This window comes from Streptomyces sp. NPDC093225, from assembly GCF_044753805.1.
GTDB lineage: Bacteria > Actinomycetota > Actinomycetes > Streptomycetales > Streptomycetaceae > Streptomyces.
Map to the genome: position 1 here is coordinate 1 of NZ_JBIVNX010000030.1, position 55,008 is coordinate 55,008.

A 55,008-nucleotide genomic window follows, 5' to 3' on the forward strand; every position below is an offset into this window, starting at 1 on the left:
GGAAGCTAAGCCTTTCAGCGCCGATGGTACTGCAGGGGGGACCCTGTGGGAGAGTAGGACGCCGCCGAACAATCATTGTGGGAAAGCCCCGCACCTTCTGGTGCGGGGCTTTTCTGCGTTTACGGGCCGATGATCCCCGTACCTTTAGGGTCGGGGTCATGGGCTATGAACTCGTCATCTTCGACAACGACGGCGTGCTGGTCGACAGCGAGCCGATCTCGAACCGCATCCTGGCCGGCTACCTGACCGAGCTGGGCCACCCCACCAGCTACGAGGACTCCCTCCGCGACTACATGGGATCCGCGATGCACCGCATCCACGACCTCGTGCTCGAGCGGACCGGGCAGCGGCTGCCGGAAGACTTCGACGAGGTCTTCCACGGCCGGGTGTTCGCGGCCTTCGAACGCGAGCTCAAGGCCGTACAGGGTGCGCGGGACGTCCTGGCGGAGCTCAAGGAGCGCGGGATCCCGTACTGCCTCGCCTCCTCCGGGAGCCACCAGCGCATCCGGGTCGGGCACCGCAGCGCGGGGCTCACCGAGTTCTTCGACGACGCCCGCCTCTTCAGCGCCGAGGACGTCGGCAAGGGCAAGCCCGCCCCCGACCTGTTCCTGCACGCCGCCGCGCGCATGGGGGTCGCACCGCAGCGCTGCGTCGTCGTCGAGGACAGCGGGCTCGGCGTCCAGGCCGCCGTGGCCGCCGGCATGGACGTGTACGCGTTCACGGCGATGACCCCCGTCGAGCGGCTCGCCGGGGCGACCGGGTACTTCGGCGCGATGGACGAGCTGCTGCCCAAACTCGCCGTGTGATCCATCTACCCACCGGTAGGCACGGGGCCTACGCTGTGCGGCCATGACTGACGTGCGCCTGCGCCGCGGCAGGGCCTCCCTGGGCCTCAGCTTCTTCGCCCAGGGGGTCACCTTCGCGCTCCTCGTGACGAGGATCCCCGCCATCCAGGACCGGTACGGCATATCCGACGGCCTGCTGCCGCTCTTCCTGGCCGCCGTGCCCGTGCTGGCGGGAGTCGCCAGCGTCGCCACCGAGAAGCTGGTGCGGAGCGTCCCGCCGAGCCGGGTGCTGCGCTGGACGCAGCCCCTGGTGCTGCTGGCCCTCCTGGGTGTCGGCGCCGGGTCCGGGATGTGGCAGGTGGCGCTGGCACTGGGCGCGTTCGGGCTGGCGGTCGGCGGGCTCGACGCGTCCATGAACATGCTCGGCGTGAGCCTCCAGCGCGACTACGGCCGCAGCATCATGCTGGGCTTCCACGCCGCGTACAGCCTCGGCGGGATCGTCGGGGCCTCCGCCGCCTGGGCGGGGGCGCACTGGCACCTGTCGCTGTTCACCTCCTACCTCCCGGCCGTGCTGCTCCTGCTGCCGGCGGCCTTCCTCGGGTCCCGCTGGTACGTCGACCAGCAGGGAGCGCAGCCGGTCGCCGGGGAGGCCCCCGGCGCGGCCGGCTCCGGCCTCGTGTTCCGGCTGCTGTTGCCGCTGTGCCTCGTCATGGCCTGCGCGTACATCGGTGACTCGACCGTCGCGAACTGGAGCGCCAAGTACCTCCAGGACGTCCTCGGCAGCTCCGAGCAGCTGGCGACCGTGCCCTACAACGTGTACATGGTGACGACGCTGCTCGGCCGGGCCGTCGGGGACCTCGGCGTGCGCCGCTTCGGTGCGGTGGCCGTCGTACGGGCCGGCACGCTGGTCGCGGCCGCCGGGTTCGCCGTGGTGGCCGCGGCGCCCGGGGCGTGGTCCGGCATGGCCGGCTTCACCCTCCTCGGGCTCGGGCTGTGCGTGATCGTGCCGCAGACCTTCGCCGCCGCGGGCCGGCTCTTCCCCGGCGCGTCCGACGCCGCGATCGCACGGCTGAACATCTTCAACTACGTGGGCTTCCTGGTCGGCTCCCCGCTCGTCGGCGCCCTGGGCGACGCCTGGAGCTACCGCGGCGCCATGCTCGTACCGATGGCCCTGGTCCTCGTCACTCTGGTCCATGCCCGCTCGTTCGGCGCGGAGGGGGCCCGATACGGTGGCGGGCATGAGCGGCCGCGGGTTGTTGATGTGGGACGAGGCGGTAACGGGGTATGACTTCGGACCGAGCCATCCGATGGACCCGGTGCGCCTGGCGCTGACCATGGGTCTGGTCCGCGCCTTCGGGCTGGACCGGGAGATGGCGGTACGGGCCGCCAGGCCGGCCGGGGACTCGACCCTGCGGCTGGTCCACCGGGAGGACTACGTGGCCGCCGTGCGGGAGGTCTCCGCCGATCCCGGCGTCGCCGACGGCTCGTACGGGCTGGGCACCGTGGACGACCCTGCGTTCCGCGGCATGCACGAGGCCTCCGCCCTGATCGCCGGGCAGTCGGTGGGCGCGGCCGAGGCCGTGTGGCGCGGTGAGGCCGAGCACGCGGTGAACTTCGCGGGCGGGCTGCACCACGCGATGCCGGGCGGGGCGGCCGGCTTCTGCATCTACAACGACGCGGCGCTCGCGATCGCCCGGCTGCTGGAGCTGGGCGCGGAGCGGGTGGCGTACGTGGACGTGGACGTCCACCACGGGGACGGGGTCCAGGCGGCCTTCTGGGACGACCCGCGGGTCATGACCATCTCCCTGCACGAGCACCCGCGGACGCTGTTCCCGCAGACCGGCTGGCCCGAGGAGACGGGCGGGCCGGGCGCGGCCGAGGGCACGGCCGTGAACGTGGCACTGCCGGCCGGGACCGGTGACGAGGGCTGGGTACGGGCCTTCCACGCGGTGGTGCCGGAGCTGCTGGCGGAGTTCCGGCCGCAGGTGCTGGTGACGCAGCACGGGGCCGACACGCACTTCGAGGACCCGTTGGCGCACCTGGCGGTGTCCCTGGACGCGCAGCGGGAGGTGCAGGAGGCCTGCCACCGGCTGGCGCACGAGCACGCCGACGGGCGGTGGGTGGCGCTGGGCGGCGGCGGGTACGCGGTCGTGGAGGTCGTACCGCGGTCGTGGACGCACCTGGTGGGGATCGCGGCGCACCGGCCGGTCGATCCGGCGTCCGCCGTGCCGGCGTCGTGGCGCGACGAGGTGTACGCGCGGACGCGGCAGCTCGCGCCGGCGCGGATGACGGACGGGCGGTCCGTCAGTTGGCGTGACTGGGACGGCGGTTACGATCCGGCGGACCGGATCGACCAGGCGGTGCTCGCCACGCGGCGGGCCGTGTTCCCGCTGCGGGGGCTGCTGGCCTGAGGCCCGCCGTTTTTTAGCCCAAGTGTGGGGAGTATCCGGGGTTTTGGCCCTGACACAGGTGAGGGCGCGGCAGCATCGGAGGGGTGTTGAGCACCGGCGCGCTGCGTGCGCATCTGCTGGCCGCCCGGTTGGCCGGGCCCGTGGCGACCTCCCGTGAGGACAGCCTGCGCAGTTACCGACTGTTCGCGGCGCGGGATCCGCGGGCGCTGCTGGGGCTCGACCCGGAGTGGGGCTGGGGCGAGGGCGACCTGCTGCGGCTGATGGCCGACAAGTGCGGGGTCTCGGCGGACCCCGGCCTGGTCAGCGGGCCGGACGTGATCGATCCGGAGCTGACGTTGGCCGGACTCGACGCGTTCGCGAGGCGGTTACGGCAGGCTGCGGCGGCGCGGGCGCCCGTGCTGTTCGGAACCGGTCACCCGCACCGTCTCCTGGCGTTCTACGGCAGTTTGGCGGAGGCCCTGTCGGCGGCGGGATGTGTTGTCCTCACCCCCGCGCAGGGCGCACCCGTCGACGTCGCCACCCGTTTCGGCGTACGCGGGTACACCCTCGATTACGTACGCGGCGTAGGTCTCGTGCGCGAGCCGGGATCGCGCACGGCCGGAAGTGCGACCGGCGCACACACCCACTCGCCGCTCCCGGTTCGGTTCGCGCTCGGGGCGTTGGCGGAGGCCGGCGGGCCGCTGCCGGCGCTCGTGGTGGGAGATCACGGCTGGGTCTGCGGTGCAGGTCAGCTGGGATTCGAGACGCTCGGGCTGGCCGATACGGATGATCCGGCGCTGTTCGTGGGGGAGGCCGAGGGAAGGGTGTCGGTCACGGTTCCGCTTGATGACGCCGTGCGCTCGGACTACTACCGTCCGCTCGCTCGCTATGTACTCAATCGGGCGAGTCTGTCGGCCTGATCCCGTGGCCGCTACTCCTCTTCCCCACTCGTATCATCCGCCCCTACCCTGGGAGTGAGCGCGCGGCGACGAGGAGTAACCGGAGGGGAAGCCGGTGCCCGTCATGCGCGGAAGGTTCAGGTGTGTCATGGCTGCTGGCGAGAGGCCTCTCAGTGAGGTTCAGTTCCTGACCGTGGCGGAGGTCGCCTCGGTGATGCGAGTGTCGAAGATGACCGTGTACCGCCTGGTGCACAACGGCCATCTGCCCGCGATCAGGGTCGGCCGGTCCTTCCGGGTGCCCGAAAACGCGGTCCACGAGTACCTCAGGGAGTCCTACGTGGGGGTGGAGACGGCCTGACGGAGACCCCCGGGTGACCCTCGGATTACAAGCTCGACGCTCAGGCGGGTAGGCTAGGCCGACGTAGGTCGTGTGGGCCCAGACGCCCCGCACCGAGTGAGAAGAAGTGAGCGAGGGTAGTCGTGGGCTCTGTTATCAAGAAGCGGCGCAAGCGGATGGCCAAGAAGAAGCACCGCAAGCTGCTCAAGCGCACCCGCGTTCAGCGTCGTAACAAGAAGTAAACGGCGTCTGTACGTGTTCTCCGGGGCCCCTCCGCCATCCTGTGGTGGAGGGGCCCCGGTGTGTTTCCGGGTGTATAAGGGCCCGTGTACGCCGCGTACGCAGCCGGGTACGGCAACGATGGGGAGGCGCTGACTTTGGGGAAGGTCGTGCTGGTGACCGGGGCTGCCCGGCAGCTCGGGAGCCGCTTCGTCAGACGGGTCCAGCGGGACCCCGAGGTGTCCCGGGTGATCGCGGTGGACGCCGTGCCACCGCGCCAGCGGCTCGGCTCGGCGGAGTTCGTCCAGGCCGACATCCGGCAGCCGGCGATCGCCCGGATCCTCGCCGAGCACGCGGTCGACACGGTCGTCCACCTGGCGGTCACGGCCACCCCGTTGGGCGGCGGCGGCCGCACCGCGGTGAAGGAGGCCAACGTCATCGGGACGATGCAGCTGCTGGGCGCCTGCCAGAAGTCCCCGACGGTACGCCGACTGGTCGTGAAGTCGAGCACGAACGTGTACGGGGCCGCCCCGCGCGACCCGGCGGTCTTCACGGAGACCACGCAGCCCAAGGCGCTGCCCGGCGGCGGCTTCGCCAAGGACACCGTCGAGGTCGAGGGGTACGTACGGGGCTTCGCCCGGCGGCGCCCGGACGTGGCGGTGTGCATGCTGCGGTTCGCGAACATCCTCGGGCCGCGCGCGGACTCGCCGCTGGCCGAGTACTTCTCGATGCCGGTGCTGCCGACGGTGCTGGGCTACGACCCGCGGCTGCAGTTCGTCCACGAGGACGACGTGGTGGACGTGCTGGAACTGGCCGCCGGTGAGCCGCGGCGCGGCAGCCTCAACAGCGGCACGTTCAACATCGCGGGGGACGGGGTGCTGCTGCTGTCGCAGTGCTCGCGGCGGCTCGGGCGGCCCACGGTGCCGTTGCTGCTGCCTGCGGTGACCTGGGTGGGCCAGGCGCTGCGCACGGTGGGGATGACGGACTTCTCCGCGGAGCAGATCCGGCTGCTCACGCACGGGCGGGTCGTGCAGACCACGCAGATGCGGGACGTGTTGGGGTTCCAGCCCGGCTACACGACGGCCGAGACCTTCGCGGACTTCGCGCGGAGCCGCGGGCCGGGGCTGCTGCCGCCGGAGGCGCTGGGACGTACGGTCGACCGCCTGAGAGGGGCGCTGTAGTCATGGCCGATGCCAAGGTGATCCCGTTCGACGAGGACCGGGAGCGGCCGCGCGGGCGCGGGCAGCGACGGCGCGGCGGGACCGCGTCGCGCCGCGGGGCCGCGGAGCGGGAGGCGCAGCCCGTCGCGGTGGCGCCGGAGGTGCCCGCCCAGGGCGAGGCGCCCGAGGCCCCGGAGACGGCCTCGAGGGCCGCCGGCGGGGCGGGGGCGGGGCCGGATTGGGAGCGGCGGCTGGCGAGCGGGCTGGCGTTCCTGCGGCGCCGGGTCACGGGTGAGTACGAGGTCGACGAGTTCGGGTACGACAAGGAGCTCACCGACTCGGTGCTGATGTCGCTGCTGCGTCCGCTGTACGACACGTACTTCCGGGTCGAGGTGAAGGGCATCGAGAACGTCCCCGCGAAGGGCGGGGCGCTGATCGTCGCGAACCACTCGGGGACGCTGCCGCTGGACGGGCTGATGCTCCAGGTCGCGGTGCACGACCGGCACCCGGAGCAGCGGCACCTGCGGCTGCTGGCGGCGGACCTGGTGTTCATGCTTCCGGTGGTCAACGAGCTGGCCCGGAAGGCGGGGCACACGCTGGCGTGCGCGGAGGACGCGCAGCGGCTGCTGGAGGCCGGGGAGCTGGTGGGCGTGATGCCCGAGGGCTTCAAGGGGATAGGGAAGCCGTTCGGGGACCGGTACAAGCTGCAGCGGTTCGGGCGGGGCGGGTTCGTCTCGACGGCGCTGCGGGCGGGCACGCCGATCGTGCCGTGCTCGATCGTGGGGGCGGAGGAGATCTACCCCATGGTCGGGAACGCGAAGACGCTGGCGCGGCTGCTGGGGCTGCCGTACTTCCCGGTGACGCCGACGTTCCCGTGGCTGGGGCCGCTGGGGGCGGTGCCGCTGCCGACGAAGTGGACGATCCAGTTCGGGGAGCCGATCGCCACGGACGGGTATCCGCGGGACGCGGCGGAGGACCCGATGCTGATGTTCAACCTGACGGACCAGGTGCGGGAGCAGATCCAGCACACGCTGTACAAGCTGCTGGTGCAGCGGCGGTCCGTCTTCTTCTGACACGTCGGAAGAACGCGTCTCCGGCGCGCCGGAGGCCGGGGCCGCCGCGGGGCGGTCCCGGCCTCCGGGGGTGGTGCTACCTCGCGTCCTCGCCGCTGATGCCCAGGCCCGGGAGGATGCCGGGGAGGATCGGCGGGAGGGTGATCTCCGGCTTGGTGGTCGCCGGGTTCGTCGGGCTGGGCGTGGCCCCGTCGTCGGGCGGGTCGAGCAGGTCGCCGACGCCCCCGGTGATCGGGTCCTCGGGGCTGCCGTCGTCGCCGTCTGTGCCGCCGTCCCCGCCGCCGGGGTGCGGCGAGGCCGGCCGGCCGTTCTCGCCGGGCGGGGCGCTGGCGGCCGGGCCCGGGCGGGTGTCCGTACCGGTCCGGGACGTGCCCTTGTCCGTCGTCCCACTGCCTCCGGACGTGGCGGAGCGGGGTTGCTCCGGGGGCCGCGGCAGCATGGACTGCAGCGGCTCGACCTCGTCGTCTATGGCGTCGAAGACCGAGTTCACCTCGTCGCCCACGTCGGTGAGCTGGGGCGGGAGCTTCTCGCGGAGCTGCCCCCAGGCCTCGCGGTGCTGCCGGGAGAACGAGGACAGCGCCTGGATCGGGCCGAGCTTGCCGTCCCGCTCGTACTCGGCGTGCAGCAGCCGGTGGCCTTCCTCGGCGTCGTGCTTCACGTCCGCCAGCGCCCGTCGGACCTCGCCGAGGTGCTCGTGGTCGAGCGTCCCGGACCGGCCGCGCTCCATGAGTCGGCGGGCCTCGGAGAGCCGGGTCGAGGCCTGGTCGAGGTAGAGCTCGCCGCGGTCGGCGTCGCCGTCGGCCATCCCGAGTCTGAGGTCCTCCATGCCGCGCTTGACCGGGTAGAGCGAGTCACCCGGCAGGGCGTCGGTACTGGCAGCGGCCACTCCGCTGAAGGCCCCGGCGGCGACACCGACGGTGAGTCCGCCCGCAGCGATGCCCTTCGACCAGCGGGAGCGGGGCCGCAACTTCCGGAGCGGGGTGGCCCGGTGGGCCCCACGGCCGGTCCGCTGTTCGGGCACGTGAGGGTCCGCCGAAGCACCGGCTCCGACCGTCCCCTCCATGACCATGGTCTCCATGGCGGCAACGAGCTGCGCTCGCTGCACCACCTTGACCTCTGCGTCCAACTGCGGGCGCGGCAGTGTGTCGAGTGCGTCCGCCAAGGCCAACATCCGGGCGTAATCAGCCGGTTCAGCCGTGTCGGCAGGCGCTTCGGGCTGCTCGGCCGCCGCCTCCGCGGGATCGGCCGGAGCCTGATCCTCCAGGGCCTGGGCGAAGGCGTTCGCCCGCCGGTGCGCCGAAACGTTCGCGATCACTGGCGGCACCTCCTCTCGTCATGACGATCGACTCCCGTGAGGGTCGGGAAGGTTGCGTGTCCAGTGGAAACCCACTCTTTCGAGTGAGGATCCCCGGATACGGCCTGTCCACAGGGAGCCTGCATTCCGCACAACGAGCGGCGCGGCACTTGGGTTACGGACGAAGGATGATCGGACCACAACGTCATACAGAGGTCACCGGTAGGGAGTTGGGATCAGCGGGCGTCGTCCGGGAGCAGTCGGGCCAGGGTGCGCACCGCTCGGTACTGGAGGGTCTTGATGGCCCCCTCGTTCTTGCCCATCACCCGGGCCGTCTCGGCGACCGACAGGCCCTGCAGGAAGCGCAGGGTCACGCACTCCTGCTGCTGCGGATTCAGTTTGCGTACGGCCTCCAGCAAGGCCGCGTTGGAGAGCGACTCCAGGACGGAGTCCTCGGGGGAGCGCTCGACCTCGTTGGCGTCGAGCATCTCGCCGGTGGTGACCTCCAGCCGGAACCGGCTGGACTTGAAGTGGTCGGCCACCAGGTTGCGCGCGATCGTCACGAGCCATGCGCCGAAGTCACGGCCCTGCCAGGTGAAGGTGGAGATGCGGCGCAGGGCGCGCAGGAAGGTCTCGCTGGTGAGATCCTCCGCCGTCGCCTTCCCGCCGACCCGGTAGTAGATGTAGCGGTACACCGTGTCGCTGTACTGGTCGTAGAGGCGGCCGAAGGCCTCGGCCTCGCCGTTCTGGGCGCGCTCGACCAGGTCCATCATGCGGGCGCTGTCGCTGTCCGCGGTGGGGCGGCGGGCGGCCGACGCGGTCGTGCCGGCGCCGGACCGACCTCGTCTGCCCACGGTCGCCCCGCCGTCGGCCAGGGCGTAGCAGGGGCCGGCGAGGCCGGCTCCCGCAGGAACCGCGGCGGTGAAGGCGGGGACGGCGTACGCGGTGGGGACGAAGCCGCGCAGGTGGCCGAGGACCGTTGCGCGCAGCGTAGCCAGGCCCGAGGCGTCAACCCCGACAGGTGGGTACACGGGACTCCCAGAGGCAGAGCTTCCATCACGTGCAGTGCGGGCCCGTTCCGTTGACCGGCCACCGCGCCGACCGGCGGGTGGTGACGCAGGGGTGCCCGTATGCGTTTGAGGAGAATAACGCTTCGTACAGGCAGCGCTACACCCAGTTGCTCAAATCATCGATTCCGACACTTCTGTTGCGTGTCCAGGGCATATTCAGTCGCCCTTCGTGATCGATTGATGATCGGTTCTGCGCGCGGAATGGCTGCTTCCAGCGCGTGTTGTGGCCGTGCCGAAAGCACCCGTGTGCCCTGCGTGTCCTGCGGGGGCCGTGGGGGTAGAGGTGGGGGAATGCGCAGCGCGCCCCGGCCCCGCAGGGTGCGGGGCCGGGGCGCGCGGGGTCGCGGGCCCGGGACAGGCCGGTTTGCCGTTCCGGGCGGGCCCGTTCGCCGTCCGGGGCGGCTCCGGGCGCTACTTGCGGCGGCGGTGCAGGGCGACCGCGGCCGCCGTGCCGCCCGCCAGCGCGCCGACGCCGGCGGCCGCGGGGATGCCGACCTTGGCCGCCTTGCGGCCGGTCCGATAGTCGCGCAGGCGCCAGTCGTGGGCCCGGGCATGCTTGCGCAGTTTTGTGTCGGGATTGATCGCGTACGGATGTCCGACCAGCGACAGCATCGGGATGTCGTTGTGCGAATCGCTGTACGCGGCGCAGCGCGCGAGGTCGAGGCCCTCGGCGGCGGCGAGCGCACGTACCGCCTCGGCCTTCGCGGGGCCGTGCAGCGGCTCGCCCACCAGGCGGCCCGTGTAGACCCCGTCGACGGACTCGGCGACCGTGCCCAGCGCGCCGGTCAGGCCCAGGCGGCGGGCGATGATCGTGGCCGTCTCGACGGGGGCCGCGGTCACGAGCCAGACCCGCTGGCCGGCGTCGAGGTGGGCCTGCGCCAGCGCGCGGGTGCCCGGCCAGATCCGCTCGGCCATGTACTCGTCGTAGATCTCCTCGCCGATGTCCGTCAGTTCGCTGACCCGGTGACCCTTGACGATGGACAGGGCGCTGTCGCGCGCGTCCTGCATGTGGTCGGGGTCCTCGACGCCGGCGACCCGGAACCAGGCCTGCTGCCAGGCGAAGCGGGCCAGTTCGCGGCGGCGGAAGAACTCGCGCTTGTAGAGGCCGCGGCCCAGGTGGAAGATCGCCGCGCCCTGCATGACGGTGTTGTCGAGGTCGAAGAAGGCGGCGGCGTGTTCGTCGCCGACGACGGGGAACTCGGGTTCCTCGACGCCCTCTCCCGTTTCCTGCGCTTCTCTCTCCTCTTCCCGCGCCAGTTCGCGCGAGGTCTTGCGCGCGGCCTCGGCAGAGGCCTCGCCTGCGAGCACGCTCCGCGCGGTCGCGGGGCGCTTACGAGGGGTGAGCCAGTCCAGAGCGGCCATGAGGTGAGGATAGCCACTGTGTTCGGGTCTCCCCGAACGGTCCGGATGCGGGGGCGTGAACAGTGCGGGGCGACGGTGTTACGGGGGGCGGGGCGGGGGGGCGGGGTGCCCGGAAGCGGGCAGGGGGGTGGTGTTCCGGTTCGGGTCGGGGTGGGGTGAGGTTCGGGTCGAGCTCGGCTTCGGGGCTGGGCGGGAGGCTGGGGGCCGCTTCGTGGGCGGGGCGGGGTGGGGCTTGCTCTCGCTTCGTGGGGCCGTCCCGTGGTGCGTGGGTCCCCTCGCCTCTTGACCCGCCATGGCCTGCAGGCCCTGCGGCAGGCCCACCCCGGAGGCTTTGGGGCTTCGCCCTGGCCTTCGGCCACCTCCGGCCCGGGCCTGCCTCCGGACCAGCCTGCCATGGCGCCTCAAGAGGCTGCCCCACACACCACGGGGCGGCCTGGCGGGGGCTTCGAATCGGGGGCCGGAGGCAGGGGGCGAGAATGGCCGTATGAGCCCTTTGCTGCGCCGTAAGGAAAAGAAGGCCCCCGGGGAGCGGATGGTCACGCTCGTCGGGAAGCCGGGCTGCCACCTGTGCGACGAGGCCCAGGCGGTGGTGGAGGAGGTGTGCGCGGAGACCGGCGCCTCCTGGGAGAAGAAGGACATCACCCAGGACGAGGAGCTGTACCGCAAGCACTGGGAGCAGATCCCGGTGGTGCTCGTCGACGGCGAGCAGCACACCTTCTGGCGGGTGAACCCGGAGCGGCTGCGCAAGGCCCTGGTGGGCTGAGCGGGTCGACCCGGGCGGGGGTCGGCCGTCGGGGCGGGGACGGGCCCGGGCGGGCCGTCCGCCGGGGGTGGCCCCACCGGGACCGGGACGCCTGGGGGTGGCGCGCAGTTCCCGGGGCGTGCGCCCGGAGCGCGTGACCCCCATCACTTTGGTCGGACAAATTGGACACAATCTTTGTGCACGCGTTCACAAAGACATAGCCTGCTGTCGACGGGGCGGTCATGGGACAAGCGACCGCCCACAGCCCCGCTCATCCCGCAGGAGCATCGTGGCAACTGGCCGAAATCACCGACCGGCGACCCGCAGCCGAGGCATTCCCGAGGCCACCGTCGCCCGGCTCCCGCTGTACCTGCGGGCTCTCACCGCGCTCTCCGAGCGCTCGGTGCCCACGGTCTCCTCGGAGGAGCTCGCGGCCGCCGCGGGCGTCAATTCCGCGAAGCTGCGCAAGGACTTCTCGTACCTCGGCTCCTACGGCACCCGCGGTGTCGGCTACGACGTCGAGTACCTCGTCTACCAGATCTCCCGAGAGCTCGGCCTGACCCAGGACTGGCCGGTCGTGATCGTCGGTATCGGTAACCTCGGCGCGGCCCTGGCCAATTACGGCGGGTTCGCCTCCCGTGGCTTCCGCGTGGCCGCGCTCATCGATGCGGACCCGGCGATGGCCGGAAAGCCGGTGGCCGGCATCGCGGTGCAGCACACCGACGAGCTGGAGAAGATCATCGAGGAGAACGGCGTCTCCATCGGTGTCATCGCCACCCCCGCCGGCGCCGCGCAGCAGGTCTGCGACCGGCTCGTCGCCGCGGGCGTGACCTCCATCCTGAACTTCGCGCCGACCGTGCTGTCCGTGCCCGAGGGCGTGGACGTGCGCAAGGTCGACCTCTCCATCGAGCTGCAGATCCTCGCGTTCCACGAGCAGCGCAAGGCCGGCGAGGAGCCGCCGGCGGCTTCCGGGCCGGGTGCCGGTTCCGGCGCCGCGGCCGGTGGTGGCGCGGGTGCCGGTACGGGCGACGCGCCCGTCGCCGGTGCCGTTCCGGCCGGTGCCGCGACTCCCGCCGAGGGCTCCGCCTCGGCCTCCGCCTCCGCGGCCGTGGAGGCCGCGGCGGGTGCGGCGCGCGCCGGTGCCCGCAAGGCCGCCGCCTCCGCCGCCTCCGGCGGCCCCGAGGGCGACGTCCCGGCGGTGATGCCGGCATGAGTCTGCTCGTCGTAGGGCTGAGCCACCGCAGCGCGCCCGTGAGCGTGCTGGAGCGGGCCTCGCTGTCCGTGGACGCGAAGGCGAAGCTGCTGCACGACACGCTGGCCGCCGAGCCGGCGACGGAGGCGGCGGTCCTCGCCACCTGCAACCGCATCGAGCTGTACGCGGACGTGGACAAGTTCCACGCCGGCGTCGCCGAGCTGTCCACGCTGCTCGCCCAGCACAGCGGCGTGGCGCTGGAGGAGCTCACCCCCTACCTGTACGTGCACTACGAGGACCGGGCGGTGCACCACCTGTTCTCGGTGGCGTGCGGCCTGGACTCGATGGTCGTGGGCGAGGGTCAGATCCTCGGCCAGATCAAGGACGCGCTCGCGCTGGGGCAGGAGCTCCACACCGCCGGGCGCCTGATCAACGACCTCTTCCAGCAGGCGCTGCGGGTCGGCAAGCGCGCGCACTCCGAGACCGGCATCGACCGGGCGGGCCAGTCGCTGGTCACGTTCGGCCTCGAGCAGCTCTCCATGGGCGTGCCGGTCGAGGCCTGGGCCGCGGGCAAGCGGGCGCTGGTCATCGGCGCCGGCTCGATGTCCTCGCTGGCCGCGGCGACGCTCGCGCGGGCGGGCGTGGCCGAGGTCGTGGTCGCCAACCGCACGCTGGAGCGCGCGGAGCGGCTGGTGGAGATCCTGGGCGAGAAGGTGGCCGCGCGGGCGGTCGCCATGGACGCCGTCGCACGCGAACTGACACGAGTCGACGTGGCCGTCTCCTGCACGGGGGCGACCGGTCTGGTGCTGACCGCCGACGACATCGCCGCCGCCCTCGCGGAGCGCGTGTCCGTCGGCGCGGTGGCGCCCGGCACGGTCGGTGCGGGACGCACCGCGGGAACCGTGTCCGGACAGCCCGTTCCGGCCGTCCCGGTCGCCGACCGTGCGGCCCGGACCCCGTCCGCGGCCGTCACCGTCGACGCCGACCCGCAGGTCGTCGCGCGGCTCGCCGAGGCCGCGGCACGGCTCGGACGGCTCGCCGACGCGGGTGCGGCGCGGACGCTGGCGGCCGGTACGGGCGTGAGCGCCGACGCCGACGCCTGCCCGGTGGACCTGGCGCCCGGCGCCAGCGGCCGGGCCGCGATCGCCGGGGTGGACGCCACCTCGCTCGAGCTGCACGGCGCCTGGGCCGACCGGGCCGAGGCCACCGGGCGCCAGGCCGTCCGGCGGGCCACCGTCCCGCAGCAGGGCGGCCAGAGCGGTGGGGCGGTGCGGATCGCGCTGCTCGACCTCGCCATGCCCCGTGACGTCGACGCCGCCGTGCACCGCCTGGCCGGCGTACGACTGGTGGACATCGAGTCGCTCGCCGAGGCCTCCGCCGACGCGCCCATGGCGGCCGACGTCGACCAGGTCAAGGCGATCGTGGCCGCCGAGGTGGCCGCCTTCGGCGCGGCCCAGCGGGCCGCGCACATCACCCCCACCGTCGTCGCGCTGCGCGCGATGGCGGCCGAGGTGGTCGCCAGTGAAGTGGCCCGGCTCGACGGGCGGCTTCCCGAACTCGACGAGCGGCAGCGGGCCGAGGTCACCCAGACCGTCCGCCGCGTCGTCGACAAGCTCCTGCACGCGCCCACCGTGCGGGTCAAGCAGCTCGCCAGCGAGCCCGGCGGCGCCGGGTACGCCGACGCCCTGCGGGAACTCTTCGACCTCGACCCGGAGACGGTCGCCGCCGTCAGCCGCGTCAAGAACACAGGACCGGCAGCATCATGAACTCAGCGAAGTCAGCGAATCCCGCCCAGGACGCCGGGGCCGCGGCCGGGGAGCAGCGGCCGCTGCGTCTCGGGACGCGGCGCAGCAAGCTGGCCATGGCCCAGTCCGGGCACGTCGCCGACGCCGTGCGCGCCCTCACCGGCCGGCCGGTCGAGCTCGTCGAGATCACCACGTACGGGGACGTCTCCCGCGAGAACCTCGCGCAGATCGGCGGCACCGGCGTCTTCGTGACCGCCCTGCGCGACGCCCTGCTGCGCGACGAGGTCGACTTCGCGGTGCACTCCCTCAAGGACCTGCCCACCGCGCAGCCCGCCGAGCTCGTCATCGCCGCCATGCCGCGCCGCGAGGACCCGCGCGACGTGCTGGTCGCCCGTGACGGTCTGACCTTCGAGCAGCTTCCCGACGGCGCCCGTGTGGGCACCGGGTCGCCGCGCCGCATGGCGCAGCTCAACCACTACGCCCGCCAGCTCGGCAAGTCGATCGAGACCGTCGCGATCCGCGGCAACGTCGACACCCGCATCGGATACGTGCGGGACGGCGAGCTGGACGCGGTCGTGCTGGCAGCCGCCGGCCTGAACCGCATCGGCCGCAGTGCCGAGGCGACCGACCACCTGTCGGTCGACAACGTCCTGCCCGCGCCCGGTCAGGGCGCCCTGGCTATCGAGTGCACCGCGGCCAACGCGGACCTCGCCGCCACGCTCGCGCAGCTCGACGACCCGCACACCCGGGCCGCCGTCACCGCCGAGCGTTCCCTGCTCGCCGCCCTGGAGGCAGGCTGCAGCGCACCGGTGGGTGCGCTCGCGGACCTGCTGCCGCACGGCGACGGCGGGGATGTCACCGAAATGCGCCTGCGCGGCGTCGTCGGCACCACCGACGGCTCGACGCTGGTGCAGCTGTCCACCACCGGTCCCGTGCCCCAGTCGTACGACGAGGCGATGGCGCTCGGCCGCGAACTCGCGGACGAGATGCTGGCGAAGGGTGCGGCCGGTCTTATGGGGGAGCGAGCACTTTGAGCCCCACACCTTCCACCACCTCCGCTTTCCCGGCGGTCGCGGCCCACGGGCACGTCACCTTCCTGGGTGCCGGCCCCGGCGACCCGGGACTGCTCACGCTGCGGGCGGTCGAGGCCCTCGCCGCCGCGGACGTACTGATCGCGGAGCCCGAGGTGCTCGACGTCGTACGCACGCACGCGCGGGCAGCGGTCGACACGCCGCAGCTGACGGTCGCTGACGAGACGTCAGCAGCCGCCGGAGTCCCGGTGATCCGCGATGCGGCCAATCTTGTCATGGAGGCCGCGCGGACCGGCAGGCGGGTCGTCCGTGCCGTCACCGGCGACCCCGGTCTCGACGGCAACGCCGCCGAGGAGATGCTCGCTTGCGCGACCGCGGGCATCCCCTTCGAGGTGGTGCCCGGTGTCGCGACCGCCGTCGGCGTGCCGGCGTACGCGGGCGTGCCGCTGCGCGACGGGCACGGTGCGGACGTCCGCTTCGTGGACGCCCGTACCGCCTCGGCCCGCTGCTGGACCGAGGTGGGTGCCAGCGACGGCACCCTCGTCGTGTCCGCGACGCTGGAGACCGTGGCGGCGGCCGCTACCGAGCTGGTCACGGCCGGCCGCAAGCCCGACACCCCGCTGACCGTCACGGTCGCCGGTACGACGACCCGGCAGCGCACCTGGACCGCCACGCTGGGGTCGATCGCGCAGGTCTTCAAGCAGGGCAAGGTGCTGCCCTCGCCCGAGGGCCACCAGCCCGTCATAGCCGTGGTCGGGGAGCACTCCACGACCGCCCGCCGCGACGAGCTCGCGTGGTTCGAGTCGAAGCCGCTGTTCGGCTGGCGGGTGCTGGTGCCGCGCACCAAGGAGCAGGCCGCCTCGCTCTCCGACCAGCTGCGCAGCTACGGCGCGGTGCCGCACGAGGTGCCGACCATCGCCGTCGAGCCGCCGCGCACCCCGCAGCAGATGGAGCGGGCGGTCAAGGGCCTGGTCACCGGCCGCTACGAGTGGATCGCCTTCACGTCGGTCAACGCGGTGAAGGCGGTGCGCGAGAAGTTCGAGGAGTACGGGCTCGACGCGCGTGCCTTCGCGGGCATCAAGGTCGCCGCGGTGGGCGAGCAGACCGCCGCCGCGCTGGTCGAGTTCGGCGTCAAGCCGGACCTGGTGCCGAGCGGCGAGCAGTCCGCCGCCGGGCTGCTGGAGGACTGGCCGCCGTACGACCCGGTCTTCGACCCGATCGACCGCGTCTTCCTGCCGCGCGCCGACATCGCCACGGAGACGCTGGTGGCGGGCCTGATCGAGCTGGGCTGGGAGGTCGACGACGTCACGGCGTACCGCACCGTGCGCGCCTCGCCGCCGCCGGCGGAGACGCGCGAGGCGATCAAGGGCGGCGGCTTCGACGCCGTTCTCTTCACGTCGTCCTCGACCGTGCGGAACCTGGTCGGCATCGCCGGCAAGCCGCACAACGTCACCGTCATCGCCTGCATCGGCCCGGCCACGGCGAAGACCGCCGAGGAGCACGGCCTGCGGGTGGACGTCCTGTCGCCCGAGCCCTCGGTCTCGAAGCTGGCGGAGGCGCTGGCGGAGTACGGTGCGGCCCGCCGCGACGCGGCCAAGGAGGCGGGCGAGGTCGTGGCCCGTCCCAGCGAGCGCAGGCCGGGCGCCCGGCGGCGGCGGACCACGTGACGGCTGCCGGCCGGTTAGGGCCGCGCACGGCGCGTGACGGCGCCGCACGGCGAGTTCGAGAAGGGCCCGGGAGGCTGACAGCCGCCCGGGCCCTACGCTTGATGCGCCAGCTTCGAATCCACCCAGAGGCGAACTGAACATGAGCGTGTACGGATCCTTCCCCGGCTCGCGGCCCCGCCGCCTGCGCACCACCCCCGCGATGCGGCGGATGGTCGCCGAGACCCGCCTGCACCCGGCCGACCTGATCCTCCCGGCCTTCGTGCGCGAGGGCATCAGCGAGCCGCTGGCGATCAAGGCCATGCCGGGCGTGGTCCAGCACACCCGCGACACCCTCCGCAAGGCCGCCGCCGAGGCGGTCGAGGCGGGCGTCGCCGGCATCATGCTCTTCGGCGTCCCGGCGGACGAGAACAAGGACGCCCTGGGCACGGCCGGCACCGAGCCGGACGGCATCCTCCAGCTCGCCATCCGCGACGTGAGGGCCGAGGTCGGGGACGACCTGGTGATCATGTCGGACCTGTGCCTGGACGAGTACACCGACCACGGCCACTGCGGCGTCCTGGACGAGAACGGCCGCGTCGACAACGACGCCACCCTGGAGCGGTACGCCGAGATGGCCCAGGTCCAGGCCGACGCGGGCGTCCACGTGGTGGGCCCGAGCGGCATGATGGACGGCCAGGTCGGCGTCATCCGCGACGCCCTGGACGAGACCGGCCACGAGGACGTGTCGATCCTCGCCTACACGGCCAAGTACTCCTCCGCCTTCTACGGCCCCTTCCGCGAGGCCGTCGCCTCCTCGCTGCAGGGCGACCGCAAGACCTACCAGCAGGACCCGGCCAACGCGAAGGAGTCCCTGCGCGAGCTCGCCCTCGACCTGGAGGAGGGCGCGGACATGGTCATGGTCAAGCCGGCGGGCCCGTACCTCGACATCCTCCACCGGGTGGCGCAGGCCGTGGACGTGCCGGTCTCGGCGTACCAGATCAGCGGCGAGTACGCGATGATCGAGGCCGCCGCGGAGAAGGGCTGGATCGAGCGCGACCGGGCCGTCCTGGAGACGCTGACCGGCATCAAGCGCGCCGGCGCGGACACGATCCTCACCTACTGGGCGACCGAGGTCGCCGGCTGGCTGCGCCGCGAGCGCTGACCCGTCCGCCGGCTTCGTCCGGCCTTCCGACCGCGCCCCCGTCCCGTGCACGCCCGTGCCGTGCGGGGGCGCGGTCGCGGGTGCACGCTGGAATCAGCGGCCGGGCCCGGGGCCCGGCCCGGATCCGTGGTGGCCCGGAGGTGATCGCCATGAAGGACGCCGTGGGATGGCACGTCGACATGGAGTTCCAGGAGGACAGCAAACACACCCGCGCGGCGGCCCTGGTCCGGCTGCCCGACGGCAGCGAGTTGCGCTCGCGCGGCTACGCCAGCCGCCACCCGTCCGACGGGAACCAGCCGCGGGTGGGTGAGGAGATCGCGGCGGCGCGCGCGTTGAACGACCTGAAGGAGCAGCTGCTCACGAAGGCGCACGGCGAGATCGACGGCGCGTCGGGGCGGACCTCGTACCCGATCAGCCGGTAGCGGCGGAAGCGGGTGTCCGAAGGCGACGGCCCGGGTCCGACGGCCCGGGCCGTCGTCGTGTCCGCGGACGGGCGGCGCCCGGGGTGCGCTACCGGCCGACCCAGCCGGTCAGTGCCGCCCAGGCGGCGGGGGCGAGGTCGATGACGGGGCCGTCGCTGGCCTTCGAGTCCCGGACGTGGACGGTGGCGGGGGTTCGGGCCACTTCGACGCACATGTCGGCGTCCTGGTTGCTGTAGCTGGACTTCCGCCACTCGTATGCGCGCATGGTGCTCATGGCTCTAGCTCCTCCAGCCTGCGGTCTAACAGGCTTTTGGTTTCGCGGTCGTTGAGGGCCTGCGTTCGCAGCATGGCATACCTCTGCGCGCGCATGCTGACTTCCTGAGGGTCCGCGATGAGGCTGCTTCCACCCATCGACTCCGCGTACGCGAGGTGCCGGTATTCCGGGGTTTCGAGGATGACGAAGGCACCGGAGCACGGGTTGCTGGTGCTACTGAGCGGCATCACTTGCAGGGTGAGGAACGGAAGGTCGGCGCAGGCACGCAGGTGGCGGATCTGTTCGACGTGTACCTCGTGCCCGCCGAGCGGGCTGCGGACCAGGGGCTCCCAGAGCACGAAGGTGAGCTGTGGGGGCTCGGCGCGGCGCAGGATCTCCTGGCGTCCCATCCGGGTCGCCATGTGCTTCTTGAGCACCTCCTCGGTGAAGGCGGGGATCCGACTCCGGAAGAGGGCCAGTGCGTATGCCTCTGTCTGGAGGAGTCCCGGCAGTACGTGGCACTCGTACCAGGACAGCGACACGGCTTCGCGCTCGCGGTCGAAATAGGCCTCTGCGCCGTCAGGGATCTGGTCGAAGTCGGGCAGGTGCCTGACGGCCACCTCCAAGGTCCCGCGCGTATCCAGAACGACGTCCAGGCGGATCGCAACGTCGAGGAGCAGGGGGCGGCGGCCCTGCTCGATCGACGCGATCGTCTCCGCGTGCGAGCCGGCCACATCAGCGAGCTCCTTCTGCGTCCACCCCTTGGCAGCACGGAAGTTCGTGAGCATCGCGCCGATCATCTCGTGCGCTGACGTGTTCTTCCTGTTCTTGCTCCGAGCCATGCGGTTGAACTCCCCACCCGTGGCCGTACATCACGTCCCCGACCCGTACAACGAACTTGTACGGGCCGGGCCACTGTTCACGGTAGTCACGCACCGCGACGATCCTCCCGTGAATCTGGATACTCAACCCGCCCTGATGAGGGACCGGTTCTACCCCCGCTCCCGCCAAACCGTGCGGGCGGCACGGGACTTCGCCGTGGAGACGCTCGACGCGTGGGGCGTCGGACGGCACCGGCACGACGTGTCGCTCTGCGTGAGCGAGCTGGCGACCAACGCGCTGCGGCACGGGGTGCCGCCCGGGCGGGGGTACCGACTGCGGATGCTGCGCTTCGAGGGCGTCGTGCGCGTCGAGGTGCACGACAGCGGGCCGGGGCTGTCGCGGCTGCGGGTGGGGGTCGGGAGGGGGCTGGTGGTCGTGGCGGGGGTCGCCGACCGGTGGGGGGCGGTGCCGAGGTCGCCGGGGAAGGCGGTGTGGTGCGAGTTCGACGTGTGACGGCCGGGGATGGCGGAACGGCGGGGGCGGCCGCACCCTGGGAGGAGGGGAGCGGTGGAGGTGATGTGGCATGTCTGAGCACCAGCACATCGGATGGCACGTCGAGACCGAGTTCGTGGACGAGGGGCACCGCACCAGCGCGGTCTGCCTCCTCAGGCTCGGCGACGGCACGGAACTCAAGGCGCGCGGCTACGCCCTGCGCCACCCCTCCGACCCGGAGCAGCTGAGGGTCGGGGAGGAGATCGCGGGCGCGCGGGCGCTGATGGACCTCGCGTCGCAGCTCCTGGAGAAGGCGCACACGGAGATCGACGAGGCGACGGGCAAGCACTCGTACCCGATCAACGGCTGACCGCTTCCGTGCTCCGCGGGTGAGCCGGCCCGGCCCATGGTGGGCGGGCCGGCTCACTCCATCGATCGGGCGAGGCGGAGCAGGCCGGCGCGCATCCGCTGCTCGCCGAGCTCCGGCAGGAGCGCGGCGACGTGGTCGGCCGCCAGCGGGGCGAGCAGGGCGTGGGCGGCCTGGTCGGGGTCGGGGGCGCCGGCGAGCAGGATCGCCACGTGGCGGTGCCAGAACCGGTAGGCCCCGATCCTGTACCGGGCTCCGGGGGTGGCGGTCTCGGACATCCTGACCAGCGCCAGATGCTCCGTCAGGTAGTCGAAGTACGCGTTCAGGAAGGCGGCCAGGCGCTCGGCCGCCGGCGCTCCCGGGCCGAGCGGGGGCGGCCCCTGGAGGACGGCCTCCTGCAGCACGCGCTCGCGCGCGTCCAGCAGCGCTGCCGCCAATCCCGACTTGTCGCCGAACCGGCGGAACAGGGTGCCCTTGCCGACGCCCGCCGCCGCGGCGACCTGGTCCATGGACACCGCTTCGACGCCCTGCTCGGCGAACAGCCGGGCGGCCGCCTCCAGTACCGCGGCCCGGTTCCGGGCCGCGTCCGCGCGTTCCTTGGGCGGCGGCGTCCGCAGCAGTTCCAGGGGCGTTGCAGAACCGGACCGCAGTCCGTTATTGTCGTGAGCCATAAGAGGACTGTAGTCCGATTCCCTTGGAGGCAGTGGCATGACCGCACTCGTATCCCGCGACGAGCTCGAGGTGGAGATCAAGGCCGGCGCCGTGACCGTGGTCGACGCGCTCGGGGGTGAGTACTACGCCCGGCAGCACCTGCCCGGCGCCCTGGCGCTGGCCCCGGCCGACGTGGACGCCCAGGCGCCGGCCCTGCTCCCGGACCTCGACGCCGCGATCGTCACCTACTGCTCCAACCCGGCGTGCCCCAACAGCGGGCAGGTCGCCGACCGGCTCACCCGCCTCGGCTACACCAACGTCCGCAAGTACCGCGAGGGGATCCAGGACTGGGTCGAGGCCGGGCTCCCCGTCGAAGCGGCCTGAGTCCGCGGCCGGGGCGTACGGGGGCTTCGCCCTAAGGCTTCGCCGCGCGGCGAAGCCCCCGGCCCCGGCCCCGGCCGTCGTGGGCGGTGGCGGCCAGGGCCGCCGCCGTCACGGCGGCGAGGGCCGCCCACGCCGCGGTGAAGCCGCCGGTGGCGTCGAGCAGGAGGCCGAGGGCCGGCGGGACCAGGATGACGGCCACCTGGTTCACCGCCATGACCAGGCCGAGCGCGAAGCCGGTCCGGCCCGGCGGGGCGGCCTCGGCGAGGTACGCGACCCAGGGGCCGTACCAGCCGATCCCGAAGAACCCGAGCCAGGTGAGGGCGACGGCGGCCGCCCAGGGGGAGTGGCCGAGCGGTGTGGCCAGGGCCGCGAGCCCGGCCAGTGCCGCGATCATCGAGGTCCGCACGGGACGGAAGCGGCCGCCGCGGCTGCGGTCGCTCCAGGCCGCCAGGGCGATCCGACCGAGCGCGCCCGCCCCTTGGGTCGCCACCAGGACCGCCGCCGCCGGGCCGGCGGCGAGGGACGTCACCTCGTGCAGGTACAGCGCACCGAGCACGCCGATGCCGCTGTGCACCGAGACCATGCTGGTGCCGGAGAGCACGGCCCGCCGCAGGGCCGGCTCGCGCAGCATCCCCAGCCTGTGGACGGGCGGGGGCGGCGCCTGGACGTCCACGTCGGCCGGGGGCGGGGCCGGGGCCGGGGCGGCCGCCGGGGGCGGGCCGGTGGGCGGGCGGCGGTAGAGGGCGGTGAAGGCGGTGGCGCCCGCGAGGGCGGTCAGGCCGCCGACCACCAGCGCCGCCCGCCAGCCGTACGCCGTGGCGACGGCGGGCAGGACCGCGGCGGCCAGTGCGCCGCCCAGCGGCAGGCCCGCCTGGCGGACGCCCATGGCCAGTCCGCGCTGCTCCGGGGCGAACCACACCGCCACCGACTTGCTGCCACCGGGCTGGGCCGTGCTGTACCCGGCGCCGACCACCAGCAGGACGGCGAGCAGGGACGCGTACCCCTGCGCCAGGCCGCCGGCGAGCAGGGCCGCGGCGACCACGCCGGCGCCGATGCCGACGACCCATCGTTCGCCGTACCGGTCCAGCAGCTCGCCCGCCGCCAACAGGCCCACCAGTGGGACCAGTTGGGTGACGGAGAGGAGCAGGCCGAGCTGGGTGGCGGTGAGGTCGAGGGCCTGTCGCAGGGGGACGGCCATGGGTCCGATGCCCTGGACGAAGAAGCAGGAGGCGGCCTGGGTGAAGGTGGCGGCCCCGAGGACCACCCAGCGGTACGGGGGCGGGGCGGTGGAGCCGGGGCCGGGGGAGTCGGGTGCGGGGGTCAACGGGGGCGCGGAGGCCCGTAAACGGGTCGTGGTGCCGTCGCTCGCGGACGGTGCCTCGGTGGGGTGACTCATGACCACGAGACTGCTGTAATGGTCTTATGCACCTCAACCCTTACGGCGAGGATGCCGTGAACCTGGCCGCCGAGCTCGCCAACCGGCGGCCGACGACCCCCGCGGAACTGCTCGACCGCTGCCGCGCGGCCGGACTGGCGGTGGACGGCCCGGCCGGGCCGGAGGACCTGGCCCGCTCGCTCGTGCTGCTGGACGCCTGGGAGGGCGTCGTCGACGCCGCCGACGAGGCGGAACGGGCCGGGCGGCTGAACCTGCTCCTGGCCGCCGGCGCCGCCCACCCCCGGCTCACCGACCACGCGGGCGACGGCTGGCACCTGCACTACCGCGACGACGACCAGCCGCTCGCCGCCCTGCTGGCCACGCTGATCTCCGTCGGTACCGCGCTGCACCTGGTCGGACGCGGGATGCACCGGCTCGGCCGGTGCGCCGTCGCCGAGTGCGCCGTGGTCTTCGCGGACACGACGCGGACCGGGCGCCGCCGCTACTGCTCGCACCGGTGCGCCAACCGCGACGCGGTCCGCCGGCACCGGGCGGGCCGTCCGGCGGGCGCGGTGGCCTGAGGAAGGGGGCGGGGCGGGCGTCGTGGTCAGGCCCCGGTGCCGGCCTCCGCCCCGGTCCCGGCCCCGGTCTCGCTCTCGGCCTCGGCCTCGGCTCGCGTGCGGAGGCGGCCGCCGGCCGCGCGGCGGGTCAGGCGGCGCTGCTCGCGGTCGGCCCAGCGGCGGACCCGGTCGGGGTCCAGGGCGGTGCCGTGGCCGACGTGCAGGGCGGTCGGGCCGAGGGCGAGCATCGCGCGCAGGCTGGCGAGGTTGGCCAGCGGGTCGTCGTGGAAGGGCGGGTTGGCCGGGCGGCCGCGGACGAGGCCGAAGAAGGAGTTGGCGATCAGGTCGCCCGCCACGAGGTCGCCCCCGTCGGTGAGGACGGACACGGAACCCGCCGTGTGACCCGGGGTGGGCACGATGCGGGCCGCGACGCCGAAGTCCGCCAGGTCGGTCTCCCCGCGGACGAGCACCTGGGGTTCGAGCGGCTCGGCGCGCACGTGCAGCTCGGGGTTGCGGGCCATCAGGCGGCCCATCGGGCCGGTCGGCAGGTACGGCTCCCGGACCCGGCCGGTGCGGTACGGGCCGAGGTCGGCGACGTGCCCCGCGACCGGCGCGCCGGTCAGCCGGTGCAGTTCGGCGGCGGAGCCGAAGTGGTCGATGTGGCCGTGGGTGAGGACGATCAGGGCGAGGTCGGCCGGGTCGACGCCGTGCGCCGCGATCCGGTCGCGGATCAGGCGCCCGCTGCCGGGGGTGCCCGCGTCGACGAGGACGGGGCGGCGGCCCAGGAGCAGGTACGCGTTGATGTTGTGGCGGCCCATGACGGGGATGGGGACGACCTTGGTCGGGGGCATGTGCTGCTCCTCGGAGGGGAGTCGGGGCCGGCCGCGCGGCCGGCAGGGGGTACGGGGGCGGGCGGTACGGGGGCACGGCGGAGGTCCGCCCGGCGGTGGTGCGTGCGCGGGCGGCGGTCCGGGGCGGCCGGGGGAGGGGGCGGGTGGCGGCGGGGCCGCCAGGCGCGTCCGGCTAGCGGAAGCGGCGGCGGTACTCGGCGGGGGTCGTGCCCAGGCGGCGCCGGAAGGAGCGGTGCAGGCTCTCCACCGAACCGAGGCCGCTGAGGGCCGCGACCTCCGGCAGGCCGTGGTCGCCGTCCTGGAGGAGCCGGCGGGCCGCCTCCAGGCGGGCCGACTCGACGTAGGCGGCCGGCGTGGTGGACGTACGGCGCCGGAAGAGCCGGGAGAAGTGCCGGACGCTCAGGTGCAGCCGGGCGGCCAGGGCGTCGGCGGAGAGGTCGTCGGTCAGGTGCTCGCCGATCCAGCCGCGCAGCTCGTCGATCCGGTCGCCGGCGGGAGTGGCGGTGGCGTCGGCGGTGGTCGCGGGTGCGGCTGCGAGGGGGACGCTGAACTGGCTCTGCCCGCCCGACCGTTTGACGTACATGACCATCATCCGGGCGGTGGCGAGAGCGGGTTCGGGCCCGTGGTCGGCGGCGACCATGGCGAGCGCCATGTCCATCCCCGCCGTGATGCCCGCGCAGGTCCACACCCGCCCGGCCCGGACGAAGATCGGGTCCGGGTCGACGTCGACGCGCGGGTGGTCGGCGGCGAGGCGGGGCGCCGTGAGCCAGTGGGTGGTGGCCCGGAGCCCGTCCAGCAGGCCGGCCGCGGCCAGCAGGTGGGCCCCCGCGCAGATCGAGCCGACGCGCCCGGGGCCGGCCGCCGACCGGCGGAGCCAGTCGACGACGGCTCCGTCGAGGACCGGTTCGACGCCGGCGCCGTCCACCCGGACGGCGCCGGACACCAGCAGGGTGTCCACGTCGCCGGGCACCACGTCGTCCAGGGCCAGGTCGGCCACCAGCCGTACGCCGCTGGAGGTGGCCACCGGCCCGCCGTCCGGCGTGGCGATCCGCACGCGGTAGCCCGGGCGGCTCTCGGTCGCCACCCGGGTGGCGACCGAGAACACCTCGGCAGGCCCGGTGACGTCGAGGAGCTCGACACCGGGGAAGGCGACGATCACGACGCTGTGGGGTGGGCGCATGCGTCGATCATTCCGGCGGGTCGCCGGTGGCCGCAATGACCGGGTTCTGTCACATCCGGCCCTCGACGCCTCGACGCCCCGACGCCCCGCGGCAGAACGCGGAGGAGCCCGCGGCACGGGTGCCGCGGGCTCCTCCGATGCGACCGGTTTCCGGCCCCCGGGCCGTCAGAGGCGCTCGGGGGTGCGGATGCCGAGGAGCGCCATGCCCTGGTGCAGGGTGCGGGCGGTGAGCTCGCACAGGAACAGGCGGTTCTCGGCGACGACGAGCGCCGGCTCCGGCTTGATGACCGGGCACTGGTCGTAGAAGGTCGTGAACAGCGAGGACAGCTGGTACAGGTACGCGGCGACCTTGTGCGGGGCGTACTCCTCGGCCGCCTCGGCGATCAGCGCGCCGAAGCCGTCCAGGTGCAGACCCAGGGCCCGCTCGGCCGGAGCCAGCTCCAGCTCCGGGTGGGCCGCCGGCGTGCGGTCGCCCGCCTTGCGCAGGATGGAGCGGATCCGGGCGTACGCGTACTGGAGGTACACGGACGTGTCGCCGTTCAGCGAGACCATCTGGTCCAGGTCGAACTTGTAGTCGCGGGCGGCGGACGTCGACAGGTCGGCGTACTTCACCGCGCCGATGCCGACGTACTGGCCGTTCTCGACGATCTCCTGCTCGGTCAGGCCGACCTTCTCGGCCTTCTCGCGGACCACGGCCGTCGCCCGGTCCACGGCCTCGTCCAGCAGGTCCACCAGCCGCACCGTCTCGCCCTCACGGGTCTTGAACGGCTTGCCGTCGGCGCCGAGGACGGTGCCGAAGGCGAGCTGCACGGCCTTGGTGTCCTCGTTCAGCCAGCCGGCCCGGCGGGCGGTCTCGAAGACCATCTTGAAGTGCAGGGACTGCCGGGCGTCCACGACGTAGATCAGGCTGTGCGCCTTCAGGTTGCCCACCCGGTCGCGGATCGCCGACAGGTCGGTGGCCGCGTAGCCGAAGCCGCCGTCCGACTTCTGCACGATCAGCGGGGTCGGCTGGCCGTCCACGCCCTTGTACTCGTCGAAGAACACGCACAGCGCGCCGTTGGAGCGGACCGCGACGCCCGACTCCTCCAGCAGGCGGCAGGTCTCCACCAGCATGTCGTTGTAGCCGGACTCGCCGACGATGTCCTCGTCCTGGATGTCCATGTCCAGCTTGTTGAAGACCGAGTAGAAGTAGATCTTCGACTCGTCCACGAACCGCTGCCACAGGGCGAGGGTCTCCGAGTCGCCCGCCTGGAGGTCCACCACCCGGGCCCGGGCCCGGGTCTTGAACTCCTCGTCGGCGTCGAACAGCGCGCGCGAGGCCTTGTAGAGGCGGTTCAGGTTGGACATGGCCTCTTCGCCGGCCTCGTCCGAGGCGTCGGAGACCGTCGCGTCCGCGGCGCCGCCGTCCTTGTGGTCCAGCTCGTGCGGGTGCTCCATCAGGTACTGGATGAGCATGCCGAACTGCGTGCCCCAGTCGCCGATGTGGTGGCGCCGGATCACGTTCTCGCCGGTGAACTGCAGGATCTCCACCATCGCGGCGCCGATGACGGCCGACCGCAGGTGGCCGACGTGCATCTCCTTGGCGACGTTCGGCTGCGCGTAGTCGATCACCGTCGTGCCGGCGTTCTCGTTGACGGGCACGCCGAGCCGGGCGTCCGCGGCACGCGCCGCGAGCGTCTCGACGATCGCCTTGTCGGAGACGGTGATGTTGAGGAAGCCGGGGCCGGAGACCTCGACCTCGGCCAGCACGTCGCCCTTGTCCAGGCCGTCGACGACGGTGGTCGCCAGCTCGCGCGGGTTGGCCTTCGCCTTCTTCGCGAGCGCCAGGATGCCGTTGGCCTGGAAGTCGGCCCGGTCGCTTCGTCGCAGCAGCGGGTCGGCCGCACCGGCCTCCGGCAGGGCGGAGACGAGGGCGTCCGCGACGCGCTGGTTGACGATCGAAGCGAGGGAAGGGACCGAGGCCATGGGCTGCCGTTCCTGTGAGAGTGCGGGTGAGCGTCCGTACGCCCGGGCGCCCGTACGGCACGCAGGGTGCGCGTACGTGTACGCCGGGCCTCACGAGTATCCCACGGGGGCATCGACCCCATCGCGGCATATAAAGCAACCCCGGGGGCGGGGACTCCGTCTGGGAGAATGGTTCCCAGCCAAGCAGTACGAGCAGTACGAGATAGAAGGACGTGTCGTGGCTCAGAGCGCCCAGAGCAGCACCGAGACCGACTGGGTCTCCCGTTTCGCGGACGAGGTCATCGCCGAGGCGGAGCGCCGTGCGCCGGGCAAACCGATCGTCGTCGCGTCCGGTCTGTCCCCCTCCGGCCCCATCCACCTGGGCAACCTGCGCGAGGTCATGACCCCGCACCTGGTCGCGGACGAGGTCCGCCGCCGCGGGTACGAGGTCCGCCACCTCATCTCGTGGGACGACTACGACCGCTACCGCAAGGTCCCCGCGGGCATCCCCGGCGTCACAGAGGAGTCGCACGCCCAGCACATCGGGCGCCCGCTGACCTCGGTCCCGGCCCCGGCCGGCTCCGCGTACCCGAACTGGGCCGAGCACTTCAAGGCCGCCATGGTCGAGTCGCTGGCCGAGCTGGGCGTCGAGTACGACCCGATCAGCCAGACCGAGCAGTACACGACCGGCGTCTACCGCGAGCAGGTCCTGCACGCGATGAAGCACCGCGGCGACATCGACGCCGTGCTCGCCCAGTACCGCACCAAGCCCAAGGCCGCGAAGAAGCAGGGCCAGAAGCCGGTCGACGAGGCCGAGCTGGAGGCCGCCGAGGGCTCGGGCGCCGCGAACGAGGACGACGGCAGCGCCGAGGGCGCGGAGTACTTCCCGTACAAGCCCTACTGCGGCGCCTGCAACAAGGACTTCACCAAGGTCGTCTCCTACAACGACGAGACCACCGAGCTGACGTACGTCTGCACGGAGGACGAGTTCACCGAGACGGTCAAGCTGACCGAGTTCAACCGCGGCAAGCTGGTCTGGAAGGTCGACTGGCCGATGCGCTGGGCCTTCGAGGGCGTCGTGTTCGAGCCCTCGGGCGTGGACCACTCCTCGCCGGGCTCCTCGTTCCAGGTCGGCGGCCAGATCGTGCACATCTTCGACGGGCAGCAGCCCATCGGCCCGATGTACGCGTTCGTGGGCATCAGCGGCATGGCCAAGATGTCGTCCTCGAAGGGCGGCGTCCCGACCGCGGCCGACGCCCTGAAGATCATGGAGCCGCAGCTCCTGCGCTGGCTCTACGCCCGCCGCCGCCCGAACCAGTCCTTCAAGATCGCCTTCGACCAGGAGATCCAGCGGCTCTACGACGAGTGGGACAAGCTGGAGGCCAAGGTCGCCGACGGCTCCGTGCTGCCCGCCGACGCCGCCGCCCACTCCCGTGCCGTGCGCGTCGCCTCCCACGAGCTGCCGCGCACCCCGCGCCCGATGCCGTACCGGACCCTCGCGTCCGTCGTCGACATCACCGCCGGCCACGACGAGCAGACGCTGCGGATCCTGTCCGACCTGGACCCGGCGAACCCGCTGGCCTCCCTCGACGAGGTCCGCCCGCGCCTGGACCGCGCCGAGAACTGGATCACCACCCAGGTCCCGGCCGACCAGCGCACCCTGGTCCGCGACGAGCCCGACGCCGAACTGCTCGGCTCGCTCGACGAGGAGGGGCGCCGCTCGCTGGCGCTCCTGCTGGAGGGCCTCGACACCCACTGGTCGCTGGACGGCCTGACGACGCTCGTCTACGGCGTGCCGAAGGTCATGGCCGGGCTCGACCCGGAGGCCAAGCCGACGCCCGAGCTGAAGGTCGCGCAGCGCCAGTTCTTCGCACTGCTCTACCGCCTGCTCGTCACCCGCGAGACCGGCCCGCGCCTGCCCACGCTGCTGCTGGCGGTGGGCGCCGACCGGGTGCGCAAGCTGCTGGCCGCCTGATCCGGTCGCGCGTACGGAGTACGGGCGAGGGCCCGCACCCCTTGGGGTGCGGGCCCTCGCCCGTTCCGTCTCTGTTCCGTCGCCGTTCCGTCGTTCCGCCCGTGCGCCGCGTCTGCGGGTGCGGGTACGGCTCGGGGTCAGGCGATGTGCTCGTTCTCCAGCTCCGTCTGGTGGCGCTGCTTCATGTAGGGCAGCATCCGGCGCAGCATGCTCGCCGCACGCGGGTGGGTCACCCCGTGGATGTCCGCGAGGTGTATCTCCAGGACCTCGGTGGACGGGTAGTTGTTGTACTCGTCCACGAACGCCTTGAACGCCTTGTACGCCAGCTCCTGGAACTCGGCGTCACCGGCCTGGACGGAGTCCTCGGCGGCGTCCCCGGGCTCGGCGGGCAGGTCCATGTCCAGGACGCCCTGGACGTTCTGGGCGTCCTGGGGGCTCTGGGGGCTCTGGGGGCTCTGGGGGTTCTGAGCGTTCTGGGTGCTCTGTGCGGGCGCCTGCTCCGGTGCGGGTGCGGCCCGGTCCGGCTCGGCGCCGCTCGGGGCGGGCAGCGGAACCGGGGCCGACTCCGGTGCGGCCTCCGGGCCCATCGGGGGCGCGACCGGGTGCGGCTCCAGACCGTCGACGAACTGCGGGTTGTAGCCGCCCTGGTACGCGCCCTGCGGCGCCATCGGGCCGGCGAACCACGAGCTGTCGTGCGCGGCCGGCATCTGCGTCGGGTCCAGCTGATCGACCGGGATCGAGTACGGCGGTCCGGCCCAGACGCCCTGCTCGGCACCGGGCTGCGGCGCTTGCGGTGCCTGCGGCCCCTGCGGGGCGACGGGGCGGCCCTGCGGCGCGGGCTGGCGGAGGGGACCGGCGGCGGCCTGCTGGGGGCCCGTCGGGGGCTGCGGCGCGGCCTGCTGCTGGGGCGTGCCCTGCGGGGGCACGCCCTGCTGGGGGGTGCCCTGCGCGGGTATGCCCGGGCGGCCGCCGGCCGGCTGCGACTGCTGCGGCTGGATCGGTGCCTGCGGCCGGCCCGGCTGGCCCGGCGGTGCGTCCTGCGGCTGCGGGGCCGGCTGGGCTGCCCGAGCCTGCTGCGGCCGGCCCTGCTGTGCGGCCTGGGGCTGCTGGGCCGACTGTGCGTCCTGCGGCTGCTCGGCCTGCTGCGCCGCCAGTGCCTGGAGCCCCGCCAGCTGGGCCAGCTGGGCCAGCTGCGCGAGGTCCAGCGCGGGCAGCTGTGCCGCCGCGCCCGCCTCGAGCGCCGGCCGTGCCTCATCCGCGGCGCCGACCGGGGTCGCGGCCACGGCAGGACCCGCCACGGCGGCGGCCGGCTCGCCCGCGGCGACCGCGGGCTTCGCCGGGGGCAGCAGCACCGGGTCGATGCCCGCCGCGGCCAGGCCCTCCGGCGCGGTCTGCGCGAGCGGGACGCCGATCCGGGCCAGCCGGAGCGGCATGAGCGCCTCCACCGGCGCCTTCCGGCGCCAGGCCCGCCCGTACCGCGCCTGCAGCCGCGCCTGGTAGATCAGCCGGTCCTGCTCCATGCCGACCGCCTGCTCGTACGAGCGCAGCTCCCACAGCTTCATCCGCCGCCACAGCTTGAACGTCGGGAACGGCGAGAGCATCCAGCGCGTGAGGCGCACGCCCTCCATGTGCCGGTCCGCGGTGATGTCCGCGATCCGCCCGACCGCGTGCCGGGCCGCCTCCACCGTGACCACGAACAGCACCGGGATGACCGCGTGCATGCCCACGCCGAGCGGGTCCGGCCACGCCGCCGCGCCGTTGAACGCGATCGTGGCCGCCGTCAGCAGCCACGCCGTCTGCCGCAGCAGCGGGAACGGGATCCGGATCCACGTCAACAGCAGGTCCAGCGCGAGCAGCACGCAGATGCCCGCGTCGATGCCGATGGGGAAGACGAGGGAGAAGTCCCCGAAGCCCTTCTTGATCGCGAGGGCGCGCACCGCGGCGTACGAGCCCGCGAAACCGATGCCCGCGATCACCACGGCACCGGCGATGACGACACCGATGAGTATCCGGTGCGTCCGTGTCAGCTGCATCGCGGCCACCCGCGATCCCCTCCCCACCTTCGAGCCTGGCGGGCACAGCCTGGCACATGCCCGCCGTACGTCACACCGCCAGGCCCCACAAGGAACACAGCTGCTTACGGACGACTACCGACAGGTCACTGCTTGTTGGCCCCGGCCACCGAGGCCACGGCCTCCTTGGCCGCCGCGACGGCGTCCTGGAGGAGCTTCGCCGTGTCGGGCGCCTTCTGGCCCTCGTAGGACGCGCCGTTGTAGTCCAGCGTGATCACGACGTTCTGGGTGCGCACCACGACGGTCTGGTTGAAGAAGTCGACCTGCTTCTTCGCCTTCGACACCACGGTCGTCGCCTCGTCGCCGATGCCCGAGGCCGGCTGCGTCTGCACGCCCGTCGCGCCCTCGGCGGTCTTCGCCGCCTCGACCTGCTTCGCGTACTGCTCGGCGGCGCGCTTGTTGCCGCCGCCCAGGGACTCGTGCGAGTCGTAGCGGGCCATCGACACCGCCAGCCAGCGGTACGAGGAACCCTTCAGGCCGTCCTCGTCGAGGCCGTTCCAGGAGCAGGTGGCACGGCTGGAGAGGTCGTTGGACTTGGCGGCCGTACCGTCCGCGTCCTTCGCCTCGGGCACGAGCGCGCCGATCGTCTTCGTGGCGAGCGTCTTGCACGGCTCGGGCAGCTTGGCGAACGCCACCTTCTCCAGGGTGGGCGTCGGCTTGGCGGTGGGGGCCGAGGCGGAGCCCCCGTCGGACTTGCTGCCGCCGTCAGCGCCGGAGCCCGTACCCGAGTCGGAGTCCGAGGAGCAGCCGGAGACGGCCAGGATCACCGGGACGGCTGCACAGGCGATGAGGCGGGTGAGGCGCGAGGCTGATCGGTGCATGGTTCCTTCACTCAGTGGTCTGCGGGGACCCGGCAACGGTAGCCCGAGCGGGCCACGGACGCGTGTGCGTGAGGTCACGCCCCTGCAACCGCGGGCGGTTGCAGGCCGGTCGGTCAGTAGGTCGGTCAGTCGGTCGGTCGGTCAGTCGGTCAGCTCGTCGGCGAGCTGCGAGGCCAGCTGGAGCGCCCGCTGCTGGGTCTGCTTCGCGTCCGGGACCGCGCCGGGCAGGATCGGCTGGACCGCGTACTCGAGCGTCACGATCACGTTGGACGAGCGGAAGACGATGCGGACGGTCCGTGCCTGGGACGTCGGACCGGCCGGGTTGAGCCGGTCCTCCAGGAACGCCTCGTCGCCGAGGTCCTCCAGCACGCGCGAGCCCAGGAACTCGTCGCCGTCGCCGCTGCCCTCGTCCTCACCGGTGCCGGGGCCCGTGCCGGCGCCGGCCGACGGCGTGCCGCTCGGGGAGCCCTTGCCCGGTGCGGCTGCCGAGCCCGCACCCGGCTTGCCCGGCCCGCCCGGTGACCCCGGGCCGGTGCTCGCGGCCTGGTGGGTGACGGGGGGCTTGCCGGAGGCCGTGCCGGCCGACGTGGCGGGCGTACCGGCCGCGCCGGGGGCGCCGGACGCCTTCGCCGTCGTAGTGGTGGAAGGGGTGGGGGCGGAGGCGGTGGCCGAGGTGGTCGGGGGCGGCAGGGTCAGGTGCGCGGCCTCCAGCTGGCGCACGTACACCTCCTGCGCCTTGTCGTCGTCGCTCGTCGCCGGGTCGTAGGCGACCACCCGCTCGTACCCCACGGACAGCAGCCGCGTCGCGTCCTCGGCCTCCGCCTTCCAGCGGCAGCCGACGCGGCGGTCGCCGTCGTACGAGACGTCCGCCGTGCCCGCGTACAGCTGCTCGCGCTGCTCCGAGGTGAGGGACGACACGCTCGGCAGCATCGACTTCAGCCGGCGCGACCCGACGGACGAGCAGGGCTCGGGCAGCACGCTGTACTTGCCGGGCGCGGCCTGCGTGACGGGGGTCTCGCCGGGCTTCGGATCGGACCCGGCGCCGTCGGCGCCCGTGCCCGCGCTGCACCCGGCGGCCAGGGCCGCGAGCACCGCGAGGCCGGGCAGCACGGCCTTCCGTCGTCGCCGGTCGCGCTGCGTCTCGCGAGGCACTCGCGGGGCTCCCTTCGGGCGGAAAAGCGGTTGCCGCCCTCCGGAGGCGGCTGGACACAATGTCTATCGCACGCACACGCGCCGACGCTGGTCCGATGTCTCTTTCGGGCCCAAGAGCGAGGTTTTTGCGTTTTCCAGACTTCTGATCAATTCCGGGGGAATGAGCACGGTATGTCGTATGTAGAGGTGCCGGGGGCGCAGGTCCCCATCCGCATGTGGACGGATCCCGCCACGGTGGAGGACGTCGCGATGCAGCAGCTCCGCAACGTCGCGACCCTCCCCTGGATCAAGGGCCTGGCCGTCATGCCGGACGTCCACTTCGGCAAGGGCGCGACCGTCGGCTCCGTCATCGCCATGAAGGACGCCGTCTGCCCGGCGGCGGTCGGCGTGGACATCGGCTGCGGCATGTCCGCCGTCCGTACGTCCCTGACGGCGAACGACCTCCCGGGCGACCTCTCGCGCCTGCGCTCCAAGATCGAACAGGCCATCCCGGTCGGCGCGGGCATGCACCGCGACCCGGTGGACCCGGGGCGGCTGTACGGGTTCCCCACCGGGAGCTGGGCCTCGCTGTGGGAGGGCTTTGACTACATCGCCGATGCGGTCAAATTCCGTCACGAGCGAGCCAGAAAGCAGATCGGAACGCTCGGATCTGGTAATCATTTCATCGAATTCTGTCTCGATGAGTCAGGTTCGGTCTGGCTCATGCTGCACTCCGGTTCCCGGAACATCGGCAAGGAGCTGGCGGACCACCACATCGGCGTGGCGCGGTCCCTCCCGCACAACCAGAACCTCGTCGACCGCGACCTGGCCGTGTTCATCGCGCAGACGCCGCAGATGGCGGCGTACCGCAACGACCTTTTCTGGGCGCAGGAGTACGCGAAGTACAACCGCGCGATCATGATGAGCCTCTTCAAAGAGGTCGTCCGTCGCGAGTTCCGTAAGGCAAAGGTCAGCTTCGACCAGGAGATCAGCTGCCACCACAACTACGTGGCGGAGGAGCGGTACGACGGAATGGACCTCCTGGTCACCCGCAAGGGCGCGATCCGCGCCGGCAGCGGCGACTACGGGATCATCCCCGGGTCGATGGGCACCGGCTCGTACATCGTGCGGGGTCTCGGGAACGAGGCGTCGTTCAACTCCGCCTCGCACGGCGCGGGCCGCAAGATGAGCCGGAACGCGGCGAAGAAGCGGTTCTCGACCCATGACCTGGAGGCGCAGACGCGGGGCGTGGAGTGCCGCAAGGACTCCGGAGTCGTCGACGAGATCCCCGGCGCGTACAAGTCGATCGAGCAGGTCATCGACCAGCAGACGGACCTGGTCGAGGTCGTGGCGAAGCTGAAGCAGGTCATCTGCGTCAAGGGCTGACGGGCGCAGTCAACGGCTGACGGGCGCCCGCTCCGGCCTGAGCGGGCGATCTTGTGCGGGCGAGCCCACAATGAGCGCGAGGGTGTCCCGTCGCGTCCGCGGCGGGACCGTCCCGGTCCCCGGGCCGTCCCCGTGAGGAGCGGCGGCCCGGACGCCCCGTACTCACCCCCGGACCAGCGAGGGGCTGATAGGTGATGTCGGACGAGAGAGCCGGACGCATCGCGGACTTCATCGAGCCACTGCGGGTGGAACCGGGGTCGACGGTGCGCCTGGGGCGGGACTTCGACCCCCGCTACAAGGCGGGCCTGAAGAAGCGGGACGGGGTCGAGCTGCTGCAGACCGGGGTGTCGCTGCTGGCCGAGTACCAGGAGCGGCTGGCGGCCCAGGACAGCCACGGCGTGCTGCTCTGCCTCCAGGCGCTCGACGCCGGCGGCAAGGACGGGACGATCCGCCACGTGATGAGCGGCGTCAACCCGCAGGGCGTCCGGGTCAGCAGCTTCAAGGTGCCCTCCGCCGAGGAACTCGACCACGACTACCTGTGGCGCTACGCGCAACGACTGCCCGCGCGCGGCGAGATCGCCATCTTCAACCGCTCGCACTACGAGGAGGTCCTCGTCGTGCGCGTGCACCCCGAGAACCTCGTCCGGCAGCGGCTGCCGGAGGTCGAGGGCGGCCGGGACCTGTGGGACCGGCGCTACCGGGAGATCAACCGCTGGGAGCGGTACCTCACGGACAACGGCTTCTCAGTGGTGAAGATCTTCCTGAACCTGTCCAAGGAAGAGCAGCGCACCCGTTTCCTGAAGCGGATCGACCGGCCGGAGAAGAACTGGAAGTTCTCCGCGGCCGACGTCCGGGAGCGGCGCCGTTGGGACGACTACCAGCACGCTTTCTCCGAAATGCTGTCGGCCACGAGTACGAAGTGGGCGCCCTGGTACGTCGTGCCGGCCGACCGGAAGTGGTTCGCGCGGATCTGCGCGGCGGCGATCCTCGCGCACACCCTGATGGAGATCGATCCGCAGTACCCCGACGTCGGGGACGCGGCGCGCAAGGACCTGCTCGCCACCAAGCGGGACCTGGAGCGGGAGGCCCCGGAGGGGGCCGCCGCCGATCCGTACGAGGACCGGTCGGAGAAGGGTCGGTCGGGAAAGGGGCGGTCCGGGAAGAGGCGGTCCGGGAAAAGGCGGGGCTAGGGCTTTCGGAGTGGGGTGATCGGCCCGGGCGCTACCGCAACCGCGGCCGCGGATCGGAGGCAGGACGATGACGGTGCGTTCGGATTCCGTGGGAGAACGTCCCCCGGCCCCGGGGGACGACGGCTGGTACGCGCACACGCCCGCAGAGGTCGTGGCGGCCTTCGCCGTCGATCCGGCGGTCGGCCTCTCCGCAGGACGGGCCGCGGAGCTCCTGGCCGCGCACGGCCCGAACGCGCTGCCCGAGGAGAAGGGGCTGCCGACCTGGCGGCGGTTCCTCCGCCAGTACCGCAGCTACATGCAGATCGTGCTGGTGGCCGCGGCGGTCGTCTCGCTGCTCATCCAGGAGTGGACCACCGCGATCCTGCTGATCGTCCTGACCCTGCTCAACGCGGTCGTGGGCCTGCGCCAGGAGGGCAAGGCCGAGAGCGCGATGAACGCGCTGCAGTCGATGATGAAGGCGACGGCGCGGGTCCGCAGGGACGGCACCGAGGCCGAGATCCCCGCCGAGGGGCTCGTCGTCGGTGACGTCGTGCTCATCGCCGCCGGGGACCAGGTGGCGGCGGACGGGCGCATCATCGAGGCCAACGCCCTGCAGATCGACGAGTCGGCGCTCACCGGTGAGAGCGTTCCCGCCTCGAAGGACGTCGACGTGCTGCGGGGAGCCCGGCCGGCGCCCGGTGACCGGACGAACATGGCGTTCATGAACACGCCGGTCACCCACGGCAGCGGTGTGCTCGTCGTGACCGCGACCGGTGCCGCGACCGAGGTCGGCAAGATCTCCGGGATGCTGGCGGCCACGGAGAAGGAGGTGCCGCCGCTCACTAGGGAGCTCGACACCTTGACGCTGTGGATCACCGGCGCGGCCGGCCTGACCATGATCGTGATGTTCGTCCTGGGGCGGCAGCGCGACCAGGCGTGGGACGTGCTGTTCGTCAGCGCGGTGTCGCTGGCGATCGCCGCGATCCCCGAGGCCCTGCCGACGGTGACCCAGGCGATCCTGTCCGTGGGCAGCCTCAACCTGGCGAAGCGGAACGCCATCGTCAAGGAGTTGCCGTCGGTCGAGACGCTGGCGTTCACGTCGGCGATCAACTCGGACAAGACCGGCACCCTGACGATGAACCAGATGACCGCCGTCGAAGTCGTCAGTCCCACCGACCGGTACACCGTCTCGGGCACGGGCTACGGGCTCGAGGGGAAGGTCCACCACGCCGCGGGCTCCTCCGCCGGCATCGAGGACGCGATCCTGCCGTACGTGGTGGCCAGCGACGCGAAGCTGGTCGACGGCAAGGTGGTGGGCGATCCCACCGAGGGCGCGCTGCTGGTGCTCGCGCACAAGGCCGGGCTGGACATCGACACCACCAGGGAGGGCCTCCCCCGGCTCGCCACGCTGCCCTTCGACCCGAACTACAAGCTGATGGCCACCTTCCACTCGGCGGTCGACGCCTCCTCCGGCCGGCAGGTCGTCCGGTGTTTCGTCAAGGGCGCGGTGCCGGCGGTGGTGGCGCGGGCCGCCACCGCGCTCGCGGCGGGCGAGACCATCCCGTGGGACGCCGAACTGTCCGCGCGCGCCGAGGCGCAGACCGAGCGGATGGGCAGCGAGGGCCGCCGGGTGATGGCCGCGGCCAGCCGGGATCTGGACCCGGCGGACTTCGATCCCGAGGGCGACCTGCTCGGGTACGTGACCGAGCTGCGGATGACCAGTCTCGTCGGCATGGTCGACCCGCCGCGGGAGGACGCGAAGACCGCCGTGGCCGGGGCGCAGGCGGGGCACATCCGGGTCCGCATGGTGACGGGTGACGACGTCACCACCGGCGCGGCGATCGCGCGGCAGCTCGGCATCCCCGGCGAGGCGATCCTCGGGGCCGACTTCGCCGCGATGAGCGAGGAGGAGCAGCTCGCCCGCATCGACGGCATCGGTGTGGTGGGGCGCGTCGCGCCGGAGCACAAGGTGCTGCTCGCGGACACGCTCAAGAAGAAGGGCGATGTCGTGGCGATGACCGGGGACGGCGTGAACGACGCCCCCGCCATCAAGGCCGCCGACATCGGCATCGCCATGGGCAGCGGCACGGACGTGGCGAAGAACGCCGGACGCATGATCCTCTCCGACGACAAGTTCGCCACCATCGTCTACGCCGTCGAGCAGGGCCGGAGGATCTACGACAACCTCACCAAGTACATCCGGTTCGTGCTCCTGCTGCTGGTCACGTTCGTCCTGACCTTCCTCGGTGCCACCGTCTTCAACATCGCCGCCGGTGAGCCCTTCACCCCGCCGCAGGTGCTGTGGATCCACTTCGTCGTCAACGCCTCGTTCGGGTTCGCGCTCGGCTTCGACCAGGAGAGCCCCGGGCTGATGCGGCGCAGGCCGCGGCCGCGCGGGGAGTCGGTGCTCACCCGGCCCGTGTTGGTGACGGTCGGGCTGGCGGGGCTGGCGATCACCGTCATGCTGCTCGGACTGATCAAGCTCGGTGAAGCCCGCTACGACAGCACGGGGACGGGCCAGTCGATCGCGTTCACCGCCTTCGCCCTGTGCCTGATCGTGGCGGCGTTCGAGTGCCGCAGCGAGACGGACTCGGTGCTGACGCCGTCCACCTTCGACAGCCGGCAGATGAACTGGGTGGCGCTGGCCCAGTTCGTGCTCGCGGTGCTGGTGACCCAGATGGACGGCTTCCGGCGCCTCCTCGGGACGACCGAGATCGACGCGCGGCAGTTCGGGTGGGCGCTGTTGGCCGCGGTGGTGCTGTTGGGGCTGTGGGAGCTGGGGAAGCTGCTGGCGCGGCGGGCGCGGGCGAGAGAGGTCTGATGGTCCCGATCGGCCCCTTGGTCGCGAGTGGCCCGGTGCGAGGTCGTCGGCGTCCGCTGCCGATTGCGGTGGCGGTGGCGGTGTGGGCGTGACCAGGGGACCCCGGAGGGCGGCACCGGCCGGCCGGCTGCGGCAGATCGGGCGGCGGAGGACGCGGGCACCGGGCGCCACGGGGCCCGGTTACGGCTCCGGCTACGGATCCCGTCAGCAGGTGTGGAAGCGAGTCGAGAAGACGGTCGCCCTGCTGGCGTCCTTGAGTGCTTTCGTTCTCGTCGGCTTCACCTGGAAATCGATCACGCAGGTGAGCACCGAGCAGGCCATCGCCCGAGAAGGACAGCTCACCGACCGGTACATGGCCGCCGTCCAACTCCTCGACAACCGTTCCGAAGAAGTGCGGATGGGCGGAATCTACGGCCTGAGTCGCATCATGCACGACTCCCGGCGCGACCAGCCCACCGTCATGCAGATCCTCTCCGCGTTCCTCCGCACCCACAACAAGAAGCTGGACCCGGTCCACTTCACATTGCCCGGCCGCGACTTCGACGCGGCACTCGCCATTCTCACGGACAAGAACAACAGGGAAGAGGGGGACGGGTTCGCCGACCTGCCCGGCATCCACCTCGAACACTTCCTTCTGAAGGAGGCGAGCCTGCGCCGAGCGAACCTGTCCGGCGCTCACCTGGCTGGCGTGGTGCTGCGCGACGCTGATCTTTCCGGCGCGCGCCTGGGTGGTGCCGACCTGTCCAGCGCCTTCCTGACCAGGGCGAATCTGACCTCCGCGAATCTGGGAAGTGCGGAGCTGGCCGGCGCGCAGCTGAGCGGCGCGAATCTGTGGTGCGCGAACTTGCGATACGCCGACCTGGAGGGCGCCGAAGTGGAGAAGGGCCAACTCATGTCGGCTGTGATCGACGTGACGACGATCCTGCCCCGGAAGCTGGCGGGCGATCCTCAGCTGAAGGAGAAGGCGGCCTCGCGGGTCGTGCCGAAGGGTTGCGAGCCGTCGTGAGCTCACGAGTAGGTCCGTGCGGAGGCCGGTGGGGTGGGGTTGGGGTTCGGTGAGGCAGGGCTGGCAGAGGCAGGGCTGGGGGCTGCAACTTTCCTTTGGTGTAAGGGTATTGACCGCACCCGATGGTCTAGACCAAGGTGTGCGGCATGTGGAGATCTCGGGTTGTCGTGGGTCTGCTCGCGGTGGTGGGGTTGAGCCTCGGGTCGGTCGGGTCGGCCGGTGCGCGGCCGGCCGGGCTGCCGCCGGTGGTGTCGCACGTGCCGACCTCGGACAAGGTCGTGTTCATCACGATCGACGACGGCTGGTACCACGATCCGGAGGTGGCGCGGACGCTGGTCGAGGGGCGGGTGCCGGCATCGCTGTTCCTGTTGCCGGGGGCCTTCTCGTACGACGCCGGCTACTTCACGGGCCTGGTGGACGAGGGGCGGGTGCGGGTGGAGAACCACACCGTGAACCACCCGGACCTGACGGCCCTGGACGCGGCCGGGAAGGACGCCGAGCTGTGCGGGGCGGAGGAGCGGGTGGCGGCGGCCTTCGGGCGGTCGCCGAAGCTGGTGCGGCCGCCGTACGGGGCGTACGACGACGCCGTGCGGCTGGCGGCGAAGGCGTGCGGGGCGAAGGCCCTGGTGACGTGGACGTACGACTTCACGACCTGGGGGGACACCCCGCCCGCGACGCCGGCGCTGCGGTCCGGTGACATCGTGCTGCTGCACTTCACGCCCGGGCTCGGGGCGGACCTGCGGCGGGCGCTGGACGCGGCGAGGGCCGCGGGGCTGAAGCCCGCGGCCCTCATGCCGTACCTGAGGTCTTCTGGGGTGCTGTCCTCCGGGGCGCTGCCTGCGCGAGCCTCCGGGGCGCTGACCTCCTGAGCCTCGGGGGTCCGCCCTGTGGGGCCGTTGCCCGTGGGGTGCGCGGCGCTGACGCCTGTGGCGGTCAGAGCTCGCGGTGGACCTTCGTGTTCGAGGCCTGGGCGCGGGGGCGGACCACCAGGAGGTCGATGTTGACGTGGGAGGGGCGGGTGACGGCCCAGGTGATCGTGTCGGCGACGTCGTCGGCGCTCAGGGGCTCCGCCACTCCCGCGTACACCTTGGCGGCCTTCTCGGCGTCGCCGCGGAAGCGGGTGGTGGCGAACTCCTCGGTCCGGACCATGCCGGGGGCGACCTCGATGACGCGGACGGGCTGGCCGACGATCTCCAGGCGCAGGGTCTCGGCCAGGACGCGGGCGCCGTTCTTCGCGGCCACGTAGCCGGCGCCGCCCTCGTAGGTGGCGTGGCCGGCGGTGGAGGACAGCACGACCACCGTGCCGTCGCCGGAGGCGACCAGGGCGGGCAGCAGGGCCTGGGTCACGTGCAGCGTGCCGATGACGTTGACCTCGTACATCGTGCGCCAGTCGGCGGGGTCGCCGGTGGCGACGGGGTCGGCGCCGAGGGCGCCGCCGGCGTTGTTGACGAGTACGTCGACGGAGGGGTACCGGTCGAGGGAGGCCGCGAAGGCGTCGACGGCGGCGCGGTCGGTGACGTCGAGGGCGTGGGCGGTGGCCTGCTGCCCGGCGGCGGTGAGCTCGGCGGCGAGGGCCTCGATGCGGTCCTTGCGCCGGGCGGTGAGGACGACGTGGTACCCGGCGGCGGCGAGCTGCCGGGCGGTGGCGGCGCCGATTCCGCTGCTGGCTCCGGTGACGACGGCCGTGCGGGTGGTCATGCGTACTCCTCGGTGGGTGCTTCGCGTGCTGCGCTCGGTCACGTGGGTTCGCGGTTCGCGGTTCGCGCGTCCGCGCGTCCGCGGGTTCGCGGGCTCGCGGGTTCGCGGGTTCGCTCGGTCACGTGGTCGAAGGTCCGTGTGCCGCCAGCATAGGCGGGGGCGGGTGGGCGGGGTGGGCTGGCTGGGTGGGTGGGTGTGGGGCGGCTCGGTGCGGGTGCGGGTGCCGGTGCCGCGGGTGTGGTGCGGGTGGGGGTTTCAGCGGCCGCGTGGTGCGTACATGATCACTGCCATGCCGGCCAGGCAGACCAGGGCGCCCGTGACGTCCCAGCGGTCGGGGCGGTAGCCGTCGGCCACTGCGCCCCAGGCGAGCGAGCCGGCGACGAAGACGCCGCCGTAGGCGGCGAGGACGCGGCCGAAGTCGCCGGCGGGCTGGAGGGTGGCGACGAAGCCGTAGAGGCCGAGGGCGACGACGCCGGAGCCGATCCAGAGCCAGCCCTTGTGCTCGCGCACGCCTTGCCAGACGAGCCAGGCGCCGCCGATCTCGAGGACGGCGGCGAGGAGGAAGAGGGCGGCGGAGCGGGCGATCAGCATGGGCGCCAGCTTGCCATCGGCGGTGGGGCGGCTGTGGTGGGTGGATGGGTGCGTGGGTGGTGGGTGGGTTTTGGGTGGGCAGGGGTGGGTGGGTTGTCGTGGGTGCGGTGGGTGCGGTGGGTGTGGTCGTGGCGGGTGGGGGAGCGGCGCGTCCACGAAAGAGTGGTAATCCGATGAGTGGATCTTCGGCTTGCTTATCGTGCGGGGCATGCGTACTGGGCGTACCGCGCGTGCCGGGTCGGTAGGGCGTGCCGCGCGAGGTGTGGTGGTGGCCGCGGCGTTGTCCGCGGTCGTGGCGGGGGTGTGCTCGGCCGGTACGGCCGTCGCGACCCCGCGTGCGGGCAGCGGCGGCGGCGAGCCGGTGATGCCCGAGGCGGACGTGGCGTACCACGGGCAGGTGTCGCTGGCCGCGGGCCGGCTGGGCATCTGGCTGGTGCCCGAGAACCACGGACCGGCGGCGCTCCCGAACGCGACGGTGCGGCTGCGCCTGTCGGTGGACCTGGCGGAGCGGCAGCGCCTGGCGGAAGGGTGCGCCCGGGTCGAGGCGCGGGTGGTGGTCTGCGAGACGGGCTCGCTGCCGGTGCAGGGCAGCGGCCGGCACATCGGTCTGGTGCTCCTGCTGAAGGAGCGGCCGGCCGAGGCCGTCGTGCGGATCGACACCTGGTGGAACGGCGGGGCGACGGACACGGAGCTGGAGAACAACGAGCACGCGGTGCTGGCGCTGGACACCGGGGACACGTACGCCTTCTGAGGCGCGTGGGTTGGGTTGGGTTGGGTTCGGTTGGGTTGGGATGCGGTGGGGTGTGGTGGGTGGGCTCCGTGGCCTCGATGAGGTGAGTGCGTGGTGTGCGGGCCGTACGTTCAGGCCGCGTTGCCGAACTCGTCCAGGGCGTCGGTGACGATCCGCTCCAGGCTCGCGTGGTGCGCGCCGCGCCAGTAGACGCGCTCGCAGTCGGCGCACTGGGCGAAGACGTCGTACGTCCGCTGCGTGCCGTGTTCGACGCGGTCGACGACGGCGTCCTTCGCGGCGGGCCGCAGCGTGCCGTTGCAGGCCGTGCAGCGGGTCCAGGGCGCGAGCCGGGGCGCGAAGCGGCCGAGGACGTCGCGCAGTTGCTCGTCCGGCCGGTCGCTGTAGATGTACGCGCCCGCCCAGATCTCGCGGCGGCGCAGCAGCCCGCGGTCGCGTGAGAGCAGGACGCGGCGCTCGGCGGCGGAGCGGGTGGCGAGGGCCGGGTCGCCGATGTCCTCGTTCTCGTACGCCGCGTCGACGCCGAGCAGGCGCAGCCGGCGGGCCAGCGTGCCGAGATGGACGTCGAGGAGGAAGCGGAGCGGGGCACCGGGCACGCGCTGGGGGCGTACGACGCCTTCGACCTCGACGGACTCGCCGGCGCGCGGGACGTGGGAGGCGGGGACCTCGTGGCCGTCGACGAGGAGTCGGCCGACCTCGGTGAGCGGGACGCCGGCCGATTCGACGACGTGGCCCAGGCTGGACGAGCCGTCGGTGACCGTGCGCGCCCGGGCGGCGCGGCGGTCGGGCGCCGCGAAGAGGTACAGCTCGGGGGCGAGGGTCAGGGCGATCTCCGGTCCGTTCACGTGGCCAGCATGCCACTGGGCGAGTGGGAGAGCCGAGGGGTTTTGCGGGTGGGGGGGGAGGAGGGGGCGGGGTGGTGGGTGGGTGTGGGTGGGTGGGTGGTGGGTCGGGCCGGCGGGTGCGTGGGTGCGTGTGGGTGCGTGCGTGGGTGGCTGGGGTGGTCCCCGCGCTTCGGGGTGGGTCCCGTGGTGTGTGGGTCCCCTCGGCGCTTGAGCCGGTATGGCCTGCAGGCCCTGCGGCAGGCCCACCCCGGAGGCTTCGGGGCTTCGCCCTGGCCTTCGGCCACCTCCGGCCCGGGCCTGCCTCCGGACCAGCCTGCCACGACGCCTCAAGCACCTCCCCCACACACCACGGGACCCGCCAGGCACCGCCGAGGATGCGGTGACCGGGGCGGCGGGCCCACGCGCCGCGGGACCCGCGGCACCGCCGAGGATCCGGCGGGCCGAGGTGGGGTGCGGGCTACGGCGGCGGCGTGGGGACGGCCGGGCCTCCGGGTGAGGAGCGTCACCCGCGGCGGCGGTTGCGGCGGCCGGGGGTGCTGCCTACGGTGGGCGGCGGTCTGCTCAGAGGACCCCGGACGAGATGCGCCGTACCCGGTCACGCACGACGACGCGACAGTGACCTGCGCCGTGCAGCGTCCCCGTCGTCCCGTGCGGGCGGCGGTCCCCGTCGAGCAGAGGACCCCATCGTGGTCGTGCCCCTCACCCGCACCCTGTACAGCACCACCGCCCACGCGAGCGGCGGCCGGACCGGGACGGTCGTCACGGACGACGGCCGGCTCGACCTGCGGCTGGCGCCCCCGCGCAAGAAGGCGCCGGAGTCGACGAATCCCGAGCAGCTCTTCGCCGCCGGGTTCGCCGCGTGCTTCACGTCCGCCCTGGCCGAGGTGGCCGGCGAGTTCGGTGTCGACGCCGCCGCCGCGCGGGTCGCCTGCCAGGTGGAGCTCGGGACGACCGACACCGCCGCCGGGTACGGGCTCGCGGTCACCATGACGGTCTCGCTGCCTGGCTGGCGGGGCGAGGACCTGCTGCCCCTGCTGCACCGGGCGGACGCGGTCTGCCCGTACTCCCAGGCCGTCAAGGGCAACGTTCCGCTGACCCTGCGGGCCGAGGACGCGGTCCCGGCCGAGGGCTGACCGGCGTACCGCCGGTCAGTGGCCGGCCGCCACCGCTCCCTGGCCCAGCAGGAGCGGGTCGTCGAGGACCGGCTGCCAGGCCAGCTCTGCGGCGCCGACCAGGCTGTTGTGGTCGAGGGTGCAGGGCAGGATCGGTACGCCCCCGCTGCGCCCCCACAGGCTGCGGTCGGCGACCACCGCCCGCAGCCGCTCGGGGGCGGCGTTCAGCAGCTCGCGGTGCAGGCCGCCGAGGATGATCCGGTCGGGGTTGAGGATGTTGACCAGCCCCGCCAGGCCGAGGCCGAGGCGGTCCACGAGCTCCTCGGTCGCGTGCCGCACGGCCGGGTCGGCGGGCTCCGCGCGCAGCAGGTCGCGGGCCTGGTCCAGCAGCGAGACCTCGGGGCCGGGGGTGCGGCCCGCGGCCTGGAGGAACGCGAGCGGATCGGCCTCCACGTCGAGGCAGCCGCGGCCGCCGCAGTGGCAGGCCCGGCCGTCGGGGTTGACGGTCAGGTGGCCGACCTCCAGGGCGAGTCCGGAACTTCCGGAGTGCAGGCGGCCGTCGAGTACGAGCGCGCCGCCGACGCCGCGGTGGCCGGTGGCCACGCACAGGAGGTGCTGGGCGCTGCGGCCGGCGCCGTGGCGGTGCTCGGCGAGGGCGGCCAGGTTCACGTCGTTGCCGGTGAAGGCGGGTCCGTCGATGCCGGCGGCGCGGACGCGTTCGGTGAAGATCTCGCGTACCGGGGCGCCGGCCGGCCAGGCGAGGTGCAGCGGGTTGAGGGCCGTGCCGTCGGGCTCGGCGACGGCGGACGGGACGGCCAGGCCGGCGCCCACGCAGCGGCGGCCGCTCTTGGCGAGCAGGGCCGCGCCGGCGTCGACCACCTCGCCGAGCACCTGCGCCGGGTCGGCGGAGACGGTCACGCACCCGGGCGTGGTGTCGACGATCCGGCCGCCGAGGCCGACCAGGGCGGCGCGGAAGCCGTCGGGGTGGACCTGCGCGGCGAGGGCGACGGGGCCGTTCTCGTCGACCGCGAGCCGGTGCGAGGGCCGGCCCTGGGAGCCGCCGGCGACACCGGGGCGGGAGTCGACGCGGATCAGGCCGAGGGCCTCCAGCTCGGCGGCCACGGCGCCGGCCGTGGCGCGGGTGACCCCGAGCTCGGCCGTGAGCACGGCACGGGTGGGGGCGCGTCCGGTGTGGACGAGTTCAAGGGCCGGACCCAGTGCCCCGCGCCCCCTCTCGAGCTTGGTGCGCGTGGACAGGTCCGCTGCTCGCCTCGGGGCCGCTTCGCCGTTCATGAAGCCGATCCTCGCATGATCCACGGTGTGGCCCGTATCCGCTCCTGCTGTCGGTGGCCCGTACTACGGTCGGAGCAGTACGCCCCCTACCGTCGGGGGTGGGAGGTGGATGCAATGACCGGGCTGTTCCCGAGACCGCGGCCGGTGCTCGCGGCGGGTGCGGTGCACGTGCCGGGCTGGCTGCCGGGCGAGCGGCAGCGGGAGCTGGTGGCGGCCTGCCGGGAGTGGGCGCGCGGGCCGGTGCCGATCCGGCACACGCGGCTGCCCGGGGGCGGGGTGATGTCCGCGCAGACGGTGTGCCTGGGCTGGCACTGGCTGCCGTACCGGTACTCGCGCACGGCGGACGACGTGAACGGCGCGCGGGTGGCGCCCTTCCCCGACTGGCTGGCGGAGCTGGGGCGGGAGGCGCTGCGGGAGGCGTACGGGGACCCGGCGGCCGGCGACGGGTACGAGCCGGACACCGCGCTGGTCAACTTCTACGACGGCGACGCGCGCATGGGGATGCACCAGGACAAGGACGAGCGGTCGGGTGCGCCGGTGGTGTCGCTGAGCATCGGCGACACGTGCGTGTTCCGCTTCGGGAACCCGGAGGACCGGGGCCGGCCCTACACGGACGTGGAGCTGGAGTCCGGGGACCTGTTCGTCTTCGGGGGGCCCTCGCGGTTCGCGTACCACGGGGTGGTGAAGGTGCTTCCGGGGACGGGCGATCCGGAGGTGACGGGGCTGGCGTCGGGTCGGATCAACCTCACGCTGCGGATGACGGGGCTCCAGGACGGCTGACGGCGGCGGGGCGCCGCCCCGGCGCCGGATGGCACACTCGCCCCATGGAGACCATGGACTACCTCAAGACGCTTGACGAGCAGGGTCGTTCGCTCGCGGACACGGCCGAGCGGGCGGGCCTCGACGCCCCGGTGCCCACCTGTCCCGGCTGGCGTGTCACCGACCTGTTGCGGCACACGGGCGCGGTCCACCGGTGGGCCGCGCGGGTGGTCGGGGAGCCGCTGCGGGAGGGGGTCCCGCTGGGCGCGGGCCCGGAGCTGGTCGGGGCGGAGCTGCTGGCGTGGTTCCGCGAGGGGCATGCGGCGCTGGTGGAGACGCTGGAGGCGGCTCCGGCGGACCTGGAGTGCTTCACCTTCCTGCCCGGCGTGACCTCGCCGCGGACGTTCTGGGCGCGGCGCCAGGCGCACGAGACGACCGTGCACCGGGTGGACGCGGAGTCGGCGCTGGGCGGCGGGTTCTCGGCGGTGGCGCCGGAGTTCGCCGAGGACGGGGTGGACGAGCTCCTGCGCGGGTTCCTCCTCCGGCCGCGGACCACCGTGCGGACGGACCGCGACGCGGAGCGGGTGATGCGGGTGCGGGCCACGGACACCGGCGCGGTGTGGACGGCCCGCGTCTCGCGGGAGCCGCTGGTGGTGGTGCGTACGGACGAGGGTCCGGCGGACTGCGAGGTGAGCGCCCCCGCGCAGTGGCTGTACGAGGCGCTCTGGAACCGTCGCCCGCTGGCGGGCCCCGCCGTCTCGGGCGATCTGGAACTGGCGCGGCTGTGGTCGGAGCAGGCGCGTATCTGACCGCGGGGCGGCCGTACCCTCCGGAAGACACGCGCGGGGCGCCCGGTGTTGGCGCGGCGCGGGGCGGCTTGTGAGACTGCCGGTATGGCACCGAGGTCACGCAAGGCGATACAGGTCCGGCGCACGCAGGCGGACCGCGACGCGGTCACGGTGGAGATCGGCTACGCGTTCCTCAGCGCGGGCCTCGCCGCCGCCCTGGTCTTCGGGGCGGTGGCGGGGCCCGCACTGGCTTTCGCCCTGCCGCACGTGGTGGAGCGCGGTCTGACCGCCGCCGCCTGCGGGCTGGCGGTCGCCGTCTTCGTCCTGCGGGTCACGCACGTCCTGTGGCGCTTCGGCCGCCGTCCGGACGGGACCTGACGGACCGGAGGGCGACTACCCCGGGTAGGTGTTGCGCCAGGGCTCGTAGTACGGGTTGTCCTGGCACTGGTTCATGATCTCGATCTTCTTCTCCTTGTCGACGGGGCAGACGCCGACGATGAAGCGGCGCTCGATGCCGCCGGGGAAGGCGACCTCGACCTGGGACGCCCACTTGTGCGTGTCACCGATGGTCAGGTTGACGTCGACGCCGCCCGGGGCGTCGACGTAGTAGTTCCAACCGCTCTTCCACCAGGTCTTGTAGAGGTCGTGGTCGTACGTCGTGGAGACGTACGGGGAGGGCTGGTTGACCAGGACGTACTGCTCGATGTCGTACTGGCCGGTGAGTACGTCCTTCGGGGCGAAGCCCTGCGCGAAGACCGTCTCCGGCGGGCGGCTGTCCGAGCGGTAGAGCTGCTTGCAGTTGATGCGCCAGGACGGCGAGGGCGTGATGCGGTCGAGGTCGACGCGCTTGTCGAGGGCGGGGTAGAGGTGGTCCGCGACGCGCGGGCAGGAGTTGGCGGGTGCCGCGGCGAGCGCGGGCGCGGCGGCGCGGGACCCGAACGTCGCCGCGGCCGCCCGAGCGGCGGCCGCGGAGGTGGCGGAGACCGGGGCGGAGCGGGTGGTGGGGGCCGTGGGCGCCTGCTCCGCGGCGGCGGCCGGCGGGACCAGGGCGGCCGCGAGGGCGAGGGCGAGGGCGGCGCAGGGCCGCCGGAGGGCGGTGGTGATCATGGCGGTCACCCTGGTGCCGCGCCGCTCCCGACCCGCGCACCGTCACCCGAAGGTGAGCGTGTTCCCGCCCCGCCTCGACGCGCACGGGTGCGCCCCCTCATCGGGAGAGCGCCACACGGGAGGGAGCCACCCCGTGTCGCGGGGGCGCGTCAGTCCGCCGGGCGGAGGCCCACGGAGTGGGCGAGCCGGCCCGCGGAGTGGCGGAAGAAGGCGTCCCGCTCCTCCACCACGCGGTTGAACTGGCCGAACACCTCGAAGCAGATGAGGCCGAACAGCTGCGCCCATGCCGCGACCAGCGCGGTGACGGCTTCGAGCGGCAGGTCCTGGGCGAAGTCGGCGGCCATCCGGGCGGCCTCGGGCCGCAGTTCGTCCCCGAGGGGCGGCAGGTCGAGGCGGCCGGCGTCGTGGGCCTCGCGGACGAAGCCGATCAGGACGTTCCCGACCCGGGCCGCGGGGACGACGGTGTCCTGCGGCGCGGCGTAACCGGGTACGGGCGAGCCGTAGATGAGCGCGTACTCGTGCGGGTGGGCGAGCGCCCAGGCGCGGACGGCGACGCAGACCTCGGTCCACCGCTCGTACGGCGGCGCGGCGGCGGCTCCGGCGGCGGCCGCCTCGGCCGCGGCGCCGACCGCGTCGTAGGCGTCCACGATCAGTGAGGTCAGCAGGTCGTCGCGGCTGGGGAAGTAGCGGTAGAGCGCCGAGGACACCATCCCGAGTTCGCGGGCGACGGCGCGCAGGGACAGTTTCGCCGCGCCTTCGGCGGCGAGCTGCTTGCGCGCCTCCTGCTTGATGGCGGCGGTGACCTCGATCCGGGCCCGCTCACGGGCTCCACGCACGGTGCTCATGGGGGGAGTGTGCCACGCCTGGAGAGCGCCGATCAATGATCGGAGCAGTGCACACAACAGCGAGCACCGATCACATCACAAGGAGAGCACCGCACACTCACGAGAGCAGTGCTCTTGCTTTGCTGTGACGACGGGTGCACACTGATCTCAAGCGAGAGCACCGCTCTCCAAAACGTCCGGAGGCCATCATGAGCGCGTCGCAGAGCCCGTACTACGTCCCCGCCCAGGGCATGGACGCCCGCCTGAACCGCTTCATCGGCAAGCTCGCCCGCCTCGGGATCAGCCTGGCCGGCACGACCGAGCTCTCGGTCCGCGGCCGGGTCTCGGGCCAGATGCAGCGCATCCCGGTCAACCTCCACAAGCACGACGGCGTCCCGTACCTGGTCTCCGCCCGCGGCCACTCGCAGTGGGTCCGCAACATGCGCGTGGCCGGTGGCGGCGAACTGCGCGTGGGGCGCAAGGTGCGGACGTTCACCGCGGTCGAGATCCCGGAGGCCGAGCGGCCGGCCGTGCTGCGCTCCTACCTCAAGCGGTGGGGGTGGGAGGTCAACCGGTTCTTCAAGGGCGTCACCGCCGACTCCTCCGAGGCGGAGCTGCTGGCGGCCGCCGAGGACCACCCGGTCTTCCGCATCACCGTCGCCGGGTGACGGCCGCCACCCGGCGCCGGACCGCACGAGGGCGGGCCCGGCGCCGAGCGGCCGGTGCGCGTCAGGAGTCCGGACGGTCCGCCGACTGGCGCCGGTCCAGGCCGTGCAGCGCGCGACTCGCCAACGGGTTCGTCCGCACCAGCTCGCCCAACGAGGTCGAACCGCGCGTGATCCGGGCGAAGGCGCGCCAGGCGGGCCGGAAACCGGTGATCACCGCGTGCAGCAGCCCCGGCCGGGACTCGAACAGCGTGAGCATCCGGCGGCCCACCGCCATCTCCACGCCCAGCCCCGCCTTGATGGCGAAGGCGTAGTTCAGGGCCTGTCGGCGGGTGTCCACGGCATCCTGCGCCTCCGCGATCCGCACGGCCCACTCCCCCGCCAGCCGGCCCGAGCGGAGTGCGAAGGAGATGCCCTCGCGGGTCCACGGCTCCAGCAGGCCCGCCGCGTCGCCGCACACCAGCACCCGGCCCCGAGACAGCGGCGAATCGTCGGCCCGGCAGCGCGTCAGGTGGCCGGAGGAGACCGCGGGCTCGAAACCGGCCAGGCCCAGCCGGCCGATGAAGTCCTCCAGGTACCGCTTGGTGGCGGCCCCCTCGCCCTTCGCCGAGATCACGCCCACGGTGAGGGTGTCCCCCTTGGGGAAGACCCAGCCGTAACTGCCCGGCAGCGGACCCCAGTCGATGAGCACCCGGCCCTTCCAGTCCTCCGCGACGGTGGGCGGCACCGGGATCTCGGCCTCCAGGCCGAGGTCGACCTGCGCCATCTTGACGCCCACGTGCGCCCCGATCCGGCTGGCGCTGCCGTCGGCCCCCACCACCGCGCGGGCCAGGACGGTCTCGCCGTCCGCGAGGACCACGGCGACCGTGCGCCGGTCCGGGACCGCGGGCCCGTGCTGCTCGACCCGGGCGACCTGGGCGCCCGTACGCACCTGGGCACCGGCCTTCTCGGCCGCGGCGACCAGCTGTGCGTCGAACTCCGGGCGGTTGATGAGCCCGAAGAGCATGTGCCGGGAGCGGCGGGTGCGGCCGAACCTGCCGTTCAGGGTGAACGTGACCGCGTTGACGCGGTCCTTGAACGGCAGCACGAACCCCGGCGGCAGGGTGTCGCGCGAAGGCCCGATGATGCCGCCGCCACAGGTCTTGTAGCGCGGCAGCTCCGCCTTCTCCAGCAGCAGGACCCGACGGCCGGCGGCCGCCGCGGCGTGCGCGGCCGAAGCGCCGGCCGGGCCCGCCCCGACCACGACGACGTCCCAGACCTCCTGGCGGATCTCCTGGGCGTCCGCACCGTCCGCGCCGTCGACACCCTCCCCGACGTCCTGAGCGTCCCCGACCCCCTGAGCGTCCGCGCCGTCCCGGGCCTCGCCGACGGCGTCCGGTTCGCGGGCTCCGCCGGCCTCCTCGGCCCCGCCCCCGCCCCGCACGCCGTCCGCGCCCTCCAGGCCCTCCGCGCCGCCGTCGAATTCCCCGTGCTCGCTGCTCACGATGTGTCGCTGCTCCCGATCCTGATGTTGCTCCGGTGCCGAGCCGCATCCTACGGCGGACCCCCGACGACCCCTGTGGGAAGATCGGCGGTGCCCACCCGGCTCCCACGCAGTACAACGTCGCACCCACCAGGAGCGTGCCCATGTCGACCCATCCGATCGCCGAGACCGTCGCCTCGCTCATGCCCCGTGCCAAGACGGAGCTGACCGAACTGGTGAGGTTCCGGTCGGTCGCCGACTGGGCGCAGTTCCCCAAGAGCGAGAGCGAGGGCGCCGCGAACTGGGTGGCCGACGCGCTGCGCGCCGAGGGCTTCCAGGACGTCGCGCTGCTCGACACCCCGGACGGCACGCAGTCGGTGTACGGCTACCTGCCCGGCCCCGCGGGCGCACCGACGGTCCTGCTGTACGCGCACTACGACGTCCAGCCCCCGCTGGACGACGCCGCCTGGATCTCCCCGGCCTTCGAGCTGACCGAGCGCGACGGCCGCTGGTACGGCCGCGGCGCCGCCGACTGCAAGGGCGGGTTCATCATGCACCTGCTCGCGCTGCGCGCCCTCAAGGCCAACGGCGGCGTCCCGGTGGGCGTGAAGGTCATCGTCGAGGGCTCCGAGGAGCAGGGCACCGGCGGCCTCCAGCAGTACGCCGAGGCCCACCCCGAGCTGCTCACCTCCGACGCCATCGTCATCGGCGACGCCGGCAACTTCCGCCTGGGCCTGCCCACCGTGACGGCCACGCTGCGCGGCATGACGCTGGTCCGCGTCCAGGTCGACACCCTGGCGGGCAACCTGCACTCGGGCATGTTCGGCGGCGCCGCCCCGGACGCGCTCGCGGCCCTGATCCGCGTGCTGGACTCGCTGCGCGCCGAGGACGGCTCCACCACCGTCGACGGCCTCACCGCGGACGCCGTCTGGGAGGGCCTGCAGTACCCGGAGGGCGACTTCCGCGACGACGCCAGGGTGCTCGAGGGCGTGGACCTGATCGGCGACGGCTCGGTCTCGGACCGGCTGTGGGCCCGGCCGGCCGTGACGGTGCTGGGCATCGACTGCCCGCCGGTGGTCGGCGCCACCCCGTCGGTGCACGCCAGCGCCCGCGCGCTGATCAGCCTGCGCGTGCCGCCGGGCATGGACACCGTCGAGGCCAACAAGCACCTGATGGCGCACCTGGAGGCCAAGACGCCGTGGAACGCGCGCGTCAAGGTCGAGCAGGTCGGCTCCGGCCAGCCCTTCCAGGCCGACACCGCCAGCCCGGCGTACGCCTCCATGGCCGCCGCGATGCAGGTGGCGTACCCGGGCCAGGAGATGCAGGCCGCCGGCATGGGCGGCTCGATCCCGCTGTGCAACACCCTGCAGACGCTGTACCCCGACACCGAGATCCTGCTGATCGGCCTGAGCGAGCCGGAGGCGCAGATCCACGCCGTCAACGAGAGCGTCTCGCCGGAGGAGCTGGAGCGCCTGTCGGTCGCGGAGGCCCTGTTCCTGATCAACTACGCGGAGTCGAAGAAGGCCTGAGGCGCGTGGGCGCGGGTGCGTGAGGGGGCCGCCCCCGCGCCCCCGCACCCCGGCCCCGCCCCGGGGCGAAAGGACACGAAGCTCCGGTCAGGCCGTCCCGTGGTGTGTGGGGGAGGCGCTTGACAGGGGTGGCAGGCTGGACCGGAGGCAGGCCCGGGCCGGAGGTGGCCGAAGGCCAGGGCGAAGCCAAAGCCTCCGGGGTGGGCCTGCCGCAGGGCCTGCAGGCCGCCCCTGTCAAGCGCCGAGGGGACCCACACACCACGGGACCCGCCCCCGAAGCGAGCCCACCCCGACCCCGCCCCGCTCCACGCACCCGTCAAGCACCGACGCGCGCCCCCACTCCCGACAGGCGCCCCCACTCCCGACGCGCACCCCCACTCCCCACAGGCGCCCCCACTCCCCACAGGCGCCCGCACTCCCGACGAGCACGCCCACTCCCACCCGCAGCGCGTCCCCGACTGCGCTCTGGGCGTAGTCCGCGCCCGGCGTATTCGCGTACCCCGCCCCCAACTCCCGCCTTACGGTCGCAGCATGGATCTTGTCGAGATACTCCCGCAGCTGCACCTGCTCCGCTTCCGGATCGGCCAGGCCTACCTCTGGCGCGACGGCTCCGGCGACGCGGCCGAGCTGACGCTCGTGGACGCCGGCGACGCCGCCTCCGGGCCGGACATCGAGGCCGGCATTCGCTCCCTCGGCCTCGACCCCGCGGCTCTGCGCCGCATCGTCCTGACGCACTGCCACGGCGACCACTTCGGCGCGGCCGAGGAACTCGCGGCCCGTTACGGCGCCGAGGTGCTGGCCCACGGTCTGGACGCACCGGTCATCCGGGGACTCGCGCCGGTGCCCGCTCCGGTGCTGCTCGACTGGGAGGTCCCGCTGTACGAGCACGCGCTGACGGTGGTGCCCGAGGCGCCGCCGACCCGGGTCGACCGGGAGGTGTCGGACGGCGAGGAACTCGGCTTCGGGGACGGGGCGTACGCGGTGCACTCCCCCGGGCACACCGACGGCAGCATCGCCGTCCACCTGCCGCAGCACGGGGTGCTGTTCACCGGCGACTGCGTGGCGGGGGTCCAGCAGGTGATGCTCGGGGTGTTCAACACCGACCGGCGGCGGGCACTGGAGTCCTTCAGGCGGCTGGCCGCGCTGGAACCGGAGGTGGCCTGCTTCGGTCACGGCGACCCTGTGGTCCGGGACACGGCGGCGGCGCTGAAGGCGGCGGTGGCGGCAACGGAGGCCTGAGCCGTCCGGTCGGCGGCGCTCACCCCACCAGCGGGGCCCACTCCACCAGCGGGGCCTCACCCCACCGGCGCTCCCGCCTCCAGATTGAGCACGGTTCCCCGCTCCCGGGCCCGCAAGGCCCAGCGCAGCCGTTCGAAGCGGACCCGCGGCAGCAGTCCGGCCGCTTCCTCCTCGGTGACGAACCGCCACCCGCGCAGTTCGGCGCCGGGCAGCCGCAGGTCACGGACCCGCTCGGCGGACAGCCGCCCGCCGTCGAAGAGGAAGCGCAGTCCGCCGAAGGCGGGGTGGCGGGGCGGCTCCCAGTCCACGACCAGCAGCCGTGGCACGGTGCCGAGTTCCACCCCGACCTCCTCGGCCACCTCGCGCATGCCGGCCCGGGCCGGGGCCTCGCCCGCCTCGACGACGCCGCCGGGGAACTCCCAGCCCGGCTTGTAGGTGGGGTCGACGAGCAGCACCCGGTCCTCGTCGTCGAACAGCAGCACCCCGGACGCCACGGTCTCCCGGGTCGGCTCCGGGGTCTGCACGATGTCGCAGGGCGGGGCGCCACCGGAGCGCAGGA

54 protein-coding genes and 1 riboswitch (1 of these 55 only partly in view) are annotated in these 55,008 nt (G+C 73.1%); of the genes, 33 read left to right on the forward strand and 21 right to left on the reverse strand.

The genetic code is table 11. From position 1 onward, the window contains the following. Positions 1–158 precede the first annotated feature (158 nt). From ACIQCH_RS24750 to ACIQCH_RS24785, 8 genes are all read left to right on the forward strand, one after another. Positions 159–806, forward strand: coding sequence for an HAD family hydrolase (locus ACIQCH_RS24750; protein WP_402584249.1), 648 nt, complete (start codon positions 159–161; stop codon positions 804–806). Positions 807–849: 43 nt separating this feature from the next. Continuing rightward, on the forward strand, positions 850–2,073 hold the full coding sequence (locus tag ACIQCH_RS24755; RefSeq protein WP_402584251.1) for an MFS transporter: 1,224 nt from the start codon (positions 850–852) through the stop codon (positions 2,071–2,073). Beyond that, on the forward strand, positions 2,024–3,196 hold the full coding sequence (locus ACIQCH_RS24760) for an acetoin utilization protein AcuC (RefSeq protein WP_402584253.1): 1,173 nt from the start codon (positions 2,024–2,026) through the stop codon (positions 3,194–3,196). The genes ACIQCH_RS24755 and ACIQCH_RS24760 overlap by 50 nt, the downstream gene beginning before the upstream one ends. A gap of 83 nt (positions 3,197–3,279) precedes the next feature. Next, entirely contained in the window at positions 3,280–4,095 is an 816-nt protein-coding gene (locus tag ACIQCH_RS24765; RefSeq protein ID WP_402584255.1) for a phosphatase, read from the forward strand. 127 nt (positions 4,096–4,222) lie between these two features. Beyond that, entirely contained in the window at positions 4,223–4,432 is a 210-nt protein-coding gene (locus tag ACIQCH_RS24770) for a helix-turn-helix domain-containing protein (protein WP_158939552.1), read from the forward strand. Positions 4,433–4,554: 122 nt separating this feature from the next. Next, complete coding sequence (locus tag ACIQCH_RS24775; RefSeq protein WP_003948845.1) at positions 4,555–4,653, forward strand: 30S ribosomal protein bS22; 99 nt, start codon at positions 4,555–4,557, stop codon at positions 4,651–4,653. Positions 4,654–4,788: 135 nt separating this feature from the next. Next, positions 4,789–5,811: an NAD-dependent epimerase/dehydratase family protein gene (locus tag ACIQCH_RS24780; RefSeq protein ID WP_402584256.1), complete on the forward strand. Its 1,023-nt coding sequence runs from the start codon at positions 4,789–4,791 to the stop codon at positions 5,809–5,811. Positions 5,812–5,813: 2 nt separating this feature from the next. Then, the gene (locus tag ACIQCH_RS24785; protein ID WP_402584258.1) at positions 5,814–6,863 is read left to right on the forward strand and encodes a lysophospholipid acyltransferase family protein; all 1,050 of its coding nucleotides are present in this window, start codon (positions 5,814–5,816) and stop codon (positions 6,861–6,863) included. A gap of 76 nt (positions 6,864–6,939) precedes the next feature. Here ACIQCH_RS24785 and ACIQCH_RS24790 read toward each other — a convergent pair whose 3' ends face one another. The 3 genes from ACIQCH_RS24790 to ACIQCH_RS24800 form a co-directional block, all read right to left on the reverse strand. After that, the gene (locus ACIQCH_RS24790; protein WP_402584260.1) at positions 6,940–8,178 is read right to left on the reverse strand and encodes a DUF5667 domain-containing protein; all 1,239 of its coding nucleotides are present in this window, start codon (positions 8,176–8,178) and stop codon (positions 6,940–6,942) included. Positions 8,179–8,393: 215 nt separating this feature from the next. Then, the gene (locus ACIQCH_RS24795) at positions 8,394–9,188 is read right to left on the reverse strand and encodes an ECF subfamily RNA polymerase sigma factor, BldN family (protein ID WP_402584262.1); all 795 of its coding nucleotides are present in this window, start codon (positions 9,186–9,188) and stop codon (positions 8,394–8,396) included. Between the two features lie 450 nt (positions 9,189–9,638). Further along, on the reverse strand, positions 9,639–10,589 hold the full coding sequence (locus tag ACIQCH_RS24800) for an HAD family hydrolase (protein ID WP_402584264.1): 951 nt from the start codon (positions 10,587–10,589) through the stop codon (positions 9,639–9,641). A 484-nt stretch (positions 10,590–11,073) separates the two neighbouring features. Between ACIQCH_RS24800 and ACIQCH_RS24805 the strand changes: the two genes are divergently transcribed. The 7 genes from ACIQCH_RS24805 (at position 11,074) to ACIQCH_RS24835 (ending at position 18,529) form a co-directional block, all read left to right on the forward strand. Next, positions 11,074–11,352 carry a glutaredoxin family protein gene (locus ACIQCH_RS24805; protein ID WP_030207633.1) on the forward strand — a complete coding sequence of 93 codons (279 nt, stop codon included), beginning with the start codon at positions 11,074–11,076 and terminating at the stop codon, positions 11,350–11,352. Between the two features lie 268 nt (positions 11,353–11,620). After that, positions 11,621–12,544 carry a redox-sensing transcriptional repressor Rex gene (locus ACIQCH_RS24810; RefSeq protein WP_402584266.1) on the forward strand — a complete coding sequence of 308 codons (924 nt, stop codon included), beginning with the start codon at positions 11,621–11,623 and terminating at the stop codon, positions 12,542–12,544. After that, the gene (locus ACIQCH_RS24815; protein WP_402584268.1) at positions 12,541–14,289 is read left to right on the forward strand and encodes a glutamyl-tRNA reductase; all 1,749 of its coding nucleotides are present in this window, start codon (positions 12,541–12,543) and stop codon (positions 14,287–14,289) included. The genes ACIQCH_RS24810 and ACIQCH_RS24815 overlap by 4 nt, the downstream gene beginning before the upstream one ends. Further along, positions 14,286–15,302 (forward strand): hydroxymethylbilane synthase, encoded by a 1,017-nt coding sequence (gene hemC / locus ACIQCH_RS24820; protein ID WP_402584270.1) that lies wholly within the window; start codon positions 14,286–14,288, stop codon positions 15,300–15,302. Before ACIQCH_RS24815 ends, hemC begins: the two co-directional genes overlap by 4 nt. Next, positions 15,299–16,966: a uroporphyrinogen-III synthase gene (locus ACIQCH_RS24825; protein ID WP_402584272.1), complete on the forward strand. Its 1,668-nt coding sequence runs from the start codon at positions 15,299–15,301 to the stop codon at positions 16,964–16,966. The genes hemC and ACIQCH_RS24825 overlap by 4 nt, the downstream gene beginning before the upstream one ends. A 139-nt stretch (positions 16,967–17,105) precedes the next feature. Then, positions 17,106–18,107, forward strand: coding sequence for a porphobilinogen synthase (gene hemB / locus ACIQCH_RS24830; protein ID WP_402584274.1), 1,002 nt, complete (start codon positions 17,106–17,108; stop codon positions 18,105–18,107). A 149-nt stretch (positions 18,108–18,256) separates the two neighbouring features. Next, complete coding sequence (locus ACIQCH_RS24835) at positions 18,257–18,529, forward strand: DUF1876 domain-containing protein (RefSeq protein WP_402584276.1); 273 nt, start codon at positions 18,257–18,259, stop codon at positions 18,527–18,529. 88 nt (positions 18,530–18,617) lie between these two features. On the opposite strand, the gene ACIQCH_RS24840 is transcribed toward ACIQCH_RS24835, so the two are convergent. Beyond that, positions 18,618–18,803, reverse strand: coding sequence for a DUF397 domain-containing protein (locus ACIQCH_RS24840; protein WP_402584278.1), 186 nt, complete (start codon positions 18,801–18,803; stop codon positions 18,618–18,620). Continuing rightward, complete coding sequence (locus ACIQCH_RS24845) at positions 18,800–19,624, reverse strand: helix-turn-helix domain-containing protein (RefSeq protein WP_402584280.1); 825 nt, start codon at positions 19,622–19,624, stop codon at positions 18,800–18,802. Before ACIQCH_RS24845 ends, ACIQCH_RS24840 begins: the two co-directional genes overlap by 4 nt. 109 nt (positions 19,625–19,733) lie before the next feature. Here ACIQCH_RS24845 and ACIQCH_RS24850 point away from each other — a divergent pair, with 109 nt between their 5' ends. Continuing rightward, a complete protein-coding gene (locus ACIQCH_RS24850; protein WP_402584282.1) occupies positions 19,734–20,117 on the forward strand; it encodes an ATP-binding protein in 384 nt (127 codons plus the stop codon). A gap of 70 nt (positions 20,118–20,187) precedes the next feature. Next, positions 20,188–20,466 (forward strand): DUF1876 domain-containing protein, encoded by a 279-nt coding sequence (locus ACIQCH_RS24855; protein ID WP_402584284.1) that lies wholly within the window; start codon positions 20,188–20,190, stop codon positions 20,464–20,466. 53 nt (positions 20,467–20,519) lie between these two features. Here ACIQCH_RS24855 and ACIQCH_RS24860 read toward each other — a convergent pair whose 3' ends face one another. Next, the gene (locus tag ACIQCH_RS24860; RefSeq protein WP_402584285.1) at positions 20,520–21,134 is read right to left on the reverse strand and encodes a TetR/AcrR family transcriptional regulator; all 615 of its coding nucleotides are present in this window, start codon (positions 21,132–21,134) and stop codon (positions 20,520–20,522) included. A 37-nt stretch (positions 21,135–21,171) separates the two neighbouring features. Between ACIQCH_RS24860 and ACIQCH_RS24865 the strand changes: the two genes are divergently transcribed. Next, on the forward strand, positions 21,172–21,498 hold the full coding sequence (locus tag ACIQCH_RS24865) for a rhodanese-like domain-containing protein (protein WP_402584287.1): 327 nt from the start codon (positions 21,172–21,174) through the stop codon (positions 21,496–21,498). A gap of 31 nt (positions 21,499–21,529) precedes the next feature. On the opposite strand, the gene ACIQCH_RS24870 is transcribed toward ACIQCH_RS24865, so the two are convergent. Further along, positions 21,530–22,822: an MFS transporter gene (locus tag ACIQCH_RS24870; protein WP_402584289.1), complete on the reverse strand. Its 1,293-nt coding sequence runs from the start codon at positions 22,820–22,822 to the stop codon at positions 21,530–21,532. A gap of 98 nt (positions 22,823–22,920) precedes the next feature. Between ACIQCH_RS24870 and ACIQCH_RS24875 the strand changes: the two genes are divergently transcribed. After that, positions 22,921–23,454, forward strand: coding sequence for a CGNR zinc finger domain-containing protein (locus tag ACIQCH_RS24875; RefSeq protein ID WP_402584291.1), 534 nt, complete (start codon positions 22,921–22,923; stop codon positions 23,452–23,454). A gap of 26 nt (positions 23,455–23,480) precedes the next feature. Here the strand turns inward: ACIQCH_RS24875 and ACIQCH_RS24880 are convergent, their stop codons facing one another. The 3 genes from ACIQCH_RS24880 to argS form a co-directional block, all read right to left on the reverse strand. Further along, positions 23,481–24,284 carry an MBL fold metallo-hydrolase gene (locus ACIQCH_RS24880; protein WP_402584293.1) on the reverse strand — a complete coding sequence of 268 codons (804 nt, stop codon included), beginning with the start codon at positions 24,282–24,284 and terminating at the stop codon, positions 23,481–23,483. 172 nt (positions 24,285–24,456) lie between these two features. Continuing rightward, on the reverse strand, positions 24,457–25,464 hold the full coding sequence (locus tag ACIQCH_RS24885) for a GlxA family transcriptional regulator (RefSeq protein ID WP_402584295.1): 1,008 nt from the start codon (positions 25,462–25,464) through the stop codon (positions 24,457–24,459). Between the two features lie 165 nt (positions 25,465–25,629). After that, a complete protein-coding gene (gene argS / locus ACIQCH_RS24890) occupies positions 25,630–27,429 on the reverse strand; it encodes an arginine--tRNA ligase (protein ID WP_402584297.1) in 1,800 nt (599 codons plus the stop codon). A gap of 217 nt (positions 27,430–27,646) precedes the next feature. Here argS and lysS point away from each other — a divergent pair, with 217 nt between their 5' ends. Next, the gene (gene lysS / locus ACIQCH_RS24895) at positions 27,647–29,383 is read left to right on the forward strand and encodes a lysine--tRNA ligase (protein ID WP_402584299.1); all 1,737 of its coding nucleotides are present in this window, start codon (positions 27,647–27,649) and stop codon (positions 29,381–29,383) included. 137 nt (positions 29,384–29,520) lie between these two features. Here the strand turns inward: lysS and ACIQCH_RS24900 are convergent, their stop codons facing one another. The 3 genes from ACIQCH_RS24900 to ACIQCH_RS24910 all read right to left on the reverse strand — a co-directional run bounded on the left by ACIQCH_RS24900 (position 29,521) and on the right by ACIQCH_RS24910 (position 33,428). Then, positions 29,521–31,425, reverse strand: a complete 1,905-nt coding sequence (locus ACIQCH_RS24900) for a DUF2637 domain-containing protein (RefSeq protein WP_402584301.1) — start codon at positions 31,423–31,425, stop codon at positions 29,521–29,523. 116 nt (positions 31,426–31,541) lie between these two features. Further along, positions 31,542–32,276, reverse strand: a complete 735-nt coding sequence (locus tag ACIQCH_RS24905; RefSeq protein WP_402584303.1) for a DUF3558 domain-containing protein — start codon at positions 32,274–32,276, stop codon at positions 31,542–31,544. A gap of 141 nt (positions 32,277–32,417) precedes the next feature. Continuing rightward, a complete protein-coding gene (locus tag ACIQCH_RS24910; protein ID WP_402584305.1) occupies positions 32,418–33,428 on the reverse strand; it encodes a DUF3558 domain-containing protein in 1,011 nt (336 codons plus the stop codon). 171 nt (positions 33,429–33,599) lie between these two features. Between ACIQCH_RS24910 and ACIQCH_RS24915 the strand changes: the two genes are divergently transcribed. From ACIQCH_RS24915 to ACIQCH_RS24935, 5 genes are all read left to right on the forward strand, one after another. Then, positions 33,600–34,793, forward strand: coding sequence for an RtcB family protein (locus tag ACIQCH_RS24915; protein ID WP_402584307.1), 1,194 nt, complete (start codon positions 33,600–33,602; stop codon positions 34,791–34,793). 194 nt (positions 34,794–34,987) lie between these two features. Beyond that, positions 34,988–35,983 carry a polyphosphate kinase 2 family protein gene (locus ACIQCH_RS24920; protein ID WP_402584309.1) on the forward strand — a complete coding sequence of 332 codons (996 nt, stop codon included), beginning with the start codon at positions 34,988–34,990 and terminating at the stop codon, positions 35,981–35,983. Between the two features lie 67 nt (positions 35,984–36,050). Continuing rightward, positions 36,051–38,783, forward strand: coding sequence for a cation-translocating P-type ATPase (locus ACIQCH_RS24925; RefSeq protein ID WP_402584310.1), 2,733 nt, complete (start codon positions 36,051–36,053; stop codon positions 38,781–38,783). Positions 38,784–38,994: 211 nt separating this feature from the next. Then, on the forward strand, positions 38,995–39,789 hold the full coding sequence (locus ACIQCH_RS24930) for a pentapeptide repeat-containing protein (protein WP_402584312.1): 795 nt from the start codon (positions 38,995–38,997) through the stop codon (positions 39,787–39,789). Positions 39,790–39,935: 146 nt separating this feature from the next. After that, positions 39,936–40,658, forward strand: a complete 723-nt coding sequence (locus tag ACIQCH_RS24935) for a polysaccharide deacetylase family protein (protein WP_402584314.1) — start codon at positions 39,936–39,938, stop codon at positions 40,656–40,658. Between the two features lie 64 nt (positions 40,659–40,722). On the opposite strand, the gene ACIQCH_RS24940 is transcribed toward ACIQCH_RS24935, so the two are convergent. Together ACIQCH_RS24940 and ACIQCH_RS24945 are read right to left on the reverse strand one after the other, a co-directional pair. Next, positions 40,723–41,487, reverse strand: a complete 765-nt coding sequence (locus ACIQCH_RS24940) for an SDR family NAD(P)-dependent oxidoreductase (protein WP_402584316.1) — start codon at positions 41,485–41,487, stop codon at positions 40,723–40,725. 255 nt (positions 41,488–41,742) lie between these two features. Continuing rightward, complete coding sequence (locus ACIQCH_RS24945; RefSeq protein WP_402584318.1) at positions 41,743–42,078, reverse strand: YnfA family protein; 336 nt, start codon at positions 42,076–42,078, stop codon at positions 41,743–41,745. A gap of 268 nt (positions 42,079–42,346) precedes the next feature. Here ACIQCH_RS24945 and ACIQCH_RS24950 point away from each other — a divergent pair, with 268 nt between their 5' ends. Next, a complete protein-coding gene (locus tag ACIQCH_RS24950) occupies positions 42,347–42,829 on the forward strand; it encodes a hypothetical protein (RefSeq protein WP_402584320.1) in 483 nt (160 codons plus the stop codon). Between the two features lie 110 nt (positions 42,830–42,939). On the opposite strand, the gene ACIQCH_RS24955 is transcribed toward ACIQCH_RS24950, so the two are convergent. Continuing rightward, positions 42,940–43,671: a Mut7-C RNAse domain-containing protein gene (locus ACIQCH_RS24955; RefSeq protein ID WP_402584322.1), complete on the reverse strand. Its 732-nt coding sequence runs from the start codon at positions 43,669–43,671 to the stop codon at positions 42,940–42,942. A gap of 551 nt (positions 43,672–44,222) precedes the next feature. Further along, positions 44,223–44,285, forward strand: a riboswitch (guanidine-III (ykkC-III) riboswitch). A gap of 72 nt (positions 44,286–44,357) precedes the next feature. Here ACIQCH_RS24955 and ACIQCH_RS24960 point away from each other — a divergent pair. Continuing rightward, positions 44,358–44,804 carry an Ohr family peroxiredoxin gene (locus ACIQCH_RS24960; RefSeq protein ID WP_402584324.1) on the forward strand — a complete coding sequence of 149 codons (447 nt, stop codon included), beginning with the start codon at positions 44,358–44,360 and terminating at the stop codon, positions 44,802–44,804. Positions 44,805–44,819: 15 nt separating this feature from the next. Here the strand turns inward: ACIQCH_RS24960 and ACIQCH_RS24965 are convergent, their stop codons facing one another. Next, entirely contained in the window at positions 44,820–46,076 is a 1,257-nt protein-coding gene (locus tag ACIQCH_RS24965; protein WP_402584326.1) for an ROK family protein, read from the reverse strand. A gap of 114 nt (positions 46,077–46,190) precedes the next feature. Between ACIQCH_RS24965 and ACIQCH_RS24970 the strand changes: the two genes are divergently transcribed. From ACIQCH_RS24970 to ACIQCH_RS24980, 3 genes are all read left to right on the forward strand, one after another. Then, entirely contained in the window at positions 46,191–46,856 is a 666-nt protein-coding gene (locus ACIQCH_RS24970; RefSeq protein WP_402584328.1) for an alpha-ketoglutarate-dependent dioxygenase AlkB family protein, read from the forward strand. A 44-nt stretch (positions 46,857–46,900) separates the two neighbouring features. Then, positions 46,901–47,644: a maleylpyruvate isomerase family mycothiol-dependent enzyme gene (locus ACIQCH_RS24975; RefSeq protein WP_402584329.1), complete on the forward strand. Its 744-nt coding sequence runs from the start codon at positions 46,901–46,903 to the stop codon at positions 47,642–47,644. Between the two features lie 84 nt (positions 47,645–47,728). After that, positions 47,729–48,001 carry a DUF6332 family protein gene (locus ACIQCH_RS24980; protein ID WP_402584331.1) on the forward strand — a complete coding sequence of 91 codons (273 nt, stop codon included), beginning with the start codon at positions 47,729–47,731 and terminating at the stop codon, positions 47,999–48,001. Positions 48,002–48,016: 15 nt separating this feature from the next. On the opposite strand, the gene ACIQCH_RS24985 is transcribed toward ACIQCH_RS24980, so the two are convergent. Continuing rightward, positions 48,017–48,730 carry an ADP-ribosyltransferase gene (locus tag ACIQCH_RS24985; protein WP_402584333.1) on the reverse strand — a complete coding sequence of 238 codons (714 nt, stop codon included), beginning with the start codon at positions 48,728–48,730 and terminating at the stop codon, positions 48,017–48,019. Positions 48,731–48,879: 149 nt separating this feature from the next. Beyond that, positions 48,880–49,575 (reverse strand): TetR/AcrR family transcriptional regulator, encoded by a 696-nt coding sequence (locus tag ACIQCH_RS24990; protein WP_402584335.1) that lies wholly within the window; start codon positions 49,573–49,575, stop codon positions 48,880–48,882. Positions 49,576–49,763: 188 nt separating this feature from the next. Between ACIQCH_RS24990 and ACIQCH_RS24995 the strand changes: the two genes are divergently transcribed. Further along, a complete protein-coding gene (locus ACIQCH_RS24995; RefSeq protein WP_402584337.1) occupies positions 49,764–50,222 on the forward strand; it encodes a nitroreductase family deazaflavin-dependent oxidoreductase in 459 nt (152 codons plus the stop codon). Positions 50,223–50,283: 61 nt separating this feature from the next. Here the strand turns inward: ACIQCH_RS24995 and ACIQCH_RS25000 are convergent, their stop codons facing one another. Beyond that, complete coding sequence (locus ACIQCH_RS25000; protein ID WP_402584412.1) at positions 50,284–51,489, reverse strand: geranylgeranyl reductase family protein; 1,206 nt, start codon at positions 51,487–51,489, stop codon at positions 50,284–50,286. 356 nt (positions 51,490–51,845) lie between these two features. Here ACIQCH_RS25000 and ACIQCH_RS25005 point away from each other — a divergent pair, with 356 nt between their 5' ends. Both ACIQCH_RS25005 and ACIQCH_RS25010 read left to right on the forward strand, forming a co-directional pair. Next, positions 51,846–53,210 (forward strand): dipeptidase, encoded by a 1,365-nt coding sequence (locus ACIQCH_RS25005; RefSeq protein WP_402584339.1) that lies wholly within the window; start codon positions 51,846–51,848, stop codon positions 53,208–53,210. A gap of 531 nt (positions 53,211–53,741) precedes the next feature. After that, positions 53,742–54,449 (forward strand): MBL fold metallo-hydrolase, encoded by a 708-nt coding sequence (locus ACIQCH_RS25010; RefSeq protein ID WP_402584341.1) that lies wholly within the window; start codon positions 53,742–53,744, stop codon positions 54,447–54,449. A gap of 56 nt (positions 54,450–54,505) precedes the next feature. On the opposite strand, the gene ACIQCH_RS25015 is transcribed toward ACIQCH_RS25010, so the two are convergent. Next, positions 54,506–55,008: the 3' portion of an NUDIX domain-containing protein gene (locus tag ACIQCH_RS25015; protein ID WP_402584343.1), read on the reverse strand. Its footprint extends 535 nt past the window's final position; 503 of the gene's 1,038 nt are visible here — the last part of the coding sequence; its start codon lies off the right edge, out of view — the gene reads right to left on this strand; it ends in the stop codon at positions 54,506–54,508.

Coding starts and splice junctions, on each gene's coding strand:
- ACIQCH_RS24750 (WP_402584249.1), top strand. CDS start 159: ATGGGCTATGAACTCGTCATCTTCGACAACGACGGCGTGCTGGTCGAC.
- ACIQCH_RS24755 (WP_402584251.1), top strand. CDS start 850: ATGACTGACGTGCGCCTGCGCCGCGGCAGGGCCTCCCTGGGCCTCAGC.
- ACIQCH_RS24760 (WP_402584253.1), top strand. CDS start 2,024: ATGAGCGGCCGCGGGTTGTTGATGTGGGACGAGGCGGTAACGGGGTAT.
- ACIQCH_RS24770 (WP_158939552.1), top strand. CDS start 4,223: ATGGCTGCTGGCGAGAGGCCTCTCAGTGAGGTTCAGTTCCTGACCGTG.
- ACIQCH_RS24785 (WP_402584258.1), top strand. CDS start 5,814: ATGGCCGATGCCAAGGTGATCCCGTTCGACGAGGACCGGGAGCGGCCG.
- ACIQCH_RS24800 (WP_402584264.1), bottom strand. CDS start 10,589: ATGGCCGCTCTGGACTGGCTCACCCCTCGTAAGCGCCCCGCGACCGCG.
- ACIQCH_RS24805 (WP_030207633.1), top strand. CDS start 11,074: ATGAGCCCTTTGCTGCGCCGTAAGGAAAAGAAGGCCCCCGGGGAGCGG.
- ACIQCH_RS24815 (WP_402584268.1), top strand. CDS start 12,541: ATGAGTCTGCTCGTCGTAGGGCTGAGCCACCGCAGCGCGCCCGTGAGC.
- hemC (WP_402584270.1), top strand. CDS start 14,286: ATGAACTCAGCGAAGTCAGCGAATCCCGCCCAGGACGCCGGGGCCGCG.
- hemB (WP_402584274.1), top strand. CDS start 17,106: ATGAGCGTGTACGGATCCTTCCCCGGCTCGCGGCCCCGCCGCCTGCGC.
- ACIQCH_RS24835 (WP_402584276.1), top strand. CDS start 18,257: ATGAAGGACGCCGTGGGATGGCACGTCGACATGGAGTTCCAGGAGGAC.
- ACIQCH_RS24840 (WP_402584278.1), bottom strand. CDS start 18,803: ATGAGCACCATGCGCGCATACGAGTGGCGGAAGTCCAGCTACAGCAAC.
- ACIQCH_RS24845 (WP_402584280.1), bottom strand. CDS start 19,624: ATGGCTCGGAGCAAGAACAGGAAGAACACGTCAGCGCACGAGATGATC.
- ACIQCH_RS24855 (WP_402584284.1), top strand. CDS start 20,188: ATGTCTGAGCACCAGCACATCGGATGGCACGTCGAGACCGAGTTCGTG.
- ACIQCH_RS24860 (WP_402584285.1), bottom strand. CDS start 21,134: ATGGCTCACGACAATAACGGACTGCGGTCCGGTTCTGCAACGCCCCTG.
- ACIQCH_RS24865 (WP_402584287.1), top strand. CDS start 21,172: ATGACCGCACTCGTATCCCGCGACGAGCTCGAGGTGGAGATCAAGGCC.
- ACIQCH_RS24875 (WP_402584291.1), top strand. CDS start 22,921: ATGCACCTCAACCCTTACGGCGAGGATGCCGTGAACCTGGCCGCCGAG.
- ACIQCH_RS24880 (WP_402584293.1), bottom strand. CDS start 24,284: ATGCCCCCGACCAAGGTCGTCCCCATCCCCGTCATGGGCCGCCACAAC.
- ACIQCH_RS24885 (WP_402584295.1), bottom strand. CDS start 25,464: ATGCGCCCACCCCACAGCGTCGTGATCGTCGCCTTCCCCGGTGTCGAG.
- argS (WP_402584297.1), bottom strand. CDS start 27,429: ATGGCCTCGGTCCCTTCCCTCGCTTCGATCGTCAACCAGCGCGTCGCG.
- ACIQCH_RS24905 (WP_402584303.1), bottom strand. CDS start 32,276: ATGCACCGATCAGCCTCGCGCCTCACCCGCCTCATCGCCTGTGCAGCC.
- ACIQCH_RS24915 (WP_402584307.1), top strand. CDS start 33,600: ATGTCGTATGTAGAGGTGCCGGGGGCGCAGGTCCCCATCCGCATGTGG.
- ACIQCH_RS24920 (WP_402584309.1), top strand. CDS start 34,988: ATGTCGGACGAGAGAGCCGGACGCATCGCGGACTTCATCGAGCCACTG.
- ACIQCH_RS24925 (WP_402584310.1), top strand. CDS start 36,051: ATGACGGTGCGTTCGGATTCCGTGGGAGAACGTCCCCCGGCCCCGGGG.
- ACIQCH_RS24935 (WP_402584314.1), top strand. CDS start 39,936: ATGTGGAGATCTCGGGTTGTCGTGGGTCTGCTCGCGGTGGTGGGGTTG.
- ACIQCH_RS24940 (WP_402584316.1), bottom strand. CDS start 41,487: ATGACCACCCGCACGGCCGTCGTCACCGGAGCCAGCAGCGGAATCGGC.
- ACIQCH_RS24945 (WP_402584318.1), bottom strand. CDS start 42,078: ATGCTGATCGCCCGCTCCGCCGCCCTCTTCCTCCTCGCCGCCGTCCTC.
- ACIQCH_RS24965 (WP_402584326.1), bottom strand. CDS start 46,076: ATGAACGGCGAAGCGGCCCCGAGGCGAGCAGCGGACCTGTCCACGCGC.
- ACIQCH_RS24970 (WP_402584328.1), top strand. CDS start 46,191: ATGACCGGGCTGTTCCCGAGACCGCGGCCGGTGCTCGCGGCGGGTGCG.
- ACIQCH_RS24975 (WP_402584329.1), top strand. CDS start 46,901: ATGGAGACCATGGACTACCTCAAGACGCTTGACGAGCAGGGTCGTTCG.
- ACIQCH_RS24980 (WP_402584331.1), top strand. CDS start 47,729: ATGGCACCGAGGTCACGCAAGGCGATACAGGTCCGGCGCACGCAGGCG.
- ACIQCH_RS24985 (WP_402584333.1), bottom strand. CDS start 48,730: ATGATCACCACCGCCCTCCGGCGGCCCTGCGCCGCCCTCGCCCTCGCC.
- ACIQCH_RS24990 (WP_402584335.1), bottom strand. CDS start 49,575: ATGAGCACCGTGCGTGGAGCCCGTGAGCGGGCCCGGATCGAGGTCACC.
- ACIQCH_RS24995 (WP_402584337.1), top strand. CDS start 49,764: ATGAGCGCGTCGCAGAGCCCGTACTACGTCCCCGCCCAGGGCATGGAC.
- ACIQCH_RS25005 (WP_402584339.1), top strand. CDS start 51,846: ATGTCGACCCATCCGATCGCCGAGACCGTCGCCTCGCTCATGCCCCGT.
- ACIQCH_RS25010 (WP_402584341.1), top strand. CDS start 53,742: ATGGATCTTGTCGAGATACTCCCGCAGCTGCACCTGCTCCGCTTCCGG.